The following is a 57,671-nucleotide window of genomic DNA, read 5'->3' on the forward strand; positions in this document are numbered from 1 at the left end:
TCGTACTTCCATCAAATGTATCGAGCCAAGAAAATGTCTTGTTAACAAAGCCTACTTTTACTTCTTCCTGTTTCATCGGCATTTCCGCCTTTTGGATACTTTCAGTATGTTTGATAATCGATTGGAAAACACCAGTCGACATCAGAACCAGCGTTATGCTGGCAGCAAGTGCGTAGTGAAAGACAGAGGATTGGTAAAATGATTTTTTCTTTTTCGGTTGTAAAACAGGAATATCTGCTTTTCCCGTTTCTTCGGTAATATTCAGCATGATTTGATCTGTAAATGCTGCCACATCTGATATGGACGGAAGCTCCGCTTCTTGTGCTTCAACTGCTTGAACGTATAAATCAAGGCACTGATCACACCCATAAAGATGGTCTTCCATTTGTGTTCGTTTGCCTTCATCAAGCTCGTCCTTTGCGTATTCTAGCCATTGTTCAAAAGAATAGTGCGGTATCATAAGAAATCCTCCTCCTTCCAATGCTTCTTCAACCAGATCCTTGCCCGGTACAGTTTTGTTTCAATTGTCTTAACTTGAACATTCTGCTCTTCAGCTAATTGCTGATAGCTCTTTTCTGCAATATAGTAACCGTATATAACATCGCGATAGTTGTCAGGGATATCATTAAGCTTTTCCCTTAACAGCTTGCGCTGCTGCCTTATTAAGACCTCTGCCACTACATTGTCTTTTTTTCCTGTATCAAGCTCAATTTGTTCTGTGATGTCTTCTTTCCTTCTTTGCTGTTTTCGCTTAACATCAATCGAATGATTGACTGCTATTCTCGTTATCCAAGTTTTGAATCCTTGGTTTTCATATTTGGGGAGAGAGTAATAAATTTTGAGGAACACTTCCTGTGCAGCATCTTCCGCTTCCTTTTGATCCTTAAGAACGCTGTAAATGGTGCGAAATATATACTGGCGATATTTCTCAACTAGCAACCGGAATGCATCATCATCTCCACGCTTGACTAGTTCAATCAATTCTTGATCTGCAATTATTCTCTCCCCCCTTCTAAACAACTTCATATAATAGACGTTATAAAATGCTCAACCCCTACAGGAATGTTTTATTTTTTTCAAATAATATTAGGTTGCTGAAATAAACACTTTTTAATAGTACCATTTTCTCCTGCTGTTATTAGAAGTTTTTTTTACAATGAAACTATTATGGATAGTGTTCGTATATTGATGGAGGCATTATTATAAAGGAGGTTTTTTATTTAATGGTTTATTTATTATCCTTACTTGCATTAACGCTTAATCCATTCGTTTGGAAGACATATTCTCGCAGCAAAGCTTTTTTGTATACACAGCTGCTTCGTGTCATGGTTGGTGCCATCATTATATTTGTTCTAACGTATTTCCAGCTTGTTGATTATTCTGTGCAAGCAGCAATAAAGTTTGGATTATTTTATGTAGCCCTGTTCTTTCTGGGGGATCTACTGTATAGAAAAGCAAAAGGCTTTTACTATACTAGTTACCTCGGAATTGCCATGCTTCTCGCAAGTGCATACTTCCAGTTTGCATACCCATTTACTATTGCAAATGATAAGTATGACTTCGTGGCAGCAAAAGCAACGATTGCCCAGAATAAAGAAGAATCGACAGATGAGCAGCATATTGCAGTTGTACCGGAGAAATATGCTCGGTACCGAAGCGAAAAGAAATTAGGCGAGCTTTCTCACGCTTCTTACTATGATCTAGGACATTCAACTTTGCAAAAGATCGACGATCATCTTTATTGGGTAACACCGATTGAATACACAGGCTTTTTTAAATGGATGAAGAACCAGCCTGTTCCTGGCTTCATTAAAATGAGTGCCGAGGATGAAAATAAAGATGCTGTGTTAGTTAAATCAGAAATGACATATGTTCCATCTGCTTATTTCAATGAAGACTTAAAGCGTCTTGTAAGAAAAGACCATAAGGATAACGTCCTACTAGAAGCAAGCTTTGAGCCGGACGATAACGATAAGCCGTATTATGTTGTGCCATACGGAGATTACAACAAATTCAGGCAAATCGTAGATGTAAAGGGTATTTATATTATTGATCCGGCAAACGGAGAAATAAAGGATTATAAAATGAATGAAATTCCTGATTTCATCGATCATGTCATTCCGACAAGTGTAGCAGAGGATTGGAATGAGTGGTATGGCAAATATATACACGGATTCTGGAATACCATCTTCTCTAAAGAAGATATAAAGGTACCGACTGAATGGGAAGATATTGATGAGGTTAATGGTGTATTTAATAAGGATCTTGCCTTAAATTGGTTTACTGATTTCACTCGACCGAACTCAGACAGCGGAAGCATGGTCGGCTATTCTTTAATCAACGCAAGAACCGGAAAGCTTACATTCTATGAAGAAGCAAATGGTTCCTTAAATGGAAAATCAGCCATCAATGTAGCTGAAAAGACTTTTAGAGCGGAGAAATATGAGGCTGGTACGCCTATCCTTTATACGATATATGGACAGTTCACATGGGTAGTTCCACTTATGGATTCTAACAGTGTGCTAAGACAAATTGTACTTGTTAATGCGAAAGATGAAAAGGTCTATAGCTATAGCAATGAGAAATCAAAGCTTTTCAATGACTATAAATATGCAATTGCCACATTGTTAAAGGATGACAACACAGTTCCAAATAATATTGCTGACTTAAAGGACTTAAATGGGAAAATCAGCTATGTATATAAATCAGAGATGGAAGGAAGCACAGTCGTCCGTTTTATGGTGGAAGGCGATAAGCGCATATTCCAAGTTTCATCAAATGACTTCCCATACAGCATCTTCCTTGATAAAGGGATGGATGTGAATGTTAAGTTTATTGATACAGAAGAAACAGTCGTTACCGTACAAGAACTTGTTATAGACGGTTTTAAATAAACCTTTTGGCAAAGGAGCCTGCATATAAAAACAGTGGCTCCTTTGCCTTTTTTTTAAAGCTTGGCATTAAGGAACAAGTATACATTTCGGCTTGCATATACTAACATAGAAACTGGTAATATTTATCATAATGAAAAAGGAGAATGCTTTTGTATACGCTATTGATCGCTTCTTATTTATTGGGATCTATTCCGGCTGCCATTATAATTGGAAAGATTTTTTTTGGCATTGATATTAGAAAGCATGGCAGCTTAAATCCTGGAGCAACTAACTCGATCCGCGTGCTTGGCAAAAAAGCAGGCCTCGCCGTTCTCATCTTTGATATCGGCAAAGGTTCACTTGCTGCAGCGCTCCCGCTCCTTCTTCACCAGGATATTGATCCAATTTATACTGGTTTGGCTGCAGTTATTGGGCATTGCTTCCCAATATTTGCAGGCTTTCGCGGTGGAAAAGCGATTGCAACAACTGCAGGGATGCTGCTTGTCGCAAACCCGATTATGTTTTTAATTGTCTATTTAACATTCATAGCTGTCATTTGGATTACAAAGTATGTTTTCTTTGGAAGTATTTCTGTCGGGGTTACGATATTGCTCTATGTCTTTTTTGATGCGAGTGTAGAACACGAACTTATTTTTATCATCTATCTGTTACTTCTTATTTACTTACACAGGTCTAACATCATTAATTTCATTAACCAGCAAGAACCAAAAATAAATGATAAAACAATCAAAAAAGACCGCATCGGACCGAAGAAAATCAGCTAAATTCCTAATTCGGACAAGCTTTGCAAAAACTAAATCGAAAATTGGATATTAGCGACTTTTCCTGGGAAATAGTACGGGAAAATGTCGAAAAAAAACCAAGAGAGCGAATCTCTTGGTTTTTTACATTATCTTTTATTTATTTCTTCAACAAGAAGTTTGTTAACCATTTGTGGGTTAGCTTGCCCTTTTGTTGCTTTCATAATTTGACCAACAAGGAAACCGACTGCTTTTTGCTTTCCATTTTTGAAATCATCGATAGATTGAGGATTATTATCTAGTACTTCTGAGATGATTTTCAGCAATGCGCCTTCATCTGAGATTTGTACTAATCCTTTTTCTTTTACGATTTTTTCTGCGTCTCCACCATTTTCAATCAACTCTTTAAATACTTGCTTGGCAATTTTGCTGGAAATTGTGCCGTTTTCAATCAACTTAATCATGCTTGCAAGACCTTCTGGAGTCAATGCTACCTCTGTAAGCTCTTTACCTTCTGCATTTAAAGTTGCTGATAAATCGCCCATAACCCAGTTAGAAGCAAGCTTAGGGTCAGCCTTAGCGTTAACTGTTGCCTCAAAGAAATCTGCCATTTCCTTTGTAACAGTCAAGACATTTGCATCATATTCAGGCAAGCCTAGTTCTTCTATATATCTCTTTTTGCGGGCATCTGGAAGTTCTGGAATTTCAGCACGAATTCTTGCTTTCCAATCCTCATCGATATATAGATCCATTAAATCGGGCTCTGGGAAATAACGATAATCATCAGAACCCTCCTTAACACGCATCAACAATGTTTTACTCGTTGCTTCGTCAAAACGGCGTGTTTCCTGATCAATTACACCTCCGCCAAGCACAACCTCACGCTGACGCTTCTCTTCGTATTCAAGACCTTTGCGAACGAAGTTGAATGAGTTTAAGTTCTTCAATTCTGTTTTTGTTCCAAACTCTTCCTGTCCTACTGGACGGATGGAGATGTTTGCATCACAGCGTAAAGAACCTTCCTCCATCTTACAGTCAGATACACCAGTATACTGAATGATAGATTTCAGCTTCTCAAGGTATGCATATGCTTCATTTGGTGTTCTAATATCCGGCTCAGATACAATCTCAATCAATGGTGTTCCTTGACGGTTAAAGTCAACTAATGAGTAGCCATTGGCATGATTCAGCTTTCCAGCATCCTCTTCTAAATGGACACGAGTAATTCCGATTCTTTTCTTATAACCGTCCACTTCAATATCAATATAGCCGTGCTCCCCGATTGGTTTATCGAATTGAGAAATTTGATAAGCTTTCGGATTGTCAGGATAGAAGTAGTTTTTTCGGTCAAATTTCGTTTCTGTCGCAACTTGGCAATTCAATGCCATAGAAGCCTTCATTCCATATTCCACAGCCTTTTTATTTAGGACAGGCAATACTCCTGGATATCCTAAATCTACAACTGTTGTATTTGTATTCGGAGCAGCACCGAAATGGTTCGGGCTTGCGGAGAATATCTTCGATTCTGTTTTTAACTCCACATGGACTTCAAGTCCAATGACTGTTTCAAATTCCATTTATTTCACCCCTTACAGCGTTGGTTTTTGCTTATGATAATCCGTTGCCTGTTCGTATGCATATGCCACTTTGTAGACAGACTCTTCATCAAAGTGTTTACCGATAATTTGCAAGCCAAGCGGCAAGCCGTTTGAGAATCCACATGGCACTGAAATTCCTGGTACACCAGCAAGGTTAACCGGGATTGTCAGAATGTCATTTGCATACATCGTTAATGGGTCATTTACATTTTCGCCGATTTTGAAAGCTGGTGTCGGGGTTGTAGGTCCTACAATCACATCGTATTTCTCAAATACATCCTCAAAATCCTTTTTTATCAATGTACGCACTTTTTGTGCTTTTTTATAGTATGCATCGTAATAACCAGAGCTTAAGGCAAACGTTCCAAGCATAATTCTGCGTTTAACTTCATCGCCGAAACCTTCTGCTCTTGTCTGTTTATAAAGCTCAATTAAGCTTTCTGCATTATCTGCACGGTATCCATAGCGAATTCCGTCAAAGCGGGAAAGGTTCGCTGAAGCCTCTGAAGAAGAAAGCAGATAATACGTAGCCAATGCATATTTACTATGTGGCAATGATACTTCTTCCCATGTTGCTCCAAGCTTCTCCAATACCTTAAGGGCATCAAGTACAGACTGGCGTACCTCTTCGCTAACGCCTTCTCCCAAATACTCCTTAGGAACAGCGATTTTCAAGCCTTTAACATCCCCTGTAAGACCTTTAGTAAAGTCCGGAACTGCCACATTTGCTGATGTGCTGTCCATCGGATCTACACCTGAAATAGCATTAAGCAGGAAGGCATTGTCTTCAACTGTTCTTGTAATTGGTCCGATTTGGTCAAGTGAAGATGCAAATGCTACAAGGCCAAAACGTGAAATACGTCCGTATGTTGGCTTTAAGCCGACAACTCCACAATATGCTGCAGGCTGTCTGATCGAGCCGCCAGTATCTGAACCAAGGGAAAATAGAACCTCTCCAGCTGCAACAGCTGCTGCAGAGCCGCCAGAAGAACCGCCTGGCACTGTATCCAGATTCCATGGGTTTTTAGTATTCATATAATAGGAATTCTCTGTTGAGGATCCCATTGCAAACTCATCCATATTCAGTTTCCCGATTGTAATCGTGCCTGCATTATGTAATTTTTCCATAACAGTCGCATTATAGATTGGGTTAAAATTCTCTAAAATACGGCTTGAGCATGTTGTTCTCAAATTCTTTGTGACAATATTATCCTTAATACCGATTGGAAGGCCGAACAACGGTCCAGTCTTTTCACCTGCAGCAAGTATAGAATCAAGCTGCTTCGCCTGATTTAAGGCATTTTCCTCATCTAATGTTAAAAAGGCTTGTACTTTTTCATCGACATCTTTAATTCTCGTGTATGCTTCCTGCACCAAATCTGTTACAGAAAGTTCTTTTTTAAGCAGCATTTCCTGTAAATCAGCTGCTTTATGATCAAATAAGCTCATCCTCTTCCCTCCTTACTCTATAATCGATGGCACTTTGATCTGGCCGTCCTGATGTTCTGGAGCATTCTTCAATACATCCTCAACAGGAAGACCTTTTCCTGCAACATCTTCACGCAATACGTTTTTCACATCCAGCACATGGGATGTTGGTTTAACACCCTCTGTATCGATTTCATTTAATTGTTCAGCAAACGTAATGATTGCATCAAGCTGTTTCTGGAATTGTTCAGCTTCTTCTTCTGTAATTGCAAGTCTAGCAAGGTTTGCTACATGCTTTACCTCTTCTTTTGTTATCCTTGACATAATCGTCACCTCCAAGTACGTTCCATGCAATAATCTGATGATATCAAACAAGCCTCTATTAAGGCAACAGGAACAATAAAGTTATTTATATCTCCAGCCAATCCGCCTGTTTCTTCCATTACACATTTTTTACTTATTATGTGGATATAAACATTATGTACTTCTTCATTAGGAAAAAAAACTAAATTGGATTACAATAGAAATATGGAATGATATTTTAAAGTTGGTGAACTACATGACAAATGAAATAGACTTGCTTAGACTGGAAAATCAGCTCTGTTTTTTGCTTTATGCCAGTTCAAGAGAAATGACAAAAAAATATAAAACCCTGCTTGAGGAATTGGATGTAACTTACCCTCAATATTTAGTCCTCCTATTATTATGGGAGCATAAGGTATTAAGTGTAAAAAGCATGGGGGAACAGTTATACCTTGATTCAGGCACATTGACTCCAATGCTTAAGCGTATGGAGCAGAATGGTCTCATAAACCGGGAACGCTCCCAAGAGGATGAGCGCTCTGTCATGGTTTCCTTAACAGAACAAGGCAGCAGCCTTAAAGAGAAAGCAGCCTGCATCCCATTAGAGATATTTAAGCTTGCAAATAAAGAACCAGAGGAATTCAAACAGCTGAAGAACTCCCTCACCCAGCTTTTGCAGCAGCTTGGCAAATAAGGAGAAAAAAGGTTTAGACATAAGTATGTGAATCAGCGTAAAGACCGAACTACTTAATCAACTATGATTAAATAGTTCGGTTTTTTTGTTTTTAGTTTAATACAATAATTAGAAATCTCAGTGGAATGGAGCGGAGGCCACTCGACTCCTGCGGGAAATAGAGACGATTTTGACCCCGCAGGCGAAGACGAAGAGGCTGAAGCTTTCCCCGTGGAAAGCGAACGGGTGCAGCGCAATGAAACGAACTAATTTTAACTCCCCTATTCTATTTAGTAACAAGCTTCATTCTTCAAATTCAGATGTAATTTTATCATTTGTGTTTAGAAAGGTTATCTTTTGTTTTGTCCCAGCCTCTTTTTGTATAAAAAAAACACCATCGTATTTCTACGATGGTTAAATTTATTATGCAGCAATAACTTCCAGTGTCACTTCAATATTGCCTCTAGTTGCTTTTGAGTATGGGCAGAAATTATGTGCTTTATGAACAAGGTCCTCTAAAGTTGCTTTATCTACGCCAGTTCCTTTGACAGACAATTTAACACCAAGCTTAAAGCCTTGATCTGTTGGATCTTTAACCAGGCTGACACTCGCTGTTACTTCTGATTCAAATTTCACACGCTCTTTTCCAGCAATCATTTGCAGAGCTGAATCGAAGCACGCCGCATAACCTGCTGCAAACAATTGCTCTGGGTTTGTTGCATCCTCAATTTGCTTCGCTCTTGGAGTTCCAGGCATCGCTGTTTCTAATTGAATAACATAATCCTCTGATTCAACTCTTCCTTCTCTTCCGCCGACCGCTTTTACAGTTGTTGTGAATAATGTATCTGACATAGTTAAAACCTCCGATTAAATTTTTAATTTTACACAATTGTATTGTACACAATTTAATTTTATATTACAAGTATTAATACTTCCCAATTTATAATTCCCCAACATAAATAAATTAAGTTATTATTTCTTTATCACAGGCTCGTCTAATTTAAACGTTAACTTAAAATAAAAACCAGGAAAAAATTCTTTTTCCTGGTCCATCCTATTACTTGTTGAAAAGCTTTGCGAAAAAACCCTTCTTTTCCTTCGGTTCGTCTGTTATCTTGTCAGCTGTCGGTTCAGTAACATAAATGTCTTGTTTATCTACAGCATGGTCGTATGCGATCAATAAGCCGATTTCACTGTTATAATCATTGTTCGTCACCATTGTATATTCCATGTTTTGCTCGTTAGCTAATTTTAAGTACTTAGACAAATAAGAATAATCCAAGTGGCCATTTAAATACAGCTTAGCTCCTTTATTGCTCTTAATCGCTTCCTCGGCCTCTTTATAGATATTTGCTTCACTCACTTGATTTTGCAGCAGCGCTAGCACAACACGCTCTCTAATTGTTCCAAGAAATTTTCTTCTCTCTTCTGGCTTTGTCTCCTTCGCCCCGTACATGCCTTGCTGCAGGTAATCATCTAAATTTGGATTTGTCATACTTTCCAACTCCTTATATAGATACTCTTTACCACTATACTAAAAAAAATCCACACACAGTCATTTAAAATGTTGCAAAAAAATGAACAATCTAAAAAAATTACCCCAAAACTTTTTGGGGTAATTTTTTTGTTTATTGATATATATGAACAAACGGCTCGTCTTGACCTGCATCCCTAACAATAAGGGCTTCTTCCCCGTTAGCGGAGGAGATGCTCACCTGTACAGTCTGGTTTGTGTCCTTAAAGCGATCAATCACTTTTCCAGCCACATATTGGGAGAAGCCGATTACTTCTGTTGCCCCATAAAACTGTACCTTCATATCAATGCTAATACTGCGCAGCTTGTTGTTTACATAAAAACCTTTTCCGATAACGCCATTGAAATTAGGAAAGTACGCTTCAATATCGGTTTGGAATTTAGAGAAGGCAGCTTGCTCTGTCTTATATTGGCTATTTGTATTTGGAAAAATAACATACTTTTCATTAATATCCTTCCACTGTCCCAGGGAGGCTTCCCCACTGCCTGCATTTGCATAGGAAATAAAGTTACCTGGCACAACAGAGGATGTCTCTTTTTGTTCAAACAAGGCAATTGTTATAGGTACATTTTCCAGCCCTTCGATTTTTCTGAGCCGTTTAGTGACCTCTTCTGCGATACTTTTCCCTTCTCTTTCAAGGGTTTGCTCACTAATATCCTTCTTTTTTGTCGATCCGTTATCTTTTTCCTGGTAATAATACACAGAGTTTAATGCAAGGCCAATTGTTACTCCGCCAAGCTCCAGCTTATTTGTTTCTTCATTTTTTACTAAATAATCGTGCTCCAAAATATGAGCTAAATAGATCGGCTCCATATTACCAGATTCTTTTTTACTTTTATCTTCATCAGAAGGATTAAGACCAACATTGTCATTTGCTGATATTTTTTCGGCAGTAAGCTCCTTCTTTGTGTACTTCCTGTTCAGCCATGCAGCAACAGTTGAGCTGTTCAAATACTGGCCTTCTTGGAAATAATAATTATCTGTATCAAATGTATTTTGAGCAACACGCATTAAACCGCTCTCGAATTCACTGATATCGTATCTCGAGTTTAAATTGTTAACGACAAGCCCTCTTGCTTCAGATGTCTTAAAGGGAAGACTCATGCTGTAATAGTCATCCGAAATCTTGAATTTCGGCAGGATGGCTGTCTCTGTTTCATTGTCCCCTGTTTCACTTTTCACTTCTTCTTCCTTCTGAAAGTTCGGTGCACAGGCAGATAGGAAAAAAATGAGGCTCGCTACTAATATTAAGCTTCTTTTCATTAACATTACACACCTTTAACCTTTTAGTTCTTCCAACAGCTTTTCCTCGTCCCATATCTCAATCCCAAGCTGTTCTGCTTTCGTCAGCTTGCTTCCTGCATCCTCACCGGCTATAACGAGATCGGTTTTTTTGCTGACACTTCCCGTAATTTTTCCGCCTAAGAGCTCAATCTGCTCCTTTGCCTCATTTCGGGAAAGCTGTTCAAGCTTACCAGTTAATACAATCGTTTTGCCTGCAAACACACTGTCTGACTCTTCTGCTGCAACAGGTCTTGCTCCTGTATACTCCATGTTCACACCAGAATCCTTTAATTCCTGAATAAGCTCGGCCGCTTCTTCCTGCTCAAAGAAAGCAACGATGGAATCAGCCATCTTATCGCCTATTTCATTTATAGCTGTCAAATCTTCTCTAGTCGCAATTGCCAACTTCTCCATATTACCAAATTCCATCGCAATTGTTTTAGCAGCTTTTGAACCGACATGACGGATTCCTAGACCAAACAGCAGCCTCTCCAATGAGTTGCTCTTAGAAGCATTTATTGCATTTAACAGATTCGTAACTGACTTTTCACCCATTCGTTCAAGAGAGATAAGCTGTTCATATGTAAGCTTATAAAGATCAGCAACATCCTCAATCAGTTTTTCCTGGAACAGCTGGCTGACAACTCGTTCCCCAAGTCCATCAATATTCATCGCATTCCTAGAAACAAAGTGAATTAATCCCTCTCTTATTTGCGCAGGACATTTTGGATTGATACATCGTAAGGCAACTTCGCCTTCAATTCTCACCAATTCACTTTCGCATTCTGGACAATGTGTTGGCATTAAGAAGTCAACTTCCTCACCCGTTCTGCGTTCCACAAGGACATTCACAACCTCAGGAATAATGTCGCCTGCTTTTTTGACGACAACACTGTCACCGATTTTTATATCTTTCTCTCTTATAAGATCTTCATTATGCAATGATGCTCGTTTGACTGTCGTCCCTGCCACTTTGACAGGCTCAAGCAATGCTGTTGGCGTCAATACTCCCGTTCGGCCAACACTAAGTTCGATATCAAGAAGCTTTGTGACAACCTCTTCTGCTGGGAATTTATAAGCTATTGCCCATCTTGGACTTTTAGCAGTAGTTCCAAGCTCGTCCTGCTGTTCTAAGCTATCCACTTTAATGACAATTCCGTCAATCTCATAAGGAAGATGCGGACGCTTTTCCTGCCAGCCTTCTACATACTGTAAAACATCCTCAATTGATGCACAGCGCTGTCTTTCTTTATTGGTTTTAAAGCCAAGATTGTCAAGTAAATCAAGGCCTTGGCTATGTGAGCGGACACCCGTTTCTCCCGGGTCTCCAATCGCATATAGGAATATATCAAGATTACGGGAAGCTGCAATTCTCGGATCAAGCTGTCTTAAAGAGCCTGCAGCCGCATTTCTCGGATTTGCAAACGGTTCTTCTCCATTTTCATCCTTTGCCTTGTTAAGAGCCTCAAAAGATTTCTTCGGCATAAAGGCTTCTCCGCGGACTTCGATGCTTACTTGTTCGCTTAACCGAAGGGGTATGGAACGAATTGTACGCAGATTAGCCGTTATATCTTCACCTGTCGTCCCGTCTCCTCTTGTCGCTCCAAGCTCAAATAATCCGTCCACATAGCGTAGAGATACAGCCAGCCCGTCTATCTTCAGCTCACAAACATAAGAAAAGCTGTCCCCGATTGCTTGGCGCACCTTTCGGTCAAAATCCCGCAAATCAGCTTCATTAAAAGCATTCCCAAGACTGAGCATTGGTGAATGATGCTGCACCTTTTGGAACATGTCCAAAATTTCTCCTCCAACCCTTTGGGATGGAGAGTCGCTTGTTTTTAAGGCAGGGAAGGTTTCTTCCAAATCGACAAGCTCTTTTAGTAGTGCATCGTATTCTGCATCTGGGACAGAAGGATTATCAAGAACATGATATTCATAATTATATTTATTTAAAAGGTTATGCAGTTCCTTTGTCCTTTTTTCTGCTGCTTGTAGATCCATGCTTCCATTCCTTTCTTTTCATCAGCCTTTTTGAATCGGCGCGAATTTTGCTAACAGTCTTTTAATACCCACCGGGCTTGGGAAAGCGATATCGAGCTCTTTTGAATCTCCTTCGCCCTTGACGCTAACGACTGTGCCTGTTCCCCATTTTCCGTGAACAGCTTTATCTCCGACATTCCAGCCAATTCCTTCACCGCCAGTTGTCCTTGCCGCAGGGCGAACAACTGCTTTTCTTGCTTGTGCTGCAGGTGCTGCTGGTCTTGATGCAAATCGGCTTTCACTTTTTCTTTCAGGAATTCCTTCCAATAGCTCCTCTGGTATTTCCTTTATAAAACGGGAAGGAGGGTTCATATTCGTACGTCCGAATAATGTTCTCATTTGGGCATTTGTGATAAACAACTGCTGTTCTGCCCTTGTAATACCAACATAGGCAAGTCTTCTTTCCTCTTCCATTTCTGCTTCTTCCATAAGTGAACGGGAATGCGGGAAAACTCCTTCTTCCAAGCCAATCAGGAAAACTACCGGAAATTCTAGTCCCTTCGCAGAGTGAAGCGTCATTAGGACAACTGCATCCGCCTGGTTGCCGTCTTCATCAAGCTTGTCGATATCTGCGACAAGTGCCAAGTCTGTCAGGAATGCAATCAATGACTTGTCTTCGTTTGTATCTTCAAAGTTTTTCGTAACAGACATAAACTCTTCGATATTCTCAATTCTACTTTGAGATTCAATCGACTTCTCTGCTTTCAGCGCATCTAAATAACCGGATTTTTCAATAACTTCCTCCACTAGCTCTGTTACAGACAAGTACTCCTGCATTTCGCTGTAGCGTTGAATGAAACTGCGGAATTCTATCACTGCCTTTGTAATTTTCGGGCTCAATCCTATTAATTCAGCCGACTCAAGGGCATCGTACATCGACATATCATGCATTGCCGCAAAATTGTTGATTTTATCAATCGAGCTTGAACCAATCCCGCGCTTTGGTACATTTATGACCCTTTGCAAGCTTATATCATCATCCGGGTTGGCAATCAGCCTTAAATAAGCGAGTGTATCTTTAATTTCTTTTCGATCGTAGAACTTTATACCTCCAACGATGGAATACTCGATATTTGATTTAAGAAGCATCTCCTCCATTACACGGGACTGAGCGTTTGTACGGTAAAGAATAGCAATATCAGCCAGATTTTTTGAAGTTTCCCGTCTTATTTCCTGTATTTTTCCAATTACAAACTGTGCTTCACCTTGCTCACTGTCTGCACGATAGTAATGAATTTTATGTCCGTCTTCATTTTCCGTCCAAAGATTTTTGTCTTTTCTGCCAGAGTTGTTTTCTATAACCTTATTGGCAGCTTGAAGAATCTTTTTCGTAGAACGGTAATTTTGCTCCAGCATAACTACCTGGGCATTTGGGTAATCCTTTTCAAATGAGAGGATGTTAGCAATATCCGCTCCGCGCCATCTGTAAATAGACTGGTCAGAGTCCCCCACAACACAAAGGTTGCGGAATCTGCTTGCCATAAGCTTCACAAGCATATATTGTGATCTGTTCGTATCCTGATACTCATCAACGTGAATATATTGGAACTTGCGTTGATAGTATTCAAGCACCTCTGGAACACGCTGAAACAGATGAATTGTCTGCATAATCAAGTCATCAAAATCAAGAGCATGGTTCTTTCTCAATCGTCTTTGGTATTCCGTATATACGTCACTTGCAATTTGAGAAAAATAATCACCAGCTGTTTTTGCATACTCCTCTGGTGTAATCAATTCATTTTTGGCAGAGCTGATGCTTCCAAGAATTGCGCGAGGATCATGTTTCTTCGGATCAATATTTCTTTCCTTCAAAATTTGCTTAACAACAGATTGCTGATCTGTCGTATCCAATATCGTGAAGTTTCGGTTATAGCCGATTCTATCAATATCCTTTCGCAAAATGCGGACACACATGGAGTGGAAAGTAGATATCCAAATATCTTCGCTGGCACCGCCAAGCACTGCAGCTATCCTGTGTCTCATTTCCTTTGCTGCCTTATTTGTAAAAGTAATCGCCAGGATGTTATATGGGTTTACCCCTTTTTCGACCATTAAATAGGCAATTCTTTGTGTTAATACTCTTGTTTTACCACTGCCTGCCCCTGCCATTATCAATAGAGGGCCTTCAGTTGCCTTAACAGCTTTTTGCTGTTCAGGATTTAATCCGTTTAATATTTTATCTGTTAAATATTGCATTATCTCACCGCCATAAGAACATATATTCTAATCATACCTTTTTCCGTTACCTTAATCAATGAAGACTCTTGATTTTCACCGTGCTTAAAGCAGCAGCCAAATCCTCATAAATAATATTACCGACTACAATAACGTCTGCTTCCTTCGCCATTTGCTGTGCCATTTCCAATGATTTTATTCCCCCACCGTAAAACAGCACTGTATTACTTAAATGTCTTTTTGCTTCCTTCACAACTTCAACGTCTCCATAAATTCCGCTGTACTCAAGATAAAGAATAGGAAGATTAAACATATTCTCTGCCATCATTGCATATGCACCCACATCATCTGCAGTTAAATCAGTCATTGCATCAGTTGCCTTTGCTGCTTTACAATCACTGTTCAATATACAATAGCCTTGAACAAGTATTTCATCCCAGTTCATTATTTCCCCGTATTCCTTCACCGCTTCATGGTGCAGTCCTGTTACCCATTTTGCATCCTTACTGTTAAGAACAGCCGGAATAAAATAAAGATCAAAGCCAGGTGTAATGGAATCAATTGTTGATATTTCCAAAATGCATGGCACTGTATATCTTCTAACTCTGGACATAATGCTCAGTACGTTTTCAAGAGTAACTCCATCTGTACCGCCAATAATAATTGCATCTGTTCCAGACTCTGCTATTTTTTCTAAATGTTCATCAGATATTTCTTTATTTGGATCTAACTTAAAAACGTGACGCCACTCACGGACATTATACATGCAAAAATCCTCCATTCTAACTTACCATTACATCATTATAGCATTTGTATATGTTTCAAAAAAGAAATGAAGGGAGGCAAATTTCCATGTAAATATTTGCAGTTTATATTCTCTTCCTGACAACTACTTATTATCAAGTTTTCTAGTATTATATATGACGACTTACTGAAAAATAATGTTTCATCCTAAAGTAATAGTAGCTTTTTTAGCAAAAGAAAAAGCAGACAATGTCTGCCTGCCATGAATACTTATTCGTTTTCGCTATTTTCTTCTTTTGGAGTCTCATCCTTAATTCTGTCTAATGCCATAGCATATGAATCATTTCCATAGTTCAAGCATCTTTTCACTCGTGAAATTGTCGCTGTACTGGCACCAGTCTCTTTCTCGATGCTATGATAGGTATTTCCCTCTCTCAGCATTCTTGCAACCTCAAGTCGCTGTGATAATGATTGGATTTCATTGACTGTACATAAATCATCAAAAAACGAATAGCATTCCTCTAAATTGTCTAATGAAAGAATGGATTTAAACAACTGATCCAGCTCTTTACCTCTTAGTTTATCAATTTGCATTTTACTCATGCCTCCATCGGTTACATATATTAGTTATTGTGTCTCTAATGAAACGGCTGCGTTTAGTCCAGGATCGGAAGGTATGATGTTAATCCATGTTTTACCAGGAACAAATCCTATTTGCCTGCCTCCCTCAACTGGGAGAATTCGGCCATCTATGTTTTTCCACTCTACTTTTCTAACCTTGCCCTTTTGCAGCAAGTAGCCAATCCCACCAGATTGCAAATCTATATCTCGTCTTCCCTTGCTGTCTACTGTGTGATGCGCTGCTTCTATAACAAATACATTGCTTACAGCCACAGGCATACCTGATTCATAATCAGTGGTTTTTTCGCCATTTGAATATCTAGTATACTTCTCCGTATCTTTATCATAAAAAAATAAAGAGTTGTACTGTGGATTGGAACCATAATAAATAGATATTTTATTCGCTTCTTCCCCCTGTATCTGTTGTGCTTCATCATCATTCAAGAAGACAAGGGAACTTGGAGCTTCATCCATTTGAAAATTATTTTGTTCCGCCCCTTTAAGGATATTACTATAGCTGATATATGAATTGTGGGGCGCTTGCCTTTCTGAAGATCGCTGAAATAACGTCCCGTCATATTGCATGCCGTTAAGGTTATCAATATACCCTTCTGTTAACAGCTTCTTCGCCTCAGGACTATATCCATGCGCAAGGTAGAGGCTGTTATAGCCTTTAGCTAGCTCAATATAGTAATCCCTTGAGCTTCTGACAGGACCAATCATCTTAGGAACCTTGCTTTGAAAAATAGCTAGAAACCTTGTGACCTCTCCTTCTGCAAGAGCCTCATATACAATATCGGCATCTGCTAAACCAGTCTGCGGTCTTGCCTTCGGATGGTTATTAACCATCACAGCGATTGCACGCTCACTGCTTTTTTTATCAACAGCCAGACCTGATAAAGGATATGTATAGCCTAACTCATCCACACTGCCTTCATCTTTGCCTGCATCACCACTCTTGTGATTCTCATCATGCGTGCCAGCATTTTCTGGTTCCTTACTGCATGCTGTCATAAAAAGGAAAACTGCTGCCAAAATTAATATCAAGCTCTTTTTCATAAATCCTCCTAAAATAGGCGTATTTTTTTCAAATTTACCTCTGCTAGGAAGAATGACGGAAAAAATTATGGCGAAGCTGTCTCTTTTGAAAATAGGCTAAAATTACATTACCATATGGACCCTACTGTTTACTTGGCGTTATCAATACTTTACCGCTATATTGTTGCCTATCCATACATATATCAGAATATTCTCATTAATAAAAGAATCTCTTTTATATTTTAACGCATTATTGACGGAAAGAGTACATTTTTATTCATGACATCATATAAACCTCTCTGGGTTATTCTTATATATGGTAAATGGGTAGCGGAAAAGAAAACAAGTGTATAAATTGGATCATCAAATGGAAAGCCAGCGTCTTTAATATATTGTAATAGCTTTTTCTCTGTTTTTATTAGTTCATGAACTGGTATATCAGCCATTACTCCTTTTAAAGGCAATGGCAATTCTATTGCTAGTATGCCATCCTTATATATGACGATTCCCCCACCTATTTCCTTCAGTCTATTAAAGGCCAATATCATATCATTTTGATCTTTTCCTAACAGAATAATATCCCCATCTCCCGTATAGGAGCTCGCCAAGCCGCCTATTTCCTTAGAGAATCCCTTTAAAAGCGTATTTATTCTCCATTTTCCGCTTCTTCCTAACAGCATAAAGAAACATTCATCATGTTCTCGGGAAAGCGCTTCTCCAGATACATCAATTGAAATAGAATATGGTTTTGTGATGACAGAATTTTCGAGTTTAATCCCAAATGGCATGGAAAATTGCATATCATCACTAGTCAATTCCCAGTCAATCGCTAAATGCTCAAAACCGAATTCCTCCCAATCGATGGAAGGGTACACATCTTCCACTATCTTATCTGCACGTTTTACCCATATCCCCTTTGCTAATACAGTATGTGGCGTTGGGTTATCAGGATTGCTTAAGAAATTGATATCAGCGACTCTGCCGGTCGCAATATTTCCATGCAGATGTTCCATATTGTAGTATGTTGCAATATTTATTGTTGCCATATTATAGGCATCTACAGTAGGAATACCTTGTTCCATAGCTATGCGGATAAGCTGGTCGATATGTCCATTTTCATAGAAATACGAAGGGGAACCATCTGTTGTCAGCATACATTTATCGAATTGACTGATCCCAATCTCCTTCATTTCACGTAGCAGTCTTGGTAAATCAGGGCGAATGGATGAATATCTTAGGCTTACCATATATCCTTGCATTAAACGGTCAAACACCTCTTTGCCTGTCATCGCTTCATGATCACTGTCCACACCAAGCAGCATCAGCTTTGCTAAAGTCTTTTCAGAAGCCCCAGGAAAATGGCCTTCCACTTGTTTACGCATCCGTTTCGTTTCTTGAATCCAATGCAGCATCATGTCATCACCATCCAAAAGCTGCGGCCAGCCGCTCAACTCTCCACCTTGAATGACAGCATCATGCTCGAGCCAGCTCTTAACATTACTATGGGAGAATACTCTTTCCTCCTCTGCGAGCTCTGTCTGCGAATCATACCTGCACCACCAGTACATAGAGGAAGGAATATTTCGCATCTGCCCCATAAAAGAAAACGCTTTCTTTTTATCTAACTGCAAAGCTAATAACAGATTATCATTCACCAATGTAGTTGTTCCAAATTGAGATGTATATTGAGCAAGAGTAAGGGGATTATATATTTGAAAAGGATGAGAATGCGGCTCGATATAACCTGGCACTAAATATTGGCCTTCACAGTCGACAATTTCGCTGCCGCGAACATTTGCAGGCATATCTTGCCCGACATAAATTATTCTGTCTTGATATATCCAGATGTTCGCACAAATCCACTTTCGCAATATTTGGTTGAGATATTTTGCATTCTGCAAAATGATGGATGGCGCAATATCACCATTTAAAACGGAAACATGTTTTCTTAACACTTTATTTTTCCAACGGTATCGTTGCTCTAACATTGCTTTCTCCCCTTTTTTTATTAGCAGCTTTGTTTTATTTTTAAAAAAATGGAAAAGTTTTTCATTTAAGGTTATTTTATCACATAAAAATTTATCTAATATTACTATTACGTTAAATTTTTTAAGGAGGCTATCATTATGAACCCAAAACAAAATATCAGCTTGATTAATGCTATGATTCGCATCACACTTGGATTTATGTTTTTAGCGTGGAGCACAGCTAAGCTTGTTAAAAGACCCAATCAGCAGTCCTACTTATGGATAGCCTTACTTGCTGGAATGAAAATTGCTGAAGGTATTGTGCGCTATTGCCCGATTGTTGCTATATATGACAATAAGGAACAATTAATGAAGAAAAATTCCCAGCACACTTCTCATCCAGACTCTAAAGACAAACAAGATCACGAACATAAAGGGAAAAACGAAACAAAAGCGGAGCATACAGAAAAGGCTTCATCTGCTGATATTCAAAACATTATGAGTGAATTTAATCCCGCAACAATCTTTTCACCCGATGATATGAAAAAATAATCTATTAATGCCTGCAGCAAAAAAGCCTGCAGGCTTTTCAATGTATTCATACATAATATGCTAAGTGATTCCCTTCCATTCCTGCAATTTTTATTTCTGTTTGTAATTTTTCTTCCAAGTTTTTGTTTATTGTACGGATTGATTGGGAATCCAATTAGAGAAGCATAAAAAAAGACAATCGGAACTAAACCAAAAGGAGAGATTTATTTTGTCTAATCTAAACAATCCATTAGAGCAGTACTTTACAGGAGACTTCCCAAAACAATACCAAGACCCGCCTGGCCTTCAACAGAAAATGGAGCCAGTTCCAGACTGTGGAGAAAAAAGCTATAAAGGAAATGGCAGATTGACAAATCGCAAAGCACTTGTTACTGGAGGAGACTCTGGAATCGGTCGCGCAGCTGCTATTGCTTATGCGAGAGAAGGCGCTGATGTGGCCATCAATTATCTTCCGGAAGAACAGGCAGATGCTGAGGAAGTAAAGGAATTGATTGAAGCAGAAGGAAGAAAAGCTATTTTAATCCCTGGTGATTTGAGCGATGAAGCCTTTTGTGGTGAATTGGTCAAAAAAGCTTATGATGGCTTAGGTGGCCTTGATGTACTGGCATTAGTAGCAGGTAAACAGCAAGCAGTTGAGGATATTGCTGATTTGACGACAGAGCAGCTGCGCAGCACATTTGAAATAAATGTATTTTCATTATTCTGGGTTGTTAAAGCAGCGCTGCCGCTTCTTCCAAAAGGAGCTTCCATTATAACAACTACTTCTGTTCAAGGCTATAATCCAAGTCCAAACCTGTTGGATTATGCATCTACTAAATTTGCCATTACAGGATTTACGCGCGGCCTGGCTAAACAGGTTGCTGCAAAAGGCATCCGTGTTAACTCTGTTGCTCCAGGACCAATCTGGACAGCCTTGCAGGTTACTGGAGGACAACCTAGTGATCAAATTCCGCAATTCGGACAAAATACACCGTTACAACGCAGCGGACAGCCTGTTGAACTATCAAGCGTATATGTTTTCCTTGCATCAGAGGAATCAAGCTACGTTACAGCACAAGTATACGGAATTACAGGCGGTATCGAACTCGCATAAAAGGAAAATCCCAAACTGCAGGCAGTTTGGGATTCTTTTTTTCTTATTTAATTGCCTTAAAGCCGATGTCTTTTCTATAGAAGACACCATCGCTTTCCATCTTCTCAAGCTCTTTATACACTTTATCTTGGGCATCCTTGATTGTTTTGCTTTTGCCTGCCACAAGTAAAACACGTCCGCCGTCAACTGTAAAGTTGCCATCCTCATCAAGACTTGTGCCTGCATGGAAAACAGATACATCATCCATGTTTTCTAAGCCTTTAATAACAGCACCTTTTCCATAGCTCGCCGGATAGCCTTTTGCTGCAACAACAACACCAAGCATGTCCTCTTCATACCATTCAATGACAGGAGTCTCACCAGCTAAAATTGCCAATAAAATCTCTACTAGATCAGACTTCATTCTTGGAAGAACAACCTGTGTTTCTGGATCTCCAAGACGAGCATTAAATTCTATAACCTTCGGACCGTGCTCTGTTGCGATAAGACCGGCATAAAGGATTCCTGTAAAGCTTCTTCCTTCATTAATCATCGCCTGTACAGTCGGCTTGACGACTGTTTCAATCGCAGTCTGAACAATTGCTTCATCGATATGAGGAACAGGAGAATAAGCACCCATTCCTCCAGTATTAGGACCTTGATCACCGTCATATGCCCGTTTATGGTCTTGGGCAATTTCCAATGGAATAACCGTTTCTCCGTTAACGAAAGACATTAAGGAAAATTCCTCGCCTGCCAAAAATTCTTCGATAACTACTGTAGCAGACGCATCACCAAATTTAGCTCCAACAAGCATCTCCTCAAGACTTGTCAATGCTTCATCCACTGTCATTGCAACAGTAACACCTTTCCCTGCCGCAAGTCCGTCTGCCTTGATGACAATCGGTGCCCCAACTTTCAATACATAAGCTTTTGCCTGCTCAAAGTCAGAGAATGTTTCGTACTGTCCTGTTGGAATCTCGTATTTCTTCATTAAATCCTTTGCAAAGGATTTGCTGCCTTCAATTTCAGCCGCTTTTTGCTTCGGACCGAAAACTTTAAGACCGGCAGCTTCCAGCTTATCAACAACACCTAATAATAAAGGCACTTCAGGACCAACAACAGTCAGATTCACTTTATTATCTATTGCAAATTGGACTAGCTTGTCTACTTCAGTTTCTTCTATTGTGATACGTTCAGCAACATCTGTCATACCTACATTTCCTGGTGCTACAAAAAGAGTATCGACTAATTCGCTTTCCTTTATCTTTGTGCAAATGGCATGCTCTCTTCCACCACGGCCGATTACGAGTACCTTCATTATTTCATCCTCCATCAAAGCTTTTAGTGTTTAAAGTGCCTAACTCCTGTCAGTACCATCGCAATTCCATATTCGTTCGCTTTCTTGATGGAATCCTCGTCTCTGATACTGCCGCCTGTTTGGATAATTGCAGTAATCCCAGCTTTTGCTGCTGCTTCAACAGTATCGTCCATTGGGAAGAATGCATCTGAAGCCAATACTGCACCAACTGCTTTTTCTCCTGCCTGCTCCAACGCAATTTCCGCCGAGCCGACACGGTTCATTTGCCCTGCACCTACGCCTAATGTCATTTCTTTATTGTTGACGACAATCGCATTAGACTTCACATGCTTAACAACCTTCCAGCCAAACTTCAGTGCTTCCCACTCTTCGTCTGTTGGTTTTTTATCTGTTGGAATAGTAATAGTCGCATCATCTAATGAATAACGGTCGAAATCTTGAACAAGCAAGCCGCCTTCAATAGAAGTGAATTTCACTTCTTTTTTATCATCTTTAGTGAAAGGAATTGTCAAAAGACGAATATTTTTCTTTCCTTTAAGAACCTCTAATGCATCTTCTGAAAAGGACGGTGCAATAACGATTTCTAAGAAAATTTCGTGAAGCTTTTTAGCTGTATCAGCGTCCACTTCTCTATTCAGGGCCACAATTCCACCGAAGATGGAAACAGAGTCTGCCTCAAATGCTCTTGTAAATGCAGTGAAAATATCTTCCCCTGTTCCAACACCGCAAGGGTTGCTGTGCTTAATTGCTACAGCAGCAGGCTCTGTGAATTCCTTAACGATTTGGATGGCAGCATCCGCATCATTGATGTTATTGTAGGAAAGCTCCTTCCCGTGCAGCTGTGTTGCATTTGCAATCGAAAACGAAGATCCTAAAGGCTTGCGGTAGAAGGCTGCCTTTTGGTGTGGATTTTCGCCATATCTTAACGACTGCTTCAATTCATAAGTTACAGTCAAGGACTCAGGATTTTCTTCGCCTGTAAGATCGCTCATATATTGAGAAATCATTGAATCATACGCAGCAGTGTGACGGAACACTTTAGCAGCAAGCCTTCTTCTCGTTTCAAATTTCACTTCTCCAGCTGCTTTCAGCTCATCTACAACGATAGAATAGTCGCTTGGATCAACAACAACTGTTACATATTGGTGGTTTTTTGCAGAAGCACGCAGCATTGTCGGTCCGCCGATATCAATATTTTCAATGGCATCCTCCACTGTCACATCTTCCTTCGCGATTGTAGCTTGGAATGGATAAAGATTCACACACACTAGCTGGATTGGTGTAATTTTATGCTCCTCAAGCTGAGCTTGGTGTCCAGGTTCGTCAAATTTCGCCAAAAGACCGCCATGAATATAAGGATTTAATGTTTTAACTCTGCCTTCAAGGATTTCTGGAAATCCTGTTACATCACTAACACTAAGAACCGGGATGCCGCTGTCTTGAATGGCTTTTTTTGTTCCCCCAGTAGAGATCAGCTCGAATCCTAATTCATGAAGCTCTTTTGCAAAGCTTGTAATTCCTGTTTTATCCGAAACACTGATTAACGCACGCTTTTTCATCGCTTTATTTCCCCCTGTTTTCCTAAAATTGTCTTATGCTGCCTTCATATTTTTGTTAGGACTAACGTTTGAACAACCTTTGGATAAAGACCATGCTCTATCCTTTGGATTTTTGCCTGGAGACTCTCATTTGTTTCTCCTGCTGCAATTCCCACAGCTTCCTGTGCAATAATTGGACCTGTATCCATTCCTTCATCCACAAAATGAACTGTTACCCCTGTTTCCTTCGCACCTGCCGAAAGTGCTTGGCCGACTGCATCTTTACCTGGAAAATTTGGCAGCAAGGATGGATGGATATTAACTATTCTTCCAGGAAACGCCTGCAATAACGTATCTCCGATTAAGCGCATATACCCAGCAAGAACAACCAAATCAATCTCGTAATCTTTAAGCTTTTGCAGTATTTCCAACTCATACGCAGCCTTAGAAGGATAGTCTTTAGCACTAAATGCAAATACATCAATATTATGGTTTGCAGCCCTTTCGACCACATAGGCCTTCGGTTTATCACATACAAGCAATTTTATAGATGCCTGCAGCTCATTAGTTTCCACAGCATTAATGAGCGCTTGAAAATTGGAGCCGCTTCCTGACGCAAAAACAGCAATATTTTTCATGTCTGTTCCTCCGTTATTGTTTCAGGATGATGTTAATTTCACCATCATCTGTTACCTTGCCAATTGTATATGCCTTCTCCCCTATTGCCTCGAAATGGGAAAGGACATCTTGTTCAGCAGCTTTATCCACTGCAAGGACCATGCCTGTACCCATATTAAAAATATTATACATTTCCTTACGCTGTAAGTCGCCGATTCTTTCCATTAGTTTGAAAACAGCAGGCACTTCCCATTTAGACTCATCTAATTCAATTCCTAAACCTTCTGGCAGCATGCGAGGGACATTTTCAATAAAACCGCCACCTGTAATATGGGATAATCCTTTTATTTCAAATTTTTGGATAGCAGAGAGAATTGATTTAACATAGATTTTCGTTGGCTTAATCAGCTCTTCCCCAAGTGTACATCCCAATTCCTCAACATATTCAGATAATGACATACCTGCTTGCTCAAGAAAAAGCTTACGAACAAGGGAATAGCCATTGCTGTGAATACCGCTAGAAGCAAGTCCGATTAACACATCGCCAGCTTTAATGCTTTCTCCTGTTATCACCTGTTCTTTTTCACAAGCACCGACTGCAAATCCAGCAAGATCATACTCCTCTTCGCTGTACATTCCTGGCATTTCAGCAGTTTCTCCGCCAACTAACGCACAGCCAGCCTGTTCACAGCCATCAGCAATACCTTTTACAATAGCTTCAATTTTGGCAGGTTCAGCTTTCCCGCATGCAATGTAATCAAGGAAATAAATAGGCTCTGCACCTTGCACAACAATGTCATTCACACACATCGCAACAGCATCTATGCCGATTGTATCGTGCTTATCCAGCATAAATGCAAGCATCAGCTTTGTGCCTACTCCATCCGTTCCGGAGACGAGCACTGGGTTTTTCAAGTTTAATACGGACAAATCAAACATGCCGCCGAAACCGCCAAGACCACCCATAACACCAGGTCTGATTGTTTTATTAACATGCTTCTTCATTCTCGAAACTGCTTCATAGCCTGCCTCGATATTAACTCCTGCTTGTTTGTAGCTTTCAGCCATAAGTATCCTCCTAATGTTCAAAGACATCTTTTATGTGCATTTCAATGGAAAAGCGACACACCCCTATGCCGCTTTTCATTTCCTCTACTATTACACCTTCTCGTATGATTGCAGTGCAGGAGGATAGATTTCTGTCGGGTATTTGCCAGTAAAGCAAGCTAAGCAGGAACCTCTAGTCTCTCCTTCTTCCGTTCTGCCAATAGCATCTACCATTCCCTCTGTGCTCAAGAAAATAAGAGAATCTGCACCAATGATTTCACGCAGTTCTTCCACTGAATATTTAGAGGCGATCAGTTCTTCCTTCGTAGAAGTATCTATTCCGTAAAAACATGGATTTTTAATAGGCGGTGAACTAATCAGTACATGCACCTCTGTCGCACCTGCTTCACGAAGCATTGTCACGATTCTTCTGCTCGTTGTACCTCTCACGATAGAATCATCAACCATGATGACACGCTTTCCTTCGACAACACCACGGACTGCGGAAAGCTTCATTTTTACTCCTTGTTCACGCAATGTTTGTGATGGCTGAATAAAGGTACGGCCAACATACCTGTTCTTAATTAAGCCTAACTCATATGGAATGCCTGTTTCTTCTGCATAGCCGATAGCAGCAGAAATACTGGAATCAGGAACACCTGTTACAACATCAGCCTCAATCGGCGCTTCAAAAGCAAGTCTTTTTCCAAGATTCTTCCTTGCAGTATGAACATTGATACCATTTATATTGCTGTCCGGTCTGGAGAAATACACATACTCCATCGTACACATTGCAATATTGGAAGCGACAGAGAACATCTCAGAACGGAAACCATTATCATCGATAATTAACAGCTCTCCCGGCAGAACATCACGGATAAATTCTGCACCGACAACATCGAATGCACATGTTTCAGATGCAACAACATAAGCATCCCCTAATTTCCCTAAGGAAAGCGGCCTCATGCCATTAGGATCAAGAGCAACCATTAACTCCGTCTCCGTTAAGATTAAGAAAGCATATGCACCTTTAATCATTGTCAGCGCATTTTTTACTCGCTCATTGAAGGCATTGAAGCCTCCTCTTCTAATTAAATGTGCCAGTACTTCTGTATCAGAGCTTGTTTGAAAAATACTTCCTTGTGCTTCTAACTGACTCTTCAATGCATTTGCGTTAACAAGATTACCATTGTGGGCAAGCGCCATGCTTCCACTTTGGAAATGGAACAGGAGGGGCTGAACATTTTCATAGCCTCCGCCCCCTGCTGTTGCATAACGAACGTGTCCGATTGCTGCTTTACCTGTCAATTCCTTCATTGCTTCCTGTGTGAAAACCTCTGCAACAAGGCCTTCTCCTTTGATGCCTTTAAGCTTCTCGCCGTCTGTTGCAACAATCCCAGTACCCTCTTGACCTCTGTGCTGCAGGCTGTGCAGGCCATAATATGCTAGTTGAGCAGCATCTGTATGTCCCCAAACACCAAAGACTCCACATTCCTCATTTAACCCTCTTATTTCAGCAAGCATGGAATTGCTCCTCTCCAGGCGGACTCTAACACTTCCACCTGTTCCTTAATCAGAATATTTTCCCCTTGGCTAATAGTAAGATTGTTATCATTTGTTACTTCTCCAATAAGTGCTGCAGGAACTAAGCTTTCAAATTGCTCTTTGTTTTCTGGTTTAATAGAAAGCAAGAAACGAGATTGAGATTCACTGAATAGTGCAGAGACTGGGTTTCCTTGAAGATCTAGCTTCGCGCCCAATGAGTTAGGTCCAAACAGACTCTCTGCTGCAGCAACTGCCAAGCCGCCTTCTGCTAAATCATGTGCTGATTCAACAATGCCTGCTCTTATTGCCGTAAGAACAGCAGCCTGATGGCTCTTCTCTACTTCTAAGTCTAATACAGGTGATTTACCAGAAATGGAACCTTCAAGCAACTTTTGCAGCTCACTTCCACCAAATTCATCCTTCGTTTCACCTAGTACATAAATAAGGTCACCGCTCGCTTTAAAGCTTTGTGTTGTTATGTCCTTTGTATCTTTAATCAAACCAACCATACCGATTACTGGCGTTGGATAGATAGCTGTGCCGTTTGTTTCATTGTATAAGGATACGTTACCGCCAATGACAGGAGCATTAAGTGCCAAGCATGCTTCACTAATCCCGTCAGCAGCCTTTTCAATTTGCCAGAAGATTTCCGGCTTCTCCGGATTTCCGAAGTTTAAGTTATCTGTTATTGCCAACGGCTCTGCACCTGAGCAGACAATATTACGTGCTGCCTCTGCAACTGCAATTTTCCCGCCTGTTTCTGGATCAAGATAAAGGTAGCGAGCATTACAGTCTGTCGTCATTGCCAATGCTTTTTTCGTTCCGCGGATACGAACAACTGCAGCATCTGATCCAGGAGCAACAACAGTATTAGTACGAACCATATAATCATATTGGTCATATACCCATTCCTTTGAAGCAATAGTTGGCTGCTTCAGCAAGCTAACTAACGCTTCGCCATAATTCTCCACTGCTGGTACCGCATTCTCCAGTGCTTGGAAATCACGGAAATATTGTGGCTCTGCAGATGGTTTATGATAAACAGGAGCATCCTCTGCCAAAGCATCTGCCGGTACATTTGCAACTACTTGGCCTTTATGAAGAAGTCGCAGCATTTTATCATCTGTAACGACACCGATAGCAACAGCCTCTAAGTCATATTTATGGAAAAGATCCTTGATTTCTTGCTCTCTGCCTTTTTTAACAACGATAAGCATACGTTCTTGAGATTCAGACAGCATCATTTCATATGCTGTCATGCCAACTTCACGCTGTGGCACTAAATCAAGATTCATTTCGATACCAGATCCAGCCTTGCTCGCCATTTCTGCACTTGAGCTTGCAAGCCCAGCTGCACCCATATCCTGAATACCAACTAACGCATCAGAGTGAATCAATTCCAAGCACGCCTCAAGTAACAGCTTCTCCATGAATGGATCACCAACTTGAACTGCTGGACGATTTTCATCCGAATTCTCTGTAAGCTCTTCAGAAGCAAATGTCGCACCATGAATACCGTCACGACCTGTTTTTGCTCCAACATACATAACAGTATTGCCAACACCATGCGCCTGGCCTTTTTTGATGTCTTCATGATTGATTAATCCAACACACATCGCATTTACAAGCGGGTTGCCTGCATAAGAAGCATCAAAGGCAATTTCTCCGCCAACAGTCGGAATACCGATACAGTTTCCATAGCCTGCAATACCTGCAACAACCTCTTCAAACAGATATTTCGTACGTGCATTATCCAGTTCGCCAAAACGCAGTGAGTTCAGAATTGCAATTGGTCTAGCTCCCATTGAGAACACATCACGAATGATTCCGCCAACACCTGTTGCTGCCCCTTGATAAGGCTCGATTGCAGATGGATGGTTATGGCTTTCGATTTTGAATGCCACCGCTTGACCATCGCCAATGTCAACAATACCAGCACCTTCTCCAGGTCCTTGTAATACTTGCGGGCCTGTTGTCGGGAACTTTCTTAATACTGGCTTAGAGTTTTTGTAGCTGCAATGCTCAGACCACATAACTGAAAATAGTCCAATTTCAGTGTAGTTAGGCTTTCGGCCAAGAATTTTTTCGACCATTGCGAATTCTTCGTCCGTAACACCCATTTGTTTGTAAATTTCTTCTGACTTAATTTGTTCTGGACTTGGCTCAAGCATTAACGACATTTGCTTCCCTCCACTGTTTAACGATTGATTGGAAAATTTTCAGACCATCTGCTCCACCTAAAAGCTCATCTACTGCTCTCTCTGGATGTGGCATCATACCAAGGACATTTCCTTTTTCATTCGTGATTCCTGCAATATTATCTAAGCTTCCATTTGGATTAGTGCCATTATATGTGAATACAATCTGCTTATTTTCTTGTAATCTAGCTAATGTTTCCTCATCACAATAGTAGTTTCCTTCTCCATGTGCGATTGGGACAGTAATAACTTCCTGTTCATTGTAAGCATTTGAGAACATTGTGTTGCTATTTTCTACCTTTAATTCAACAGGACGGCAGATAAACTTCAAGTTGTCATTTCTTCTCATTGCTCCTGGCAAAAGTCCCGCTTCAAGTAAAATTTGAAATCCATTACAAACTCCCAATACTGGTTTTCCAGCTTCAGCTGCTTTGACAACTTCCTTCATGACATTGCTGAATCTTGCAATGGCGCCAGTTCGGAGATAATCACCATATGAGAATCCGCCAGGCAGTAAAATTCCGTCATAACCTTCCAAGCTATCTGCGTCATGCCATACGTATTCTGCTTCTTCTCCCAATTCATCCGTTATTGCGTGCAACATATCGACATCACAATTGGACCCTGGAAATACGACTACCGCGAATTTCACTGTGCAACAACCTCCTCAACCTCATACGTGTAATCTTCAATTACTGTGTTTGCCAACAGCTTTTCACACATTTCCTTTACAAGCTCATCTACATTTCTATCAGACTTCTCTAAAGTAAGCTCTAAGTACTTTCCGATGCGGACATCATTTACTTCTTGATAGTTAAGTGAATGAAGAGACCCTTTCACTGCATTTCCTTGTGGATCTAAAACACTTTCTCTTAATGTGATATATACTTTAACTTTAAACATGTTGTTTTCCCCCTAATCTAGCTAGAATATTCTCATATGCTTCTGTCAAATTTCCTAAATCGCGACGAAATACATCCTTATCCAATTTCGCATTTGTCTCTATGTCCCATAAGCGGCATGTGTCAGGAGAAACTTCATCTGCTAGCATTATCTCTCCGTTTGCATCCTTACCAAATTCAAGCTTGAAATCTATAAGACGAATGCCAAGTTCTGCAAAGAAAGCACTTAACGCTTTATTTACTTCAAGGGCGTTTTTTTTCAATATTGCAACTTCTTCTTTTGTCGCAAGCTTAAGCTCTTCAATATGATCATCTGTTAAGATTGGATCACCAAGAGAGTCATCCTTATAATAAAATTCAACAAGAGGCTTTGATAATGGCTGCCCCTCTTTTATTCCTAATCTTTTTGAGAAGCTTCCTGCAGCTAAGTTCCGTACAACAACTTCTAATGGAATGATTGATACTTTTTTTACTAACTGCTCTGTTTCTGACAGCTTTTCGATAAAGTGGGATTCAATCCCTAAATCTTTTAGCTTCAAAAATAGCAAGCTAGTAATCTCATTATTTAAACGGCCTTTGCCAGTGATAGTTGCCTTCTTCTCACCGTTGAACGCTGTTGCTGAATCTTTGTATTCCAGCCACACGATATTTTCGTCAGACGTTCCATAAACTCTTTTTGCTTTTCCTTCGTACAATAAAGCTCTCTTTTCCATTTGAAGAGTCTCCTTATCAAAAAAATTAGGGATAAAACGAATGTAATATCTAGTTATTTCAGGGTTATTGGCATAAAAGCGCCAAAAGGTGCTTTTATGCCATATATATTAAAGTCCTAGTCTGTTGAAGATTGTATCCACATGCTTAATGTGGAAATGGTAATCAAAGCAATCGTCAATTTCTTCAGTAGTCAATTTTGCTGAAATGATAGAGTCACCTTCAACCAATTCGCGGAAAGGAACTTGCTTTTCCCATGATTCCATTGCTCTTGGCTGAACTGTGTCGTATGCCTCTTCTCTTGTAAGTCCTTTATCAATTAAAGCTAACAGCACTCGCTGCGAATAAATCAAGCCCAAAGTGCGATCCATGTTACGCTTCATATTCTCAGGGAATACAGTCAAGTTTTTAACGATATTGCTGAATCTGTTCAACATATAGTTGATGGCAATCGTTGCATCTGGAAGAATAATTCTCTCAGCAGAAGAATGAGAGATATCTCTTTCATGCCATAACGGCACATTCTCATAAGCAGTCATCATATAACCGCGGATAACACGAGCAAGACCTGCCATATTTTCAGAACCGATTGGATTGCGCTTATGCGGCATTGCCGAAGAGCCTTTTTGACCTTTTGCGAAAAACTCTTCTACTTCTCTTGTTTCACTCTTTTGCAGTCCGCGAATCTCAACAGCAAATTTTTCAATAGATGTTGCAATCAAAGCAATTGATGCCATATATTCTGCATGACGGTCACGCTGTAATGTTTGTGTGGAAATCGGTGCTGGTTGCAGCCCTAACTGCTCACATACATATTGCTCAACAAAAGGATCGATATTGGCATATGTTCCAACCGCTCCTGAAATCTTTCCAAATTCAACACCTGCAGCAGCAGTCTTGAAGCGTTCTAAATTGCGTTTCATTTCCTCATGCCATAATGCAAGCTTCAAACCGAATGTTGTCGGTTCAGCATGAACACCGTGTGTGCGCCCCATCATTACTGTGTATTTATGTTCAACGGCTTTATTTTTCAAGACTTCAATAAAGTTTTCCAAGTCTTTCAAAATGATTTCATTGGCCTGTCTAATTAAGTAAGATAATGCAGTATCCACAACATCTGTTGAAGTTAAGCCGTAATGAACCCATTTACGCTCTTCTCCCAATGTTTCTGAAACAGCTCTTGTAAATGCAACAACATCATGGCGTGTATCTTGCTCTATTTCTTGAATACGCGCAATGTCAAAGGATGCATTTTCACGAATTTTTTTAACGTCTTCTTCAGGAATTTCTCCTAGCTTTACCCATGCTTCACATGCTAGAATCTCCACTTCAAGCCATGCTTGAAAACGATTTTGTTCAGTCCAAATATTTCCCATTTCTGGTCTTGTGTAACGATCGATCATTTCTTATCCTCCGATTTTTTCTGTTTGCAGGCTCCAAATATTAGACCTGTCTATTTCATCAAGGGCAATTTCGACAGAAGAACGCAGTAATGTTGCGTGCCCCATCTTGCGCTTTTCCTTTGGTTCTTGTTTCCCGTAAAGATGAACTTTCCAGTCTTGCAACTCAGGTAGTTTATCGATAATAGGAGCTTGATGTTCACCTAATATATTAACCATAACTGCTGGTCTCAATAACTTCGTGCTTCCAAGCGGCACTCCGCATACTGCTCTAATATGCTGCTCAAATTGAGAGGTTTCACATGCTTCTATTGTATAATGCCCTGAGTTATGTGGTCGTGGCGCTAACTCATTGATATAGATGTCATCATTACTGCATAAGAACATTTCTACGGCCAATGTTCCGACAAGCTGCAGATGCTCGGCAATAATTCCTGCCTTCGCTATTGCATTCTCTTTCGCATGGTCGCTTATTCTTGCAGGTACAATTGATTCATGAAGAATATTATGGATATGAATGTTTTCACTTACTGGAAATACAGCACTTTCCCCATTCGTTCCTCTTGTCACTATCACAGATATTTCTTTTTCAAATGGAATCCACTTTTCCAGAACACATCTGCCGCTTGTTAGCAGCTTTGCTGCTTCCTTTACCTCATTGCTGGAACGAATAACATATTGCCCTTTTCCATCATAGCCTCCGCGAGCTGTTTTCAACACAGCTGGATAGCCTAACGTTGCTAATGCTGCTTCTAAATCTGCTGCATTTTCAATTACTTCAAATGGAGCAACCTTAACTCCTGCTTGTTGAATCGCCTGTTTTTCGCTAATCCGATCCTGTGTTATTTCCAACACCGAAGACCCTTGTGGCACATATGCATTTGTTTGAAGCCAATCCAAGCCTTCTGCATCAATATTTTCAAATTCATATGTGATAACATCACTTATCTGTGCCAGTTGCTGTATCCCTTCTATACTGTTATAAGCATCGACGATCTTATAATCAGCAACTTGGCCGCACGGTGAGTCTTCTGTTGGATCCAATACAGCAATTCGATATCCTTGTGCCTTCGCAGCTAATGCCATCATTCTGCCTAATTGCCCACCACCAATTATACCAATAGTTTGACCTGGGAGAATCACTGAGTTAGACAAGTTCATCACTACTTTCCAAAACCTCGTTTCTTGTTTTTTCTCTCATTGAGGCAATTCTTTCGGCTAACTCCGGTTCAAAGGCTGCTATTATCTGTGCTGCAAGCAATCCGGCGTTCGTAGCACCGGCTTTGCCGATCGCCACTGTTGCAACAGGAACACCGCCAGGCATCTGCACAATGGATAATAGGGAGTCAAGACCGTTTAATGCTCGTGATTGAACAGGAACGCCAATAACAGGCAACGTTGTTTTAGCTGCAACCATTCCTGGTAAGTGAGCAGCACCTCCTGCACCTGCAATGATGGCACGCAACCCGCGCTCTCTTGCACTCTCGGCATATTCAAACATTAAATCTGGAGTGCGGTGTGCAGAGACAACCTTCTTTTCATAACTCACTTCCAGCATATCTAAAATGTCGCAGGCATGCTTCATTGTTTCCCAGTCTGATTTGCTTCCCATAATAACGCCAACTTGAGCAGTCATATTTCGCCTCCTGAATTATTACATATAAAAAGCCCTGCCAGATGCTTCTACTACATAGAGAGAAAGCACCCGTCCAGAGCTTAAATAATCTGAAAAGAATAGGAAATCCCCCCAAACTTTTCTGCTGGCGTTACGGCTTTCCCTCATAGTCTGGCCGTTCTCGGCAGCCAGGTAGAAACGTATGGGCCATATTCCCATTATATATGAGGGCTATTAAATTATTGGTTAGTCATTTCTAATATTCATTAACTCAATACCATATTAACAAGCATTTTCACCTGTTGTCAACACAAAAATCGAACAATTATACTAATATCATATTTATTGTTCGGAATTTACCCTTCCAACTGCACTGCTTCAAAAATAACTTGGCTGGCTACAGGCTCATATGATTTTTGTCCGTTTACAATTGTTTCTTTAAAGATAGGTTTCTCTATTCTTTTCACTGGAGTGTAGCCTTCCTTTTGAATCCTATCTAAACACTCACTTATTGTTTCATTCTCTAGCACTTCAAACTTCATTTTTTTGCCCATTAAATAATTTTCCTCTCTTAACACTTTTTACCCAGAAACCTCCATGTATTGTCTTCGGCTCATAGGCAATGATAAACGCTTTTGGATCCAAAGTTTTAATCGTATCATAGAGTTTTAGCTCATATTTTCGCGGCGACAGTATTTGCAGAGCCATTCTGTCTCCTTCCAATCCGTGTGCAGCCCAGCTCGTAACTCCATAACCTTTTTCTCGCAGAGCTTTCGGTAAATCTCTGTCATATTCTTTTGTAATGACATTAACTGTTATGTATCCTAATGCAAGCTTCTCTTCTATTTTCATTCCTACAATAACACCAATACCATAACCAACTGCATATGCAATTAAATTTTGTATCTGATCGAGATTATCCAAAACCAGACCAAGACCAATTACATAAACTACCACTTCTATCGTACTGATAAAAGCAGCCATATATCTCTGTCCCTTTAATGTTAATATCATCCTTATTGTAAAAAATGACACATAGACAATATTGATGACTAATATGATTACGACCATTGTAACACTGTTCTCCAGCATTAATCCATCACCCTTTTTTCACGTATAGTTTTGCGTTTCTTTTTATAATTGCCTTTATTTTTAATTGTAAACAAATCTCTTCTTATTTATATGTTGGGTTGACAAAAATAGAAAAGGCTTAGAAGGAAAATCTCCTTTTAAGCCTTTTCTATTTTTGTTACTATTACTTCAAGCCAGATACATTAAAGCCTTGCAAAATATACTTCTGAAACACTAAAAATACGATAATAATGGGGATAATCATGAAGGTAGAACCTGCCATTTGCAAGGCATAATTGCTTGCATATTGCCCTTTTAGCAGCTGCAGCCCGACAGATAGTGTGTAGTATTTTTCATCATTGGCGATAATTAACGGCCATAAGAAGGAATTCCAAGCACCAATAAAGGTTAGTATACCTTGTACGGCAAAAACAGGGCGCGAAACCGGAAGAACTATCCTCCAAAAGATTTTCCACTCACTAGCACCATCCAGCCTCGCTGCTTCAAACAGTTCATTTGATATTGTTGACATAAACTGCCGAAACAAAAATATTCCAAACGCACCTACTAAACCAGGAAGGACAATTCCTGCCATTGTATTCGTTAATCCCATCGCATTCAAGATTAAATACACTGGAATCATGGTAACTTGCCCTGGAATCATCATGGTCGCAAGCACTATGTAGAAAAGAAAGTTTTTTCCTTTGAAGGTATACTTGGCAAAACCGAACCCTGCCATCGCATTAAGGAAAAGTCCTCCAAACGAACAAATAACGATAATCATTGTGTTCTTAAAATAAACAAGAAAATTAAAAGCAGAGAATAGTTCTTTAAAATTATCCATAGTGGGATCCTGCGGCAAAATCGTTGGTGGAAACTGCATAATCTCTGTGTCAGTTTTTAGTGAGGATAACACCATCCAAATGAAAGGAAGCACCATCAGTATACCGCCTGCTGCAAGAATGATGGCAACAATCCATTTGGCAGCCTTCGTTTTTTTATGTATTGTATCCATTTTCTCCCCTCCTATTTTTACTCCTCATTTTTCACTTTTTGCATTCGAAATTGAATCAATGTGACGATTATTATCGCTATAAATAATAGGAAAGATCCTGCTGCTGCATAGCCAAATTTACTGAATTGAAAACCGTTGCGATAGATAAACAACGATACAGAGGTAGTACTGTCAAGTGGTCCTCCATTCGTCATAATAAACGGCTCCTCAAAAAACTGCAGCCAGCCTATCATCGTTGTGACCGTCACAAAAAAGATGGCGAATTTCAGCATAGGCACTGTAATCTTGAACAGCTGTTGCCACTTATTAGCACCATCTAACGAAGCTGCCTCATAATATGCCTTTGGAATGCCTTGAAGAGCTGCCAAAAAAATAATCATATTCGTGCCAATTGCACGCCATAGGGCTAAAATTATTAATGAAATTTTCGCGATGACTGGATGCTGCAGCCACGGGACTGACGGGAAATCTGCCAATGATAGCAAGTAGTTAAGAAAGCCAAAGCTGGGATTATATAAGTAGCTCCACACAACAGCTACAGCAACAACATTTGTAATGGATGGAGTATAAAAAATTAGCCTAAAAAACTGAAAAAAACTATTCTCGCCGAAATTGATTAACACAGCGATTCCTAAGGAGCATATAATCACGAGCGGAACACCAATAACTACATAAAATAACGTATTACCAATAGATTTTAAAAAGAGAGGGTCCGTTATAATATCTATATAATTATCTATACCAACAAAATTAATTTGCGACCAATCCGCTAATCCTACTAAGCTAATGTCTGTAAAACTAATGACAAAAGCTACTACAATAGGTATTAACGAAAACATCATTAATAAAAGTAAAGCAGGAGATATGAATAAATAAGGTGCCCTTTTATTTACAAAATTCCTCATGTACTAGCACTCCCTTTTGTTGAGAAAAAGAGGGGTTTTAAACTGCTGCTAATTATAACTACACTGTCTAAACCACCCTCTTTTATCCATTACTTGTTTAATAATTCCTCCGTCTCTTTATTAAAGGCATCCATTTCCTTCTCAACATTTTTTCCACCTAAATAGATTTGTTCAAAATGCTTTAAGTAATTTTGCGCGAATTCCTCAAACTCAGGCAATAATGGCATCGATCGGGATGCCTCCATTTGTTGACCGAAAACCTCATATAATGGATCATTGGCCAATCTGTCATCCTCCCATGCTGACTTTACTGTGGGCATAGCATTAGTTAAATCCAGCCATTTCAGCTGGTTTTCCTTTTTCATCATGAAATCAATAAACTGAGCTGCTTCATCCTTTTTACTGGAGTGTTCAAAAATGGTCAGATTCGAACCACCCAAGCTAGACAGATTATTATCAGAACCAGATGGAAGAACCGCAGTAGCCCATTTACCTTCAATACCTTGAACTGTATCATTCACTGCCTTAACCATCCACGGTCCGCTTATAAACATTGGAACAATTGCATCACCTGAGAATGTTTGGGAAACATCCATTCCAAGATCCTCCTTTGGAGCATATCCTTTTTGAATAAAATCATTCAAATAAGAAACCGCCTCTGTAAATGCTTTTTCGTTAAATTGTGGTTTCCCGTCAGAGACTAAATTAGAGCCATTCTGTCTTGCAAACATAAACCCCAACGTTTGTTCCTTTGCATCCACATTAAGTCCGTACATGTTTTCACCGCGTTCAGATAGCTTTTTAGCAGCATCCTTAAGCTCCTCCCAAGTCTTTGGTGATTCTTTATATCCAACTGCTTCAAGAATATCCGTACGATAGAAAAGGACACGGGTTTCCGCAGCCCACGGAACACCATAATATTTACTATTGAATTGCGTTGTTTCAACAGAGCCTTCAAAGAAGTTATCTGGTTTTAAATTCGGATATTTATTCATGTATTCACCCATATCAGCGAGAGCTCCTGCTGCCTGAAACTCAGGCATCCATGTTGTACCCATTTGCAGTACATCCGGTCCTTTTTTAGAAGCAACTGCCGTTAACAGCTTGTCATGAGCGCTCGCCCACGGAATGGACTGTATTTTCACTTCAATCCCGGTTTCCTTCGTAAATTCCTCTGCCATTTTCGGAAGCTGCTTCACCTCATCACCCATTCCCCAGACTGTCAATACATCAGAATCACTTGAACTGCTTTTTTGTGAACAACCTGCCAATAAACCAAGTGCCAGTAAAGCTGTCATGCCGAAAATAAACCACTTCTTTTTCAAGCCCATCATTCGATTCCTCCTAATCTGTTTTATCGAAACGTTTCGATAAGAAAATCATAAACTAGTTCCTTATATCTTGCAAGCGTTTTCTTTAGACAAATTACAAAGGATTGATTGCTTAAAAGAACAAGACAAAAAAAGAGACAGCAGTCAAATGACTGCTGTCTCTTTTCAAGGTGCCTGGCGACGTCCTACTCTCACAGGGGGAGAGCCCCCAACTACCATCGGCGCTGAGAAGCTTAACTTCCGTGTTCGGTATGGGAACGGGTGTGACCTTCTCGCTATCGCCACCAGACTATTATGTTTTTATGAGTTGTTCTCTCAAAACTAAATCATATAAGAAGAAAAGCAAGAACCAAGTAATCTTTTGTCCAGCTTCAAAAGCCAAATCGTACGGCTGTTTCACTCACTCACACACAGTCTTACGACTGCTATTCGTGCGCTCCAACACCCTACCGATTTAAGCGGTCTTTTTCCGCTTTTCATTTTAGTTAAGTCCTCGATCTATTAGTATTTGTCAGCTCCACATGTCACCATGCTTCCACCTCAAACCTATCAACCTGATCATCTTTCAGGGATCTTACTAGCTTACGCTATGGGAAATCTCATCTCGAGGGGGCTTCATGCTTAGATGCTTTCAGCACTTATCCCTTCCGCACATAGCTACCCAGCTATGCCTTTGGCAAGACAACTGGTACACCAGCGGTGCGTCCATCCCGGTCCTCTCGTACTAAGGACAGCTCCTCTCAAATTTCCTACGCCCACGACGGATAGGGACCGAACTGTCTCACGACGTTCTGAACCCAGCTCGCGTACCGCTTTAATGGGCGAACAGCCCAACCCTTGGGACCGACTACAGCCCCAGGATGCGATGAGCCGACATCGAGGTGCCAAACCTCCCCGTCGATGTGGACTCTTGGGGGAGATAAGCCTGTTATCCCCGGGGTAGCTTTTATCCGTTGAGCGATGGCCCTTCCATGCGGAACCACCGGATCACTAAGCCCGACTTTCGTCCCTGCTCGACTTGTAGGTCTCGCAGTCAAGCTCCCTTGTGCCTTTACACTCTACGAATGATTTCCAACCATTCTGAGGGAACCTTTGGGCGCCTCCGTTACTTTTTAGGAGGCGACCGCCCCAGTCAAACTGCCCACCTGACACTGTCTCCCACCCCGATAAGGGGTGCGGGTTAGAATGTCAATACAGCCAGGGTAGTATCCCACCAATGCCTCCACCGAAGCTGGCGCTCCGGCTTCCAAGGCTCCTACCTATCCTGTACAAGCTGTACCAAAATTCAATATCAGGCTACAGTAAAGCTCCACGGGGTCTTTCCGTCCTGTCGCGGGTAACCTGCATCTTCACAGGTACTATAATTTCACCGAGTCTCTCGTTGAGACAGTGCCCAGATCGTTACACCTTTCGTGCGGGTCGGAACTTACCCGACAAGGAATTTCGCTACCTTAGGACCGTTATAGTTACGGCCGCCGTTTACTGGGGCTTCAATTCAGAGCTTCGCGCGAACGCTAACCCCTCCTCTTAACCTTCCAGCACCGGGCAGGTGTCAGCCCCTATACTTCGCCTTACGGCTTCGCAGAGACCTGTGTTTTTGCTAAACAGTCGCCTGGGCCTATTCACTGCGGCTCTCTCGGGCTTGCACCCAAAAGAGCACCCCTTCTCCCGAAGTTACGGGGTCATTTTGCCGAGTTCCTTAACGAGAGTTCTCTCGCTCACCTTAGGATTCTCTCCTCGCCTACCTGTGTCGGTTTGCGGTACGGGCACCTTGAATCTCGCTAGAGGCTTTTCTTGGCAGTGTGGAATCAGGAACTTCGGTACTATATTTCCCTCGCCGTCACAGCTCCGCCTTCACGGTAATGGGATTTGCCTCATTACCAGCCTAACTGCTTGGACGTGCTAATCCAACAGCACGCTTACCCTATCCTCCTGCGTCCCCCCATCGCTCAAACGATTCATAAGGTGGTACAGGAATATCAACCTGTTGTCCATCGCCTACGCTCTTCAGCCTCGGCTTAGGTCCCGACTAACCCTGAGTGGACGAGCCTTCCTCAGGAAACCTTAGGCATTCGGTGGATGAGATTCTCACTCATCTTTCGCTACTCATACCGGCATTCTCACTTCTAAGCGCTCCACCAGTCCTTACGGTCTAGCTTCAACGCCCTTAGAACGCTCTCCTACCACTGACATCATAGATGTCAATCCACAGCTTCGGTGATACGTTTAGCCCCGGTACATTTTCGGCGCAGAGTCACTCGACCAGTGAGCTATTACGCACTCTTTAAATGGTGGCTGCTTCTAAGCCAACATCCTGGTTGTCTAAGCAACTCCACATCCTTTTCCACTTAACGTATACTTTGGGACCTTAGCTGGTGGTCTGGGCTGTTTCCCTCTTGACTACGGATCTTATCACTCGCAGTCTGACTCCCAAGGATAAGTATTTGGCATTCGGAGTTTGTCTGAATTCGGTAACCCGATGGGGGCCCCTAGTCCAAACAGTGCTCTACCTCCAATACTCTTACCTTGAGGCTAGCCCTAAAGCTATTTCGGAGAGAACCAGCTATCTCCAAGTTCGATTGGAATTTCTCCGCTACCCACACCTCATCCCCGCACTTTTCAACGTGCGTGGGTTCGGGCCTCCATCCAGTGTTACCTGGACTTCACCCTGGACATGGGTAGATCACCTGGTTTCGGGTCTACGACCACATACTCTATCGCCCTATTCAGACTCGCTTTCGCTGCGGCTCCGTCTCTTCAACTTAACCTTGCATGTAATCGTAACTCGCCGGTTCATTCTACAAAAGGCACGCTATCACCCATTAATGGGCTCTAACTACTTGTAGGCACACGGTTTCAGGATCTATTTCACTCCCCTTCCGGGGTGCTTTTCACCTTTCCCTCACGGTACTGGTTCACTATCGGTCACTAGGGAGTATTTAGCCTTGGGAGATGGTCCTCCCTGCTTCCGACGGGATTTCTCGTGTCCCGCCGTACTCAGGATCCACTCAGGAGGGAACGAAGTTTCGACTACAGGGTTTTTACCTTCTGTGACTGGCCTTTCCAGACCTATTCATCTACCCCGTTCCTTTGTAACTCCATGTAGAGTGTCCTACAACCCCAAGAGGCAAGCCTCTTGGTTTGGGCTAATCCCGTTTCGCTCGCCGCTACTAAGGGAATCGCGTTTGCTTTCTCTTCCTCCGGGTACTTAGATGTTTCAGTTCCCCGGGTCTGCCTTCTGTTACTCTATGTATTCAAGTAACGATGCTATCCCATTACGGATAGCGGGTTTCCCCATTCGGAAATCTCCGGATCAAAGCTTACTTACAGCTCCCCGAAGCATATCGGTGTTAGTCCCGTCCTTCATCGGCTCCTAGTGCCAAGGCATCCACCGTGCGCCCTTTCTAACTTAACTTGATTCGGCTAAAGATAAACTTCGCATCTCTTCGTCAGCTTCTTCGCTGTGCTCCTCACGTACTCACATACGCTCCGGTGCTCACTCCGTCGCTTCCTCGACCTGCTCGTTTCTCTTTACCCTCAATTTCTCTAATTAATAGAGAATCTAAGATGGCGATTACTCGGTTTAATCTTGGTTTTTCTTCTATATGATTTAGTTTTCAAAGAACAATTTTATATCATGAGGAATTGCTCCCTCAAAACTGAACAACAAACTATCAACAATCTATGAATGGAATAAATCCATTTTCCTTAGAAAGGAGGTGATCCAGCCGCACCTTCCGATACGGCTACCTTGTTACGACTTCACCCCAATCATCTATCCCACCTTAGGCGGCTGGCTCCCAAAAGGGTTACCCCACCGACTTCGGGTGTTACAAACTCTCGTGGTGTGACGGGCGGTGTGTACAAGGCCCGGGAACGTATTCACCGCGGCATGCTGATCCGCGATTACTAGCGATTCCAGCTTCATGTAGGCGAGTTGCAGCCTACAATCCGAACTGAGAATGGTTTTATGGGATTGGCTCGACCTCGCGGTTTTGCTGCCCTTTGTACCATCCATTGTAGCACGTGTGTAGCCCAGGTCATAAGGGGCATGATGATTTGACGTCATCCCCACCTTCCTCCGGTTTGTCACCGGCAGTCACCTTAGAGTGCCCAACTGAATGCTGGCAACTAAGATCAAGGGTTGCGCTCGTTGCGGGACTTAACCCAACATCTCACGACACGAGCTGACGACAACCATGCACCACCTGTCATCCTGTCCCCCGAAGGGGAACGTCCTATCTCTAGGATTGTCAGGAGATGTCAAGACCTGGTAAGGTTCTTCGCGTTGCTTCGAATTAAACCACATGCTCCACCGCTTGTGCGGGCCCCCGTCAATTCCTTTGAGTTTCAGCCTTGCGGCCGTACTCCCCAGGCGGAGTGCTTAATGCGTTTGCTGCAGCACTAAAGGGCGGAAACCCTCTAACACTTAGCACTCATCGTTTACGGCGTGGACTACCAGGGTATCTAATCCTGTTTGCTCCCCACGCTTTCGCGCCTCAGCGTCAGTTACAGACCAAAGAGTCGCCTTCGCCACTGGTGTTCCTCCACATCTCTACGCATTTCACCGCTACACGTGGAATTCCACTCTTCTCTTCTGCACTCAAGTCCCCCAGTTTCCAATGACCCTCCACGGTTGAGCCGTGGGCTTTCACATCAGACTTAAAGGACCGCCTGCGCGCGCTTTACGCCCAATAATTCCGGACAACGCTTGCCACCTACGTATTACCGCGGCTGCTGGCACGTAGTTAGCCGTGGCTTTCTGGTTAGGTACCGTCAAGGTACGAGCAGTTACTCTCGTACTTGTTCTTCCCTAACAACAGAGTTTTACGATCCGAAAACCTTCATCACTCACGCGGCGTTGCTCCGTCAGACTTTCGTCCATTGCGGAAGATTCCCTACTGCTGCCTCCCGTAGGAGTCTGGGCCGTGTCTCAGTCCCAGTGTGGCCGATCACCCTCTCAGGTCGGCTACGCATCGTCGCCTTGGTGAGCCGTTACCTCACCAACTAGCTAATGCGCCGCGGGCCCATCTGTAAGTGACAGCGTAAACCGTCTTTCAGCTTTCCTACATGAGTAGAAAAGGATTATCCGGTATTAGCTCCGGTTTCCCGAAGTTATCCCAGTCTTACAGGCAGGTTGCCCACGTGTTACTCACCCGTCCGCCGCTAACTTAAAAAGCAAGCTTTTTAAGTCCGCTCGACTTGCATGTATTAGGCACGCCGCCAGCGTTCGTCCTGAGCCAGGATCAAACTCTCCGATAAAGAGTAAGATTAGCTCATTGCTAAACTCTAGCTTTTTGTTACTTGTTTTTGTTTCTATAACGAAGTTATAAAAACGATTATTGTTGACGTTTGTTTGTTCAGTTTTCAAAGAGCAATTTTTACAATCACTGTTAGAAGTGACTTTTTAAATAATAACAGCACTTTCCATTAAAGTCAATATTTTATTTTAATAAAATAAAAACGCTTCAATTAGGCTGTTTTCATATAATATCACCTTAGTTTCTATAAGTCAACAAATACTTCAAAAAAAATAATACCAAATCACTTTCTTCTATTATATATAAAAAGTGAGCCTGGCTTATAAAAGCCAGGCTCACTAATAGCTTATTTCACGATAGAAATAATTTCTTCTTCTTTTAAGTCAACATTGCCTGGTTTGTTAATCTGTACAGATTCACCTTCAGCTAAATTAGTAAAGATGATTGGCGTTATTGTTGAAGTTGCGTTTTCTTTAATGTAATCCAAGTCTACTTTCAATAGAGGCTGACCTTTTTTAACAACGTCATTTTCCCCTATTAGAGTTTCGAACCCTTCCCCTTTCAGTTTCACTGTATCAATACCGAAGTGGATAAGGATTTCACGGCCTGAATCTGCCATGATGCCGATTGCGTGTTTAGTCGGGAACAGGTTTACGATTTTTCCATCAACAGGAGATACAACTGTACCTTCAGATGGAATAACTGCGAAACCATCACCCATCATTTTTCCAGCAAAAACCGGATCTGGAACTTCTGTGATTGGCACCAATTGTCCTTTAATAGGTGAAACTAGTGAATCATCACCATCAAAATCACCTTTAAGGGCATTTGGATTTACGTCTTCAATTTGTTGCTGTACTTCTTTATCCATAGAAGGCGTTGCAGCCGGACGTGGTCTTTTACCACTCATAATATCTCTCATTTGCCCTTTAATTGTTTCAGAGCGAGGACCAAAGATTGCTTGAATGTTGTTGCCGACTTCTAAGACTCCAGCAGCACCAAGCTTTTTCAAACGATCTTTATCAACATCTTTAATATCATTAACTGATACACGAAGTCTTGTAATACATGCATCAAGGTGAGCGATGTTTTCTTGTCCACCCATAGCTTCTAACACTTCGTACGGAAGGTCGCTAGTTGCTCCCCCTGTTGTTTCTTCTTCTTGTGTTTCATCTTCACGTCCAGGAGTTTTCAAGTTAAACTTACGGATCGCGAAACGGAAACCGAAGTAGTAGATAAGTGCAAACACTAAACCAACTGGAATAATAATCCAAGCGTTTGTTTGTGGGTTGATTAATCCGAATAGTACATAGTCAATCAAACCACCAGAGAAAGTCATACCAACCTTAACATTCAATAGTTGCATTGTCATGAATGATAGACCTGCAAATACTGCGTGAATACCGAAAAGAACTGGTGCAACGAATAAGAATGAGAATTCTAATGGCTCAGTAATACCTGTTAAGAAAGAAGTCAATGCAGCTGATGCCATTAAACCACCAACAACCGCTTTTCTTTCTGGGCGAGCTTCATGATAAATCGCAAGAGCAGCAGCTGGTAAACCGAACATCATGAATGGGAATTTACCTGTCATGAAAGTACCAGCAGTCAAGTTTTGTACACCGTCTTTAATTTCTGCCATAAAGATACGTTGGTCACCACGTACTACATCACCTGCAGCAGTTGTGTATTGTCCAAATTCATACCAGAATGGAGAATAGAAGATATGGTGAAGACCAAATGGAATCAATGAACGTTCAATGATACCAAAGATAAGTGCTGAAACAGTTAAGTTTGCATTAACCATGTTTTGTGAGAAGGCATTAAGACCTGATTGAATTGGCGGCCAGATTAATACCATTAGCAAACCAAGGATAACTGCAGATGCCGCTGTAATAATCGGCACAAAACGTTTACCAGCAAAGAATCCTAAATATGATGGCAATTCAATTTCATAAAATTTATTGTAAAGCATGGAAGCAAGTATACCGACGATAATACCACCGAACACCCCAGTTTGAAGTGTTGGAATACCAAGTACGTTAGCAATATCGATACCGTTAACAGATTCAGCTGTATAGCCTTTAACAGTACCCATTGTTACGTTCATGATCAAGTAACCAATAATAGCAGCAAGCCCGGCAACACCTTCACCACCAGATAATCCTACTGCAACACCAACTGCAAACAACAGCGGCAGGTTGCTGAATACGATATTACCCGCATTTTCCATAACGGATGCTACCATAGATACTCCACTATTATCTAAAAACGGAGCAATGTCTAACAACGCTTCATTGTGAAGCGCATTACCTAGCGCAAGTAAAATACCAGCAGCTGGCAATAATGCAACCGGAAGCATAAGTGCTTTTCCGACTTTTTGCAAAACACCGAAAATCTGTTTAAACATTTTGTTCCCCCTACTTTCTTTAATTTCCTTAGCCCATAAAACGTTATCATAAAAACAAAAAAGGCATGAATAAAAAAGTAACTGAAAAAGTTATTCAGGGTTAGATTCCCCTAAAAAACTCTTATCAATCATCTTTTTCACTCATGCCTGATCGAATCAGTAACACGTTTATAAGATAATAACTATTTAACCTTCTTTTGAAGACGCTGCAAATGCATTGTTAAATACACCGCTTCCGCATCAAATACTGGTTTTCTTAATGTTTGTTGCATAACCTTAATGAGCTTCCATGAGAGATTATAGCACAGTGGATATTCGGCTTTCAATAGGGAAGTTATTTTTTCTGGCTCATCTACTTTTTCCCCGTGATGAACTCTTTCAATTGTAAACCGGAGATGGCGCACCAGTCTCATATAATCTATGCTGTCCTTATCAATTTGCACATCAAGCTGTTCCTCAATTAAATTAACTAAGTGTGTCACCAACTGGGAATGCTGATTAACCTCCGATAGATTTCTATTCATCATCGCACTGTGAATATGCAGAGCGATGAAACCGATTTCACCTACTGGTAAACTAATCTCTGTCTGTTCACCAATAAGCTTCACCACATCCTCGGCAATCTTGTATTCATATGGATAAAGCGCCTTCGTTTCAATTAAAAACGGATTATTCAACACTAGCCCATTCGACAGTCTCGAAACTGCAAACATGATATGATCTGTTAATGCAACATGTATATGCTCATTAAGCTTTGTATTTGTTTTGCTTTTAATAAGCTCAATCGAGGAGATAATAACGTCTAGCAAATCGTTGTCTACTTGAGGAAGGAGTTTCAGGTAGTTCATCTGTTCCTTCTCATTTCGAAGTACAAACAGTTTCTCAACTACATCTGCATCAATAGTATCACCGTTTTTCCGATTGAAGCCTATCCCTTTTCCAATAAGCACAACTTCTCCATATGAAGGATGCTCACCAATTAGCACATTATTATTAAGCGCTTTTTTTACTAGCAAATTCGGCATGTCTTTTTCCTCACTTCGAAAGACTTCTAGGTAATTCAATGTTATTAAAGTAAAACTTGTAAGTCAACGAAAAAATACAAAAGGCTGCTAAAAATAGCAGCCTTAAAAATGAATATCCTATTGCAAGAATACGAAGTATAGCGCAAAGATTGCAAAGAAAATGTACATAATCGGGTTGATTTCTTTTCTACGGCCACTCAAAAGCATTGTGATTGGGTAGAAAATGAATCCAACGGCAATACCTGTCGCAATGCTGTATGTTAATGGCATTGATACGACTACTAAGAAAGAAGGCACTGCGATTTCAAACTTAGTCCAATCAATTTTTCCTAATGAAGAAACCATCAAGATTCCTACTACAACAAGTGCTGGTGTAGTGACAGCTGATGTTACGACCTCCAACAATGGGAAGAAGAACAAGGAAAGCAAGAAGAATCCTGCTGTAACAATAGATGCAAATCCTGAACGAGCCCCTGCTGCAACACCAGCAGATGATTCAACAAAAGAAGTTGTTGTTGATGTACCGAAGATAGAACCTACCATAGAAGCGATAGAATCTGCAAACAACGCTTTACCTGCTCTTGGCAATTTATTGTCTTTCATTAGTCCTGCTTGGTTTGCTACAGCTACCAATGTACCTGCATTATCAAAGAAATCTACGAATAAGAAAGTCAAAATAACAACAAGCATGCTTTGTGTGTAGAAAGCTCCGTCTCCGAAAGCAGAGAACAATTTACCAAATGTCGGCTCTAAGCTTGGTACTGCTGAGACAACACCTGATGGAGCATCAATAACACCAAAAATCATCCCTACAACGGCAGTGATAACCATTCCGTAGAATACACCGCCATGAATCTTCCTAACCATTAGAATGATTGTTACGAAAATCCCGAAGATTGCAAGTAATGTGCTAGGCTGTGATAAATCACCAATATGAACCAATGTTGCAGGATTGTCGATGATAATATCAGCGTTTTGCAATCCAATGAATGTAATAAACAAACCGATTCCCGCACCAACTGCGAGCTTTAATTCAACTGGTATTGCATTTATTAATTTTTCACGAAGCCCAGTAATCGTTAACAGCAGGAAGAAGAAGCTTGAAATAAAGACTGCTGCCAATGCGTATTCCCAAGGCTCACCTTGTGTTAAAACAACTGTATAAGCAAAAAATGCATTTAACCCTAAACCAGGTGCAAGTGCGATTGGATAATTAGCAAACAGCCCCATAATAAGTGAACCGATTGCTGCTGCCAATGCTGTTGCTACGAATACAGCACCATAGTCCATTCGAAGTGCTGCCGGCAGGTCCGCTACATCGCCTAAAGTCAATGTAAATGGGTTAACCGCCAAAATATATGCCATTGCTAGGAAAGTAGTGAATCCACCGACAAATTCCTTACGGTAGTTCGTTCCTAGTTCCTCAAATTTAAAAAACTTTTTCATTCTTTTTTCCCCTTTCATGTTCCAACTCTATAAGAACAAAAAAACACTCCATTATCGTAGGAGCGTTGACTAGGGTTTGTGAAATATAACAGGGATTAGATAAAAAAGAAAAAGAGTTCTATTGCGTATCCCTTTATATACACTTACCTCGTAGTCAAGCTATTTACGGTAGCTCGGTAGAAACTTTTGGGCCATATCCCCCATAATTATACGAGTATTTCTTTAGTTGCAAACTTAGTTTATCAGCACGGTAGCTTTTCGTCAATACAAAATACGAACATTAAGTGGATATTTTTTTGTAAACGTTCGCTTGTTTTTCGGGTGCTAATGTTCGTGTTCTCTTATACATTTTGGTATTTTATCCTAAGATATATCCACTTGTAAAGATACAATAAAAAAAAACAGGATTAAAAATGTACATAATTCTATCTTAAAATGCCGAGACACTTACATATATCTTTATTGTAATTTCGGTGTGCTCTTTCATCTTTTATTCTTATTCAAACAAAAAAGCCGCTATATGTCCTTCCACATTTTCGCGGCTTTATTAAACAATATATTTATTGTTTCTTTATTATGCTTAATTAAATCACGATATTCCTCATTTATTGCCTGTGTATTTTTATTTATCGTAATAGAGTGCATCTCATTCTTTTCATCTACAAGCTGCAATCCATATTCTGTTTTACCGAAAAAAGATGGCCAAATTAACAGCGCATATTTCTTATCATCTGTTGTAACCCCTAAATTCCCTGTGAATGATAAGGAATCGGGATATTTTTTCATCTCCACCCACATCATGTTGGACATATAAACCGCCAGTTTGTACTACTTTTATAGTATCTCCAATTACAAAATCTTCTTCAGTTTTACCAATGATATCAATAATCTTTACTTTTGAAATTGTAAAGGGAATATCATCATAGGTAACATATTCATTAGAAATAACTTGTCCTTCAATATTTAAGTCAGAACGTTGATCCAATTGTTCGACAGATTCAAAACTATCAACCATTGAAGCTTCGGCAGAGCTTACTTGATAGCCATCTTCATTTGTAATATCTATTCTAGTTGATCTAGGTTCTCTTTTTTTGAAACTAAGATTAGATTTTTCGCTTTGCTCTGCTTTAATATCTTTATCTTCTCTTATATCAGTTGCTTGATTACTAGAACAAGCTGTAACACCTAAAAGAAAAAAAGATGAGATTATTAACCATTTTTTCATATTGATACTCTCTTTATTTATATAGTTTTGTTATCGTATTCAGTTCATCTTTAGTAGGTCCAATAGCTCTAGGGAAGGCACCTCTCATCAATACTTTTCCAGCATTAGCACTTGTGCTAGTCATATGCGCCAATCCTAAAACGTGTCCAAATTCATGTGAAAAAATTTGCTCAGTTCGTTAAAGTACACCCTATTAGGACTCACGCACTCCGCCACTCTCACGCTTCATTATTAATTATTTCTCTTGAATCATGAGTAAATCAATATAAAATCATTTAGATTGGTTGCAGATGAATATAAAAAGAGCTAGAAGCCCTTACAAAGGATTTCTAGCTCTTTACTCTTATTCCCACTCAATAGTTGCTGGTGGCTTACTTGTAATATCATAAACGACGCGGTTAACATGATCCACTTCGTTAACGATTCTTGTTGAAATGACTTCAAGCACTTCCCATGGGATACGCGCCCAGTCAGATGTCATACCATCGATAGATGTAACTGCACGGATACCGATTGTGTAATCGTATGTGCGTGCGTCGCCCATTACACCAACGCTGCGGATGTCAGGCAGCACTGTGAAGTATTGCCAAATATCGCGGTCTAGGCCTGCTTTTTTAATTTCTTCACGCAGGATATAGTCAGATTCACGAACGATTTCCAGCTTATCTTCGCTGATTGCCCCTAATACACGGATACCAAGACCAGGACCTGGGAATGGCTGTCTCCAAACGATTTCATCAGCTATACCAAGCTCTGAACCTAATGCTCTTACTTCATCCTTAAACAATGTGTTCAATGGCTCGATTAATTGGAACTGCATATCTTCTGGAAGACCGCCAACATTGTGGTGGGACTTGATAGTTTGCGCAGTTGCTGTACCACTTTCGATAATATCTGTGTAAAGTGTTCCTTGTGCAAGGAAGTCGATTCCTTCTAGCTTGCTTGCTTCATCATCGAATACGTAAATGAACTCGTTACCGATGATTTTACGTTTTTTCTCTGGATCGCTGACACCTTCTAGTTTAGACATGAAACGTTCTTTAGCATCCACTTTGATTACGTTCATATGGAAGCCTTCTGTGAAAGTCTTCATAACACTTTCTGCTTCACCTTTACGCAATAGACCGTGGTCAACGAAGATACATGTCAATTGATCGCCGATTGCTTTATGGATAAGAACAGCAACTACAGAAGAATCTACTCCGCCGCTAAGTGCGCAAAGAACTTTTTTGTCTCCAACTGTTTGACGGATTTTCTCCATTTCGATTTCAATGAAGTTTTCCATAGACCAGTCACCTTTACATCCACAAACACCGAAAACAAAGTTTTTCAGCAGTTCATTTCCGTATACGGAATGGCGTACTTCTGGATGGAATTGTACTGCATAAAGACCTTTTTCCTCATTGCTCATAGAAGCAATTGGGCAAGAAGGGTTAATTGCGTCAACTGTAAATCCTTCAGGCTGCTCGACAACAAGATCACCATGGCTCATCCACACAATTTGCTCACTTGGCAAATCAGAGAAAAGCTTTGTGCTGTTTTCAATTTTGATTTCTGCTTTACCGTATTCACGATGCTTCGCTTTTTCCACTTTACCGCCGAAATGCTTTGTCATCAACTGCATACCGTAGCAAATACCGAAGATAGGTAAACCAAGTTCAAAAATACGTTCGTCACAGCCAAATGCATTCTCATCATAAACACTGTTTGGTCCACCAGAGAAGATAATTCCCGCTGGATTCAATGCTTTAATTTCCTCTGCTGTGATTGTATGTGGGTGAAGCTCACTGTAAACGCCAAATTCCCTAATTCTTCTTGTGATTAATTGATTATACTGACTGCCGAAATCAAGAACGACAATCATTTGTTGGTCTTGAATGCTTGTTTTCCCCATATTATTCACCTCATTAATCTATTAAAAAGCTTATTGTTACTATTTTTTCTAATTTTTGCTTATTCATGCTATAAATTGAGTGGCAATCGCAAAAAACGTTAAAAAACTACTTTATAGCTGCAAAAAAGGATTTCTTCATATAAAAAAGACTAGAATTCGGCCTCAAATAAAAACGAAGGCAGATTTCTAGTCTTTAACTATTACAATGGTTTTCACACACCATATAAAAATAAGACCCATCTGCCTTCATAGTCGGATCCTTTAGGGTGACCCGGTAGAGACTCTCGAACCATATCATCGAGGATATATGAAGGAAATTTATTAGTTTAGAACATTGTAACAACATGTCGAATTGCTGGTCAAGATGTTGTTGTTTTGATTAAATTTTCACACAATTCACCAAACCCCTTTATTCCTTATACTGTAGCACCTTTTATACAAATTTCTTTAATTTGAAATTAGCCTTTGAAAGGTGACTTAACCAACATTTTTAAATACAAATCAGAATATAGGCAATCCTGTGAACTTTATTGTGTAAACACTCTCATTAACAGGCAAGAAAGAACCGGAACCTTTCCTTTATCGACTACTATGTTAGTTTGGGGAATTCCTTTGAAAAGGCTGGCACAAAAATGAGAATTTTAAAAACATCCTTAGATAATCCTCAGGATTACATGGAATTCCCTATAAAGGAGGGCAAAAAGTTAAGCAGACTATTTTCCAAGGAATCTTTAACTCCAACTCACAATAGTTTTGCGGTCAATCCAAAATTAGCTGAATGAAGTCTATTAAAAAAGGAAGGGAACACCATCCATTACGATGTGTTCCCTTCCTTTTTACATTAAGCTGCTGTCTTTCTGACCAGCCTTTCCCATAATGCTTTTAACTCACTCCAGTCCATATCCTGTCGCCTGCCTTTATACAGTAATTCCTCGTATTTAGCAGTCAGTACAGCCATATCACTTGAGTCTAATACATGGTCAATGTATTTGGCATATTCGCGTAATGTCATGTTCTCTTGTTTGCCCCAGCCTGAGAGCTTTAGCAACTTGAGTAGAGTTAAGTAAGCTGCTTCAAAATCAGTACTATTTTTTCCTCTTTTAAATTTCCATAGATAGTAATAAGGAAGCCATTTATGTCTTTTCCAGAACAGCAACCAGCTTATCGCTAACAGGAAGGCAGCGAAGCCAGCTATCCATTGCCACTTATCTGCAGCAAAGGCTTTGAATGCACTCCACCACTTGCCAAAGGAGAATTGCTCGGACTGATCTGATGCAGTTGTTTCCTGTTGAGGAGTTTGGTCTGCTTCGGTTTGCTCCTGTTCCTCCTGCTGTGGTTGGTCTGTTTCCTCGGTATCTGTGTCGGCTTCATTTCTGACGTCATTCACAAATGTGTTTTCGTTTGAAAATCCTTGTGTTGGCTCGAAGGTTACCCAGCCAGTTCCAGGAAAATATGCCTCTACCCAGGAATGGGCATTATTATTTGTTACATCATATTCACTTATGTTGTTCTCCTGTTGGATAAGCTCTCCTTCGGTGAATCCTTTTACCCATCTTGCAGGTATATCGAGAGCACGGAGCATAACGACCATAGATGTTGAATAGTTGTCGCAATAACCTATCTTTGTTTCAAATAGAAATTGGTCAACATAATCCTCATCATCCGCTGGTATTGCAACATCGCTTTGGCTGTAGACAAAGCCGTTGGCAGAAAAATAATTCTCAATCGCTCTTGCTTTAGCAAAAACATTCTCTTCATCCTGTGTAATTTCATTTGCTAAATCAATTACCCTCTGTGGAAGGTTTTCCGGCAGCTGCGTATATCTTGCTGCAAACTCTTGATTTCCCCGTAAATATCCTTCCATATCAGCATTTGTCAATGCATCTAAGCTGTACTCAGGCTCGTCATATGTAACGGAATAAGAATTAACTGGATAATCGAAGGAAATTCGTTCATTTCCAGTTTCGACTATCATCATTGCATCCATTGTTGAAATTGCTCCTTTTGCACCTAATGGATACAGCAAATAATCGAATGGCTCTACAAATTGAACCTTACTTTCCTTTTCTTCTGTTGCCACACTGTCTCCACTTTCAAATGCGACAAACGGAATATCTCCCGCCCCTTCGATTCTTTGAAAATCTTGCCCATTCATTTCGACCGCTGCTTCTGATTGAACCCAGCCCTTGCCTGTATAACTATCTTTCGTCTCTACTTTCCAATAATGGGGAGATTGTACCTCTGTTTGAAACACGACTGTATCGTCAGGCAAAAAGTCTCCTCCAAGTCTTGAATCATCAACACCGTAACCAACTCGATGTGGTCCGGTGCCGGTGCCTTCCCCTCCGCCTTTGTCACCAATTGTTTGGATGAATGGAACAGGGTCTGGCCATAAAGGGTCTGCTTTCGGTGCAGCAAATGCAATCGCCGTACTCGCAAAAACAAATAATAGTAGTGGTGCAATCCACTTCAAGGCGAGAAACTTGCTGCCTGTAATATTCTCCTTGTCTCGCATCCGGTAGAATGTCAGCATCCCCATTGCTGTAAACCCAATAATTGTTGTCCTTATAATTGCTGCATATGCATTATAGGGAGTAAATGTATCAAGAACTGTTATATAAACCATCGTCAATAAGAAGAAAGTGAAAATTCTTCTCCGCTTAATTAGCCAATAGTCTATTAAATAAGACATTAACCACAGCAATATAAAAAAGAGTAAACTCTTAAACATATCAGTCAAATCAGGCCAATTCGTATCAAATAAAATAGCGATATTATCGATCATTTCCGCCATAAATGGCCCAATCCAGCTAAAGGTTAAAAAGGAATTTTCATAGTATAAATATTGTAAAATAAAAATTATATATCCTAGTTTAATTAACCCACTCAAAATGGGAGCAAAGCGCAAATAGGCCATAGCAAGTGAGAGAATTAAGAATAAGATAAACACGAGGATATTCCCTGTATTTGTTAATTGCTCCATCGGCCGGAGCCATTCCCATATTAGAAAAAAACCAAGAACATACAGCATGAAATTAGATATTGCTGTATGTAACCTATTAGAACTCAACTAGTTGCCACCTCCAAAAATGCCTCTTTAAATCTCCCTTTTGACACTGGGATGACGATTATACCTCTTGATGACGCCCCAGCTTTTAAGCTTCTTTCCTGCTGTGTCATACTCTCATTTGCTTCCTTGACGAGAAATACAACAACTTGCTGACGTTTATTTGCAAGATAGCTTGTCTTTTCAATGAGTTGCTTCGTTAAGTTCGTGGTAGTAATCAATAAAGTTGCCTGCTGCTGCAGTGTGGACATTTCATTATCGAGCACATTCGCCAAAGTAAGCGGTGATTCATCCTCACACTTTGCTAAATGATGAAACAGAAGGCTTCGTTGACCTTCCCCTCCTCTTATCGGAAAAGAGGTGCGTTCCTTTTCTACCGTCAGCAAGCCTACTTGGGCACCCTTGCGGATAATTCCTCTTATTAAAGAAGCAGTAAAAGATACAAGTGACTCAAATCCATTACTCTTTTCACAATCAAGCACTACAAGAATGTCATGGGATTGCTTCTGTTCAAACTCCTTTGTCATAAATGAATCTCTTTTGGCACTTGCCTTCCAATTAATCCAAGAAAACCTGTCACCAGTCTGGTATTCTCGAATCCCAACTGCCATTGTCGTATCCCGTTGAACTCGCTCCTTTGAAACTGTTGCTCCTTGGTCATAATGAGTTGAGAAAGGCTTATAAGAAAGCTCCTCGTAAACTGGATAAACAATAATCCGACTAGGGACAGCAATGGCAGCTTCCTTTTCCATCAATCCTAGTGGATCTCCTGTTTTAACAGATACCTTATTAAACAAATGCTCACCTCTTGGAAGGGCATCCACTTGGTAAGTAAAGATAATCCGCTTTTTGAACCCTGGGAAAATTAATACTTTACCGGAAGCCTTCTCCTTTAATGGAGCACTGAATTTATCTTCTACTAACAGGTAGAACAGTGGAAACATCGATTTTCTTGTCAGCTCTAGTTCGACTGTCATTGATTCCATTGCATTGTATTCATGCTTCGCAATTTTCCTTACTGCCTTCCACTCCTTTAATGGATACATTGCAAGCAGCGCACCATATATGGCAAACGGGAGAAAGCTGTAAAATAAAAACCAGCTGACAAATCCGCCTTGAAACATGGCGTAAGCAAATGCGGCTCCTGCTAATAAAAACAAAACGAGAAGCTTCCAAATGCTAAGCATTCTTCTTAATAATGTTTTCATCAAGAACCGAGCCTTCTAACCGGAACTTGTACTGTAGCGATAATCTCATCCATAATATCCTCTGCCGTAATTCCATCGAATTTAGCTTCTGATTTCAAGATAATTCTATGGGAAAAGACAGCCTTAACAAGGTATTGGACATCATCAGGAATAACATAATCCCTGCCTTGCACAAATGCATAGCTTTGAACTGCCCTCATTAAAGCAATGGAACCGCGGGGGCTTGCACCTAAATACACATTTGGATGTGTTCTAGTTTCAGCTGCAAGGTCAACAATATATTTTTTTATCGTGGCATCAACGTATATCTTTTTCACTTCAGCTTGGAGCATAATAAGCTCTTCTAATGTAACAACACTGCTAAGCTCTTCAATCGGAGCGGATGTCTGCACTCTAGTAAGTACATCCATCTCTTCCTCATGTGTTGGGTAGCCCATTTTCATTTTCAGCAGAAAACGGTCTAATTGTGCTTCTGGAAGAGGGTATGTCCCCTCATATTCGATTGGGTTTTGAGTGGCCATAACAAAGAACGGCTTTTTCAATTGATGTGTAACACCATCAATCGTCACACTGCTTTCCTCCATAGCCTCTAATAAAGCGGATTGGGTTTTCGGTGAGGTTCTGTTAATTTCATCTGCCAGAATGATATTTCCTAAAATCGGTCCAGGCAGAAACTGAAATTCCATTTCTTTCGGATTGTAAATAGATACACCTGTCACATCAGATGGAAGTAAATCGGGGGTAAATTGAATTCTGCGGAAGTTTGCCCCGACTGATTTAGCTAAGGAACGAACCATCATTGTTTTTCCTACTCCGGGAACATCCTCAAGCAAAACATGCCCTTGTGCTAACAAGGCAATTAAGCTAAGCTCTGCAACATCTCGCTTACCTATCATTACCTTTTCTATATTTTCAATGATGCTGTTTACCTTGCTATTAGTTTCTCTTGTAATCGTCATGCTTCTCCTCCTATAAAAAAGTTCCATGCAACCGAAATAGTTTATAAATGCCAGAATGGACAACCACGACTTCTCCATGGCCGTCCATTCATTGAATACTTTTATCTATACCTTATGATAGGAACTCGTTCGGATTAAGGCCAAGCTCCTGACAAATCTCTGCGACCGTTTGTTTTTCTCTTTGGTCGAAGTGCCCGTCAGCATAACCGATGGAAATACAGTATCTTGCCACAAGTCTTGCAACCTCCGGCTTTGAACGAACCTTTCCTAATGCTCTGAAGGCTTCTGCTCTGCCGACTATTTGATCATATTCTATTCTTCTAACAAAATGATTGAATTGCTGCTGGACCTTGTTTATATCAAATACCCGCAGTTCCTCGCTTTGATGGATAAATTCCATCATCTTCCGTTCTTCAGCAGGATCAAGCCTGCCGTCTGCCATGCTGACAAGGGCACAGGACGCAACAACTGCATCAAGAACATCAGGACTTTTAAAGCGCATGAACAGCTCCTTTGCTCGCTGTTTTTGCTGCCTGCCCCACTCTGCATAGTCTGTATTGGATGGTGACCAATTGTTTCCACAGCTATTGCAAGTGAACTTCAGCTGATTTTTGCCGATAAATCCTCCCAGCAAACCAATTGGACCAAGTATTAAGCCGCCAATTGCCGCTTTTCCCAAGCCAAATCCCTTTTCACCTGTTCTAACATTTGTGCTGCTGCATCTAGGACAGACGATATTATCATCACCATAAGCTCCTGTTGGTGGCTGGCTATGACCGTACCCTTGCTGCTGATAACCACCAACAGATGCTTGTCCATAAGCTGGCGCTGGCGGCGGACTGGAGGGAGCGAAAGAGCCTGCCCCGCTCGCTGGAAATGAACTTGAGTAGGTGTTCGTGTTATCGTAATATGGTTGATTTTGTACAGGCGGAGCAAAGCTTTGCGGCTGGGCAGCAAAAGAATTTTGTGGTGCTGGCTCATCATCAACTGTAACTCCGAAATTCCTGCATAATGCAGCAAGTCCGCCTTGAAAGCCGCTTCCGATTGCATTAAACTTCCACTCACTGTTATGGCGATATAATTCCGCAGCAACGATTGCTGTCTCTACTGTATAATCCCGGCCAAGATTAAAACGAATTAGTTCTGTTTGATTGGCTTCATTTACAATCCTTACATATGCATTTGAAACATGTCCAAAATTTTGCCCTTTTTCATAAGCATTATGTATGGTAATTGTGAAGGCAATACGCTGTATGGAAGGAGGTACTCTATTCAGGTCTATTCTTATTTGTTCA

The 57,671-nt window shown here is 40.7% G+C and carries 47 protein-coding genes, 3 rRNA genes and 3 riboswitches (2 of these 53 running past the window's edge); of the genes, 5 read left to right on the forward strand and 45 right to left on the reverse strand.

Annotated elements, in window-relative coordinates; all coding sequences use genetic code 11:
* Together CEQ21_RS11050 and CEQ21_RS11055 are read right to left on the reverse strand one after the other, a co-directional pair.
* Positions 1-460, reverse strand: the 5' portion of a protein-coding gene (locus CEQ21_RS11050; RefSeq protein ID WP_185764645.1) for an anti-sigma factor. It extends 20 nt beyond the left edge of the window; 460 of the gene's 480 nt are visible here — the first part of the coding sequence; it begins with the start codon at positions 458-460; its stop codon lies off the left edge, out of view.
* The gene (locus tag CEQ21_RS11055) at positions 457-1,026 is read right to left on the reverse strand and encodes an RNA polymerase sigma factor (RefSeq protein ID WP_185764646.1); all 570 of its coding nucleotides are present in this window, start codon (positions 1,024-1,026) and stop codon (positions 457-459) included. Before CEQ21_RS11055 ends, CEQ21_RS11050 begins: the two co-directional genes overlap by 4 nt.
* Positions 1,027-1,223: 197 nt before the next feature.
* Here CEQ21_RS11055 and CEQ21_RS11060 point away from each other — a divergent pair, with 197 nt between their 5' ends.
* Both CEQ21_RS11060 and plsY read left to right on the forward strand, forming a co-directional pair.
* Positions 1,224-2,894: a hypothetical protein gene (locus tag CEQ21_RS11060; protein WP_185764647.1), complete on the forward strand. Its 1,671-nt coding sequence runs from the start codon at positions 1,224-1,226 to the stop codon at positions 2,892-2,894.
* Positions 2,895-3,037: 143 nt separating this feature from the next.
* Positions 3,038-3,658, forward strand: coding sequence for a glycerol-3-phosphate 1-O-acyltransferase PlsY (plsY, locus tag CEQ21_RS11065; protein WP_185764648.1), 621 nt, complete (start codon positions 3,038-3,040; stop codon positions 3,656-3,658).
* Between the two features lie 125 nt (positions 3,659-3,783).
* Here the strand turns inward: plsY and gatB are convergent, their stop codons facing one another.
* From gatB to gatC, 3 genes are read right to left on the reverse strand one after another with little or no spacing between them, the layout of a single operon-like run.
* Positions 3,784-5,211 (reverse strand): Asp-tRNA(Asn)/Glu-tRNA(Gln) amidotransferase subunit GatB, encoded by a 1,428-nt coding sequence (gene gatB, locus CEQ21_RS11070; RefSeq protein WP_185764649.1) that lies wholly within the window; start codon positions 5,209-5,211, stop codon positions 3,784-3,786.
* Between the two features lie 12 nt (positions 5,212-5,223).
* Positions 5,224-6,681 (reverse strand): Asp-tRNA(Asn)/Glu-tRNA(Gln) amidotransferase subunit GatA, encoded by a 1,458-nt coding sequence (gene gatA / locus CEQ21_RS11075; RefSeq protein WP_185764650.1) that lies wholly within the window; start codon positions 6,679-6,681, stop codon positions 5,224-5,226.
* A 12-nt stretch (positions 6,682-6,693) separates the two neighbouring features.
* On the reverse strand, positions 6,694-6,984 hold the full coding sequence (gene gatC / locus CEQ21_RS11080) for an Asp-tRNA(Asn)/Glu-tRNA(Gln) amidotransferase subunit GatC (protein ID WP_185764651.1): 291 nt from the start codon (positions 6,982-6,984) through the stop codon (positions 6,694-6,696).
* Positions 6,985-7,219: 235 nt separating this feature from the next.
* Here gatC and CEQ21_RS11085 point away from each other — a divergent pair, with 235 nt between their 5' ends.
* The gene (locus CEQ21_RS11085; RefSeq protein WP_185764652.1) at positions 7,220-7,657 is read left to right on the forward strand and encodes a MarR family winged helix-turn-helix transcriptional regulator; all 438 of its coding nucleotides are present in this window, start codon (positions 7,220-7,222) and stop codon (positions 7,655-7,657) included.
* 402 nt (positions 7,658-8,059) lie between these two features.
* Here CEQ21_RS11085 and CEQ21_RS11090 read toward each other — a convergent pair whose 3' ends face one another.
* From CEQ21_RS11090 to CEQ21_RS11130, 9 genes are all read right to left on the reverse strand, one after another.
* A complete protein-coding gene (locus CEQ21_RS11090) occupies positions 8,060-8,488 on the reverse strand; it encodes an organic hydroperoxide resistance protein (RefSeq protein ID WP_185764653.1) in 429 nt (142 codons plus the stop codon).
* 205 nt (positions 8,489-8,693) lie between these two features.
* Positions 8,694-9,131: a YueI family protein gene (locus tag CEQ21_RS11095; protein ID WP_185764654.1), complete on the reverse strand. Its 438-nt coding sequence runs from the start codon at positions 9,129-9,131 to the stop codon at positions 8,694-8,696.
* A 133-nt stretch (positions 9,132-9,264) separates the two neighbouring features.
* A complete protein-coding gene (locus tag CEQ21_RS11100; protein ID WP_185764655.1) occupies positions 9,265-10,434 on the reverse strand; it encodes a CamS family sex pheromone protein in 1,170 nt (389 codons plus the stop codon).
* A gap of 15 nt (positions 10,435-10,449) precedes the next feature.
* Positions 10,450-12,456, reverse strand: coding sequence for an NAD-dependent DNA ligase LigA (gene ligA / locus CEQ21_RS11105; protein WP_185764656.1), 2,007 nt, complete (start codon positions 12,454-12,456; stop codon positions 10,450-10,452).
* Positions 12,457-12,477: 21 nt separating this feature from the next.
* Entirely contained in the window at positions 12,478-14,691 is a 2,214-nt protein-coding gene (gene pcrA / locus CEQ21_RS11110) for a DNA helicase PcrA (RefSeq protein ID WP_185764657.1), read from the reverse strand.
* Positions 14,692-14,746: 55 nt separating this feature from the next.
* Positions 14,747-15,436, reverse strand: a complete 690-nt coding sequence (locus CEQ21_RS11115; RefSeq protein ID WP_185764658.1) for a heptaprenylglyceryl phosphate synthase — start codon at positions 15,434-15,436, stop codon at positions 14,747-14,749.
* A 248-nt stretch (positions 15,437-15,684) separates the two neighbouring features.
* Entirely contained in the window at positions 15,685-16,008 is a 324-nt protein-coding gene (locus tag CEQ21_RS11120; RefSeq protein ID WP_185767234.1) for a YerC/YecD family TrpR-related protein, read from the reverse strand.
* A 33-nt stretch (positions 16,009-16,041) separates the two neighbouring features.
* Complete coding sequence (locus tag CEQ21_RS11125) at positions 16,042-17,094, reverse strand: DUF3048 domain-containing protein (protein ID WP_185764659.1); 1,053 nt, start codon at positions 17,092-17,094, stop codon at positions 16,042-16,044.
* 221 nt (positions 17,095-17,315) lie between these two features.
* Positions 17,316-19,061 carry an adenine deaminase C-terminal domain-containing protein gene (locus CEQ21_RS11130; protein ID WP_185764660.1) on the reverse strand — a complete coding sequence of 582 codons (1,746 nt, stop codon included), beginning with the start codon at positions 19,059-19,061 and terminating at the stop codon, positions 17,316-17,318.
* Positions 19,062-19,199: 138 nt separating this feature from the next.
* On the opposite strand from CEQ21_RS11130, the gene CEQ21_RS11135 reads away from it, so the two are divergent.
* Positions 19,200-19,592 carry a YgaP-like transmembrane domain gene (locus CEQ21_RS11135; protein ID WP_185764661.1) on the forward strand — a complete coding sequence of 131 codons (393 nt, stop codon included), beginning with the start codon at positions 19,200-19,202 and terminating at the stop codon, positions 19,590-19,592.
* A gap of 208 nt (positions 19,593-19,800) precedes the next feature.
* On the forward strand, positions 19,801-20,685 hold the full coding sequence (locus CEQ21_RS11140; RefSeq protein ID WP_185764662.1) for an SDR family oxidoreductase: 885 nt from the start codon (positions 19,801-19,803) through the stop codon (positions 20,683-20,685).
* A 43-nt stretch (positions 20,686-20,728) separates the two neighbouring features.
* Here CEQ21_RS11140 and purD read toward each other — a convergent pair whose 3' ends face one another.
* From purD to CEQ21_RS11295, 31 genes are all read right to left on the reverse strand, one after another.
* Positions 20,729-21,985, reverse strand: a complete 1,257-nt coding sequence (purD, locus tag CEQ21_RS11145) for a phosphoribosylamine--glycine ligase (RefSeq protein WP_185764663.1) — start codon at positions 21,983-21,985, stop codon at positions 20,729-20,731.
* Positions 21,986-22,008: 23 nt separating this feature from the next.
* A complete protein-coding gene (purH, locus tag CEQ21_RS11150) occupies positions 22,009-23,544 on the reverse strand; it encodes a bifunctional phosphoribosylaminoimidazolecarboxamide formyltransferase/IMP cyclohydrolase (protein ID WP_185764664.1) in 1,536 nt (511 codons plus the stop codon).
* 44 nt (positions 23,545-23,588) lie between these two features.
* Positions 23,589-24,161 (reverse strand): phosphoribosylglycinamide formyltransferase, encoded by a 573-nt coding sequence (gene purN, locus CEQ21_RS11155; protein ID WP_185764665.1) that lies wholly within the window; start codon positions 24,159-24,161, stop codon positions 23,589-23,591.
* 13 nt (positions 24,162-24,174) lie between these two features.
* Positions 24,175-25,209 (reverse strand): phosphoribosylformylglycinamidine cyclo-ligase, encoded by a 1,035-nt coding sequence (gene purM, locus CEQ21_RS11160; RefSeq protein ID WP_185764666.1) that lies wholly within the window; start codon positions 25,207-25,209, stop codon positions 24,175-24,177.
* 90 nt (positions 25,210-25,299) lie between these two features.
* Positions 25,300-26,712, reverse strand: a complete 1,413-nt coding sequence (gene purF / locus CEQ21_RS11165; protein ID WP_127740287.1) for an amidophosphoribosyltransferase — start codon at positions 26,710-26,712, stop codon at positions 25,300-25,302.
* Entirely contained in the window at positions 26,697-28,913 is a 2,217-nt protein-coding gene (gene purL / locus CEQ21_RS11170; protein WP_185764667.1) for a phosphoribosylformylglycinamidine synthase subunit PurL, read from the reverse strand. Before purL ends, purF begins: the two co-directional genes overlap by 16 nt.
* Positions 28,897-29,583, reverse strand: a complete 687-nt coding sequence (gene purQ / locus CEQ21_RS11175) for a phosphoribosylformylglycinamidine synthase subunit PurQ (protein ID WP_127740291.1) — start codon at positions 29,581-29,583, stop codon at positions 28,897-28,899. The genes purL and purQ overlap by 17 nt, the downstream gene beginning before the upstream one ends.
* Positions 29,580-29,834 (reverse strand): phosphoribosylformylglycinamidine synthase subunit PurS, encoded by a 255-nt coding sequence (purS, locus tag CEQ21_RS11180; RefSeq protein WP_144456273.1) that lies wholly within the window; start codon positions 29,832-29,834, stop codon positions 29,580-29,582. The genes purQ and purS overlap by 4 nt, the downstream gene beginning before the upstream one ends.
* The gene (gene purC, locus CEQ21_RS11185; RefSeq protein ID WP_185764668.1) at positions 29,827-30,546 is read right to left on the reverse strand and encodes a phosphoribosylaminoimidazolesuccinocarboxamide synthase; all 720 of its coding nucleotides are present in this window, start codon (positions 30,544-30,546) and stop codon (positions 29,827-29,829) included. The genes purS and purC overlap by 8 nt, the downstream gene beginning before the upstream one ends.
* A 108-nt stretch (positions 30,547-30,654) precedes the next feature.
* Positions 30,655-31,947: an adenylosuccinate lyase gene (purB, locus tag CEQ21_RS11190; protein WP_185764669.1), complete on the reverse strand. Its 1,293-nt coding sequence runs from the start codon at positions 31,945-31,947 to the stop codon at positions 30,655-30,657.
* A 3-nt stretch (positions 31,948-31,950) separates the two neighbouring features.
* The gene (gene purK / locus CEQ21_RS11195; protein WP_185764670.1) at positions 31,951-33,105 is read right to left on the reverse strand and encodes a 5-(carboxyamino)imidazole ribonucleotide synthase; all 1,155 of its coding nucleotides are present in this window, start codon (positions 33,103-33,105) and stop codon (positions 31,951-31,953) included.
* Positions 33,092-33,580: a 5-(carboxyamino)imidazole ribonucleotide mutase gene (gene purE / locus CEQ21_RS11200; RefSeq protein ID WP_185764671.1), complete on the reverse strand. Its 489-nt coding sequence runs from the start codon at positions 33,578-33,580 to the stop codon at positions 33,092-33,094. Before purE ends, purK begins: the two co-directional genes overlap by 14 nt.
* Before the next feature lie 126 nt (positions 33,581-33,706).
* Positions 33,707-33,807, reverse strand: a riboswitch (purine riboswitch).
* A gap of 108 nt (positions 33,808-33,915) precedes the next feature.
* On the reverse strand, positions 33,916-34,113 hold the full coding sequence (locus tag CEQ21_RS11205; protein WP_185764672.1) for an NETI motif-containing protein: 198 nt from the start codon (positions 34,111-34,113) through the stop codon (positions 33,916-33,918).
* A complete protein-coding gene (locus CEQ21_RS11210) occupies positions 34,091-34,651 on the reverse strand; it encodes a DUF2179 domain-containing protein (RefSeq protein ID WP_185764673.1) in 561 nt (186 codons plus the stop codon). The genes CEQ21_RS11205 and CEQ21_RS11210 overlap by 23 nt, the downstream gene beginning before the upstream one ends.
* Positions 34,652-34,814: 163 nt before the next feature.
* Positions 34,815-35,645, reverse strand: a complete 831-nt coding sequence (locus tag CEQ21_RS11215) for a carbohydrate ABC transporter permease (protein ID WP_185764674.1) — start codon at positions 35,643-35,645, stop codon at positions 34,815-34,817.
* Between the two features lie 17 nt (positions 35,646-35,662).
* Positions 35,663-36,550 carry a carbohydrate ABC transporter permease gene (locus CEQ21_RS11220; protein ID WP_185764675.1) on the reverse strand — a complete coding sequence of 296 codons (888 nt, stop codon included), beginning with the start codon at positions 36,548-36,550 and terminating at the stop codon, positions 35,663-35,665.
* Positions 36,551-36,639: 89 nt separating this feature from the next.
* A complete protein-coding gene (locus CEQ21_RS11225) occupies positions 36,640-37,875 on the reverse strand; it encodes a sugar ABC transporter substrate-binding protein (protein ID WP_235907361.1) in 1,236 nt (411 codons plus the stop codon).
* Positions 37,876-38,053: 178 nt separating this feature from the next.
* Positions 38,054-38,170: ribosomal RNA gene (gene rrf / locus CEQ21_RS11230) — 5S ribosomal RNA — on the reverse strand.
* Between the two features lie 192 nt (positions 38,171-38,362).
* Positions 38,363-41,296 (reverse strand): 23S ribosomal RNA (locus tag CEQ21_RS11235).
* A 297-nt stretch (positions 41,297-41,593) separates the two neighbouring features.
* A 16S ribosomal RNA gene (locus CEQ21_RS11240) occupies positions 41,594-43,143 on the reverse strand.
* The 16S, 23S and 5S rRNA genes sit together here, the layout of an rRNA operon.
* 345 nt (positions 43,144-43,488) lie before the next feature.
* Entirely contained in the window at positions 43,489-45,552 is a 2,064-nt protein-coding gene (gene ptsG, locus CEQ21_RS11245) for a glucose-specific PTS transporter subunit IIBC (RefSeq protein ID WP_185764676.1), read from the reverse strand.
* A gap of 182 nt (positions 45,553-45,734) precedes the next feature.
* A complete protein-coding gene (gene glcT, locus CEQ21_RS11250) occupies positions 45,735-46,577 on the reverse strand; it encodes a glucose PTS transporter transcription antiterminator GlcT (RefSeq protein ID WP_144458437.1) in 843 nt (280 codons plus the stop codon).
* Positions 46,578-46,694: 117 nt separating this feature from the next.
* Positions 46,695-48,023, reverse strand: coding sequence for an NCS2 family permease (locus tag CEQ21_RS11255; protein WP_144458436.1), 1,329 nt, complete (start codon positions 48,021-48,023; stop codon positions 46,695-46,697).
* A gap of 131 nt (positions 48,024-48,154) precedes the next feature.
* Positions 48,155-48,257, reverse strand: a riboswitch (purine riboswitch).
* 282 nt (positions 48,258-48,539) lie between these two features.
* Positions 48,540-48,809, reverse strand: a complete 270-nt coding sequence (locus CEQ21_RS11260; protein WP_185764677.1) for a hypothetical protein — start codon at positions 48,807-48,809, stop codon at positions 48,540-48,542.
* Positions 48,751-49,248, reverse strand: coding sequence for a hypothetical protein (locus tag CEQ21_RS11265; protein WP_185764678.1), 498 nt, complete (start codon positions 49,246-49,248; stop codon positions 48,751-48,753). The genes CEQ21_RS11260 and CEQ21_RS11265 overlap by 59 nt, the downstream gene beginning before the upstream one ends.
* Before the next feature lie 13 nt (positions 49,249-49,261).
* Positions 49,262-49,414, reverse strand: coding sequence for a matrixin family metalloprotease (locus tag CEQ21_RS27475; RefSeq protein ID WP_419181614.1), 153 nt, complete (start codon positions 49,412-49,414; stop codon positions 49,262-49,264).
* Between the two features lie 177 nt (positions 49,415-49,591).
* Positions 49,592-51,142, reverse strand: a complete 1,551-nt coding sequence (guaA, locus tag CEQ21_RS11275) for a glutamine-hydrolyzing GMP synthase (protein ID WP_185764680.1) — start codon at positions 51,140-51,142, stop codon at positions 49,592-49,594.
* 229 nt (positions 51,143-51,371) lie between these two features.
* Positions 51,372-51,473, reverse strand: a riboswitch (purine riboswitch).
* 510 nt (positions 51,474-51,983) lie between these two features.
* On the reverse strand, positions 51,984-54,212 hold the full coding sequence (locus tag CEQ21_RS11280) for a transglutaminaseTgpA domain-containing protein (protein ID WP_185764681.1): 2,229 nt from the start codon (positions 54,210-54,212) through the stop codon (positions 51,984-51,986).
* Positions 54,209-55,417 carry a DUF58 domain-containing protein gene (locus tag CEQ21_RS11285; RefSeq protein ID WP_185767236.1) on the reverse strand — a complete coding sequence of 403 codons (1,209 nt, stop codon included), beginning with the start codon at positions 55,415-55,417 and terminating at the stop codon, positions 54,209-54,211. The genes CEQ21_RS11280 and CEQ21_RS11285 overlap by 4 nt, the downstream gene beginning before the upstream one ends.
* Positions 55,417-56,376, reverse strand: coding sequence for an AAA family ATPase (locus CEQ21_RS11290; protein ID WP_185764682.1), 960 nt, complete (start codon positions 56,374-56,376; stop codon positions 55,417-55,419). Before CEQ21_RS11290 ends, CEQ21_RS11285 begins: the two co-directional genes overlap by 1 nt.
* Before the next feature lie 112 nt (positions 56,377-56,488).
* A protein-coding gene (locus CEQ21_RS11295; RefSeq protein ID WP_185764683.1) for a TerD family protein crosses the window boundary here: on the reverse strand, positions 56,489-57,671 show its 3' portion. 260 nt of this gene lie beyond the right edge of the window; only the last 1,183 of its 1,443 coding nucleotides appear in the window; its start codon lies off the right edge, out of view; it ends in the stop codon at positions 56,489-56,491.

The sequence above is a fragment of the Niallia circulans genome, assembly GCF_007273535.1.
Lineage (GTDB): Bacteria > Bacillota > Bacilli > Bacillales > Cytobacillaceae > Niallia > Niallia circulans_B.

Bases quoted from the DNA above. Each gene is read 5' to 3' on its own strand.
- CEQ21_RS11205 (WP_185764672.1), bottom strand. From the start codon at position 34,113: ATGGGCAAAAAAATGAAGTTTGAAGTGCTAGAGAATGAAACAATAAGT.
- purS (WP_144456273.1), bottom strand. From the start codon at position 29,834: ATGTTTAAAGTTAAAGTATATATCACATTAAGAGAAAGTGTTTTAGAT.
- CEQ21_RS11115 (WP_185764658.1), bottom strand. From the start codon at position 15,436: ATGTATAATGTCCGTGAGTGGCGTCACGTTTTTAAGTTAGATCCAAAT.
- CEQ21_RS11125 (WP_185764659.1), bottom strand. From the start codon at position 17,094: ATGAAAAAGAGCTTGATATTAATTTTGGCAGCAGTTTTCCTTTTTATG.
- glcT (WP_144458437.1), bottom strand. From the start codon at position 46,577: ATGCCGAATTTGCTAGTAAAAAAAGCGCTTAATAATAATGTGCTAATT.
- ligA (WP_185764656.1), bottom strand. From the start codon at position 12,456: ATGGATCTACAAGCAGCAGAAAAAAGGACAAAGGAACTGCATAACCTT.
- purM (WP_185764666.1), bottom strand. From the start codon at position 25,209: ATGGCTGAAAGCTACAAACAAGCAGGAGTTAATATCGAGGCAGGCTAT.
- CEQ21_RS11055 (WP_185764646.1), bottom strand. From the start codon at position 1,026: ATGAAGTTGTTTAGAAGGGGGGAGAGAATAATTGCAGATCAAGAATTG.
- plsY (WP_185764648.1), top strand. From the start codon at position 3,038: ATGCTTTTGTATACGCTATTGATCGCTTCTTATTTATTGGGATCTATT.
- purL (WP_185764667.1), bottom strand. From the start codon at position 28,913: ATGTCGTTAATGCTTGAGCCAAGTCCAGAACAAATTAAGTCAGAAGAA.
- CEQ21_RS11095 (WP_185764654.1), bottom strand. From the start codon at position 9,131: ATGACAAATCCAAATTTAGATGATTACCTGCAGCAAGGCATGTACGGG.
- CEQ21_RS11130 (WP_185764660.1), bottom strand. From the start codon at position 19,061: ATGTTAGAGCAACGATACCGTTGGAAAAATAAAGTGTTAAGAAAACAT.
- CEQ21_RS11135 (WP_185764661.1), top strand. From the start codon at position 19,200: ATGAACCCAAAACAAAATATCAGCTTGATTAATGCTATGATTCGCATC.
- CEQ21_RS11265 (WP_185764678.1), bottom strand. From the start codon at position 49,248: ATGAAAAAATGGTTAATAATCTCATCTTTTTTTCTTTTAGGTGTTACA.
- gatA (WP_185764650.1), bottom strand. From the start codon at position 6,681: ATGAGCTTATTTGATCATAAAGCAGCTGATTTACAGGAAATGCTGCTT.
- guaA (WP_185764680.1), bottom strand. From the start codon at position 51,142: ATGGGGAAAACAAGCATTCAAGACCAACAAATGATTGTCGTTCTTGAT.
- purK (WP_185764670.1), bottom strand. From the start codon at position 33,105: ATGAACTTGTCTAACTCAGTGATTCTCCCAGGTCAAACTATTGGTATA.
- CEQ21_RS11210 (WP_185764673.1), bottom strand. From the start codon at position 34,651: ATGCTGGAGAACAGTGTTACAATGGTCGTAATCATATTAGTCATCAAT.
- purB (WP_185764669.1), bottom strand. From the start codon at position 31,947: ATGATCGATCGTTACACAAGACCAGAAATGGGAAATATTTGGACTGAA.
- purC (WP_185764668.1), bottom strand. From the start codon at position 30,546: ATGGAAAAGAGAGCTTTATTGTACGAAGGAAAAGCAAAAAGAGTTTAT.
- gatC (WP_185764651.1), bottom strand. From the start codon at position 6,984: ATGTCAAGGATAACAAAAGAAGAGGTAAAGCATGTAGCAAACCTTGCT.
- CEQ21_RS11290 (WP_185764682.1), bottom strand. From the start codon at position 56,376: ATGACGATTACAAGAGAAACTAATAGCAAGGTAAACAGCATCATTGAA.
- CEQ21_RS11260 (WP_185764677.1), bottom strand. From the start codon at position 48,809: ATGAAAAAATATCCCGATTCCTTATCATTCACAGGGAATTTAGGGGTT.
- pcrA (WP_185764657.1), bottom strand. From the start codon at position 14,691: ATGCAATATTTAACAGATAAAATATTAAACGGATTAAATCCTGAACAG.
- CEQ21_RS11215 (WP_185764674.1), bottom strand. From the start codon at position 35,645: ATGGATACAATACATAAAAAAACGAAGGCTGCCAAATGGATTGTTGCC.
- purN (WP_185764665.1), bottom strand. From the start codon at position 24,161: ATGAAAAATATTGCTGTTTTTGCGTCAGGAAGCGGCTCCAATTTTCAA.
- purE (WP_185764671.1), bottom strand. From the start codon at position 33,580: ATGACTGCTCAAGTTGGCGTTATTATGGGAAGCAAATCAGACTGGGAA.
- purD (WP_185764663.1), bottom strand. From the start codon at position 21,985: ATGAAGGTACTCGTAATCGGCCGTGGTGGAAGAGAGCATGCCATTTGC.
- CEQ21_RS11220 (WP_185764675.1), bottom strand. From the start codon at position 36,550: ATGAGGAATTTTGTAAATAAAAGGGCACCTTATTTATTCATATCTCCT.
- CEQ21_RS11085 (WP_185764652.1), top strand. From the start codon at position 7,220: ATGACAAATGAAATAGACTTGCTTAGACTGGAAAATCAGCTCTGTTTT.
- CEQ21_RS11100 (WP_185764655.1), bottom strand. From the start codon at position 10,434: ATGAAAAGAAGCTTAATATTAGTAGCGAGCCTCATTTTTTTCCTATCT.
- purF (WP_127740287.1), bottom strand. From the start codon at position 26,712: ATGCTTGCTGAAATAAGAGGGTTAAATGAGGAATGTGGAGTCTTTGGT.
- purH (WP_185764664.1), bottom strand. From the start codon at position 23,544: ATGAAAAAGCGTGCGTTAATCAGTGTTTCGGATAAAACAGGAATTACA.
- CEQ21_RS11090 (WP_185764653.1), bottom strand. From the start codon at position 8,488: ATGTCAGATACATTATTCACAACAACTGTAAAAGCGGTCGGCGGAAGA.
- CEQ21_RS11120 (WP_185767234.1), bottom strand. From the start codon at position 16,008: ATGCAAATTGATAAACTAAGAGGTAAAGAGCTGGATCAGTTGTTTAAA.
- CEQ21_RS11255 (WP_144458436.1), bottom strand. From the start codon at position 48,023: ATGAAAAAGTTTTTTAAATTTGAGGAACTAGGAACGAACTACCGTAAG.
- CEQ21_RS11060 (WP_185764647.1), top strand. From the start codon at position 1,224: ATGGTTTATTTATTATCCTTACTTGCATTAACGCTTAATCCATTCGTT.
- gatB (WP_185764649.1), bottom strand. From the start codon at position 5,211: ATGGAATTTGAAACAGTCATTGGACTTGAAGTCCATGTGGAGTTAAAA.
- ptsG (WP_185764676.1), bottom strand. From the start codon at position 45,552: ATGTTTAAACAGATTTTCGGTGTTTTGCAAAAAGTCGGAAAAGCACTT.
- CEQ21_RS11285 (WP_185767236.1), bottom strand. From the start codon at position 55,417: ATGAAAACATTATTAAGAAGAATGCTTAGCATTTGGAAGCTTCTCGTT.